This window comes from Flavobacterium sp. CF136, from assembly GCF_000282055.1.
Taxonomy (GTDB): Bacteria; Bacteroidota; Bacteroidia; order Flavobacteriales; family Flavobacteriaceae; genus Flavobacterium.
This window is the reverse complement of record NZ_AKJZ01000021.1, coordinates 1-57,671: the sequence shown is the minus strand read 5'-3', so window position 1 is coordinate 57,671 and position 57,671 is coordinate 1. Positions and strand designations below refer to the sequence as shown.

The 57,671-nt window shown below is 33.9% G+C and carries 37 protein-coding genes (1 of these 37 running past the window's edge); 23 read left to right on the top strand and 14 right to left on the bottom strand.

Translation table 11 applies throughout. The features are described from left to right. The 6 genes from PMI10_RS09155 to PMI10_RS09135 all read left to right on the top strand — a co-directional run. A protein-coding gene (locus PMI10_RS09155; protein ID WP_007806963.1) for a 4Fe-4S dicluster domain-containing protein crosses the window boundary here: on the top strand, positions 1 to 42 show its end. Its footprint begins 528 nt before the window's first position; the window shows 42 of its 570 coding nt (coding positions 529-570); its start codon lies beyond the left edge, outside the window; its stop codon occupies positions 40 to 42. 11 nt (positions 43 to 53) lie between these two features. After that, positions 54 to 569, top strand: a complete 516-nt coding sequence (locus PMI10_RS09150; RefSeq protein ID WP_007806961.1) for a QcrA and Rieske domain-containing protein — start codon at positions 54 to 56, stop codon at positions 567 to 569. Positions 570 to 590: 21 nt separating this feature from the next. Further along, on the top strand, positions 591 to 839 hold the full coding sequence (locus tag PMI10_RS21875) for a DUF6755 family protein (protein ID WP_007806959.1): 249 nt from the start codon (positions 591 to 593) through the stop codon (positions 837 to 839). A gap of 19 nt (positions 840 to 858) precedes the next feature. Further along, complete coding sequence (locus tag PMI10_RS09145; RefSeq protein ID WP_007806957.1) at positions 859 to 1,875, top strand: 2-hydroxyacid dehydrogenase; 1,017 nt, start codon at positions 859 to 861, stop codon at positions 1,873 to 1,875. Positions 1,876 to 1,957: 82 nt separating this feature from the next. Continuing rightward, complete coding sequence (locus PMI10_RS09140) at positions 1,958 to 3,187, top strand: AAA family ATPase (RefSeq protein WP_007806955.1); 1,230 nt, start codon at positions 1,958 to 1,960, stop codon at positions 3,185 to 3,187. Next, positions 3,187 to 3,774 (top strand): RloB family protein, encoded by a 588-nt coding sequence (locus PMI10_RS09135; protein WP_007806953.1) that lies wholly within the window; start codon positions 3,187 to 3,189, stop codon positions 3,772 to 3,774. Before PMI10_RS09140 ends, PMI10_RS09135 begins: the two co-directional genes overlap by 1 nt. A 64-nt stretch (positions 3,775 to 3,838) precedes the next feature. Here the strand turns inward: PMI10_RS09135 and lysS are convergent, their stop codons facing one another. Next, entirely contained in the window at positions 3,839 to 5,542 is a 1,704-nt protein-coding gene (gene lysS, locus PMI10_RS09130) for a lysine--tRNA ligase (RefSeq protein WP_007806951.1), read from the bottom strand. 517 nt (positions 5,543 to 6,059) lie between these two features. Between lysS and PMI10_RS09125 the strand changes: the two genes are divergently transcribed. From PMI10_RS09125 to lipB, 3 genes are all read left to right on the top strand, one after another. Further along, positions 6,060 to 6,785: a hypothetical protein gene (locus PMI10_RS09125; protein ID WP_007806949.1), complete on the top strand. Its 726-nt coding sequence runs from the start codon at positions 6,060 to 6,062 to the stop codon at positions 6,783 to 6,785. Positions 6,786 to 6,873: 88 nt separating this feature from the next. Next, positions 6,874 to 7,632, top strand: coding sequence for a hypothetical protein (locus PMI10_RS09120; RefSeq protein WP_007806947.1), 759 nt, complete (start codon positions 6,874 to 6,876; stop codon positions 7,630 to 7,632). A gap of 5 nt (positions 7,633 to 7,637) precedes the next feature. Further along, positions 7,638 to 8,336, top strand: a complete 699-nt coding sequence (lipB, locus tag PMI10_RS09115; RefSeq protein ID WP_007806945.1) for a lipoyl(octanoyl) transferase LipB — start codon at positions 7,638 to 7,640, stop codon at positions 8,334 to 8,336. Positions 8,337 to 8,475: 139 nt separating this feature from the next. Here lipB and PMI10_RS09110 read toward each other — a convergent pair whose 3' ends face one another. Next, positions 8,476 to 9,135, bottom strand: a complete 660-nt coding sequence (locus tag PMI10_RS09110) for a ribonuclease HII (protein ID WP_007806943.1) — start codon at positions 9,133 to 9,135, stop codon at positions 8,476 to 8,478. A gap of 363 nt (positions 9,136 to 9,498) precedes the next feature. Here PMI10_RS09110 and PMI10_RS09105 point away from each other — a divergent pair, with 363 nt between their 5' ends. The 4 genes from PMI10_RS09105 to PMI10_RS09090 all read left to right on the top strand — a co-directional run bounded on the left by PMI10_RS09105 (position 9,499) and on the right by PMI10_RS09090 (position 17,672). Next, on the top strand, positions 9,499 to 12,639 hold the full coding sequence (locus PMI10_RS09105) for a SusC/RagA family TonB-linked outer membrane protein (RefSeq protein WP_007806941.1): 3,141 nt from the start codon (positions 9,499 to 9,501) through the stop codon (positions 12,637 to 12,639). Positions 12,640 to 12,650: 11 nt separating this feature from the next. Beyond that, the gene (locus tag PMI10_RS09100) at positions 12,651 to 14,126 is read left to right on the top strand and encodes a RagB/SusD family nutrient uptake outer membrane protein (protein WP_007806939.1); all 1,476 of its coding nucleotides are present in this window, start codon (positions 12,651 to 12,653) and stop codon (positions 14,124 to 14,126) included. 170 nt (positions 14,127 to 14,296) lie between these two features. Then, a complete protein-coding gene (locus tag PMI10_RS09095; protein ID WP_007806937.1) occupies positions 14,297 to 16,264 on the top strand; it encodes a putative porin in 1,968 nt (655 codons plus the stop codon). Between the two features lie 46 nt (positions 16,265 to 16,310). Beyond that, positions 16,311 to 17,672, top strand: a complete 1,362-nt coding sequence (locus PMI10_RS09090) for a pyridoxal-phosphate dependent enzyme (protein WP_007806934.1) — start codon at positions 16,311 to 16,313, stop codon at positions 17,670 to 17,672. 109 nt (positions 17,673 to 17,781) lie between these two features. On the opposite strand, the gene PMI10_RS09085 is transcribed toward PMI10_RS09090, so the two are convergent. From PMI10_RS09085 to PMI10_RS09050, 9 genes are all read right to left on the bottom strand, one after another. Next, a complete protein-coding gene (locus tag PMI10_RS09085; RefSeq protein ID WP_007806933.1) occupies positions 17,782 to 18,831 on the bottom strand; it encodes an alpha/beta hydrolase in 1,050 nt (349 codons plus the stop codon). Positions 18,832 to 18,849: 18 nt separating this feature from the next. Continuing rightward, positions 18,850 to 19,263, bottom strand: coding sequence for an OsmC family peroxiredoxin (locus tag PMI10_RS09080; RefSeq protein ID WP_007806932.1), 414 nt, complete (start codon positions 19,261 to 19,263; stop codon positions 18,850 to 18,852). Positions 19,264 to 19,339: 76 nt separating this feature from the next. Then, entirely contained in the window at positions 19,340 to 20,212 is an 873-nt protein-coding gene (locus PMI10_RS09075) for a helix-turn-helix domain-containing protein (protein WP_007806931.1), read from the bottom strand. A gap of 22 nt (positions 20,213 to 20,234) precedes the next feature. Further along, a complete protein-coding gene (locus tag PMI10_RS09070) occupies positions 20,235 to 21,476 on the bottom strand; it encodes an RNA polymerase sigma factor (protein ID WP_035631634.1) in 1,242 nt (413 codons plus the stop codon). A gap of 62 nt (positions 21,477 to 21,538) precedes the next feature. After that, positions 21,539 to 21,877 (bottom strand): YciI family protein, encoded by a 339-nt coding sequence (locus tag PMI10_RS09065; protein ID WP_007806929.1) that lies wholly within the window; start codon positions 21,875 to 21,877, stop codon positions 21,539 to 21,541. Positions 21,878 to 21,986: 109 nt separating this feature from the next. Further along, positions 21,987 to 22,439 (bottom strand): carboxymuconolactone decarboxylase family protein, encoded by a 453-nt coding sequence (locus tag PMI10_RS09060; RefSeq protein ID WP_007806928.1) that lies wholly within the window; start codon positions 22,437 to 22,439, stop codon positions 21,987 to 21,989. Positions 22,440 to 22,589: 150 nt separating this feature from the next. After that, on the bottom strand, positions 22,590 to 22,778 hold the full coding sequence (locus PMI10_RS22050) for a hypothetical protein (protein WP_157489760.1): 189 nt from the start codon (positions 22,776 to 22,778) through the stop codon (positions 22,590 to 22,592). 49 nt (positions 22,779 to 22,827) lie between these two features. Next, positions 22,828 to 24,621 (bottom strand): T9SS type A sorting domain-containing protein, encoded by a 1,794-nt coding sequence (locus PMI10_RS09055; protein ID WP_035631633.1) that lies wholly within the window; start codon positions 24,619 to 24,621, stop codon positions 22,828 to 22,830. 949 nt (positions 24,622 to 25,570) lie between these two features. Then, positions 25,571 to 26,002, bottom strand: a complete 432-nt coding sequence (locus tag PMI10_RS09050; protein WP_007806923.1) for a helix-turn-helix domain-containing protein — start codon at positions 26,000 to 26,002, stop codon at positions 25,571 to 25,573. A gap of 619 nt (positions 26,003 to 26,621) precedes the next feature. On the opposite strand from PMI10_RS09050, the gene PMI10_RS09040 reads away from it, so the two are divergent. Then, positions 26,622 to 26,807: a hypothetical protein gene (locus tag PMI10_RS09040; protein WP_035631623.1), complete on the top strand. Its 186-nt coding sequence runs from the start codon at positions 26,622 to 26,624 to the stop codon at positions 26,805 to 26,807. A gap of 253 nt (positions 26,808 to 27,060) precedes the next feature. On the opposite strand, the gene PMI10_RS09035 is transcribed toward PMI10_RS09040, so the two are convergent. The 3 genes from PMI10_RS09035 to PMI10_RS09025 all read right to left on the bottom strand — a co-directional run bounded on the left by PMI10_RS09035 (position 27,061) and on the right by PMI10_RS09025 (position 29,552). Further along, positions 27,061 to 27,420, bottom strand: coding sequence for a carboxypeptidase regulatory-like domain-containing protein (locus PMI10_RS09035; RefSeq protein WP_007806920.1), 360 nt, complete (start codon positions 27,418 to 27,420; stop codon positions 27,061 to 27,063). Positions 27,421 to 27,645: 225 nt separating this feature from the next. After that, a complete protein-coding gene (locus tag PMI10_RS09030; RefSeq protein WP_007806919.1) occupies positions 27,646 to 28,002 on the bottom strand; it encodes a hypothetical protein in 357 nt (118 codons plus the stop codon). Further along, a complete protein-coding gene (locus PMI10_RS09025) occupies positions 27,999 to 29,552 on the bottom strand; it encodes a hypothetical protein (protein WP_007806918.1) in 1,554 nt (517 codons plus the stop codon). Before PMI10_RS09025 ends, PMI10_RS09030 begins: the two co-directional genes overlap by 4 nt. A 974-nt stretch (positions 29,553 to 30,526) precedes the next feature. Here PMI10_RS09025 and PMI10_RS09020 point away from each other — a divergent pair. From PMI10_RS09020 to PMI10_RS08980, 9 genes are all read left to right on the top strand, one after another. Then, positions 30,527 to 34,714, top strand: a complete 4,188-nt coding sequence (locus tag PMI10_RS09020; RefSeq protein WP_007806917.1) for a hybrid sensor histidine kinase/response regulator transcription factor — start codon at positions 30,527 to 30,529, stop codon at positions 34,712 to 34,714. Between the two features lie 533 nt (positions 34,715 to 35,247). Further along, complete coding sequence (locus PMI10_RS09015; RefSeq protein ID WP_007806916.1) at positions 35,248 to 38,487, top strand: SusC/RagA family TonB-linked outer membrane protein; 3,240 nt, start codon at positions 35,248 to 35,250, stop codon at positions 38,485 to 38,487. A gap of 29 nt (positions 38,488 to 38,516) precedes the next feature. After that, positions 38,517 to 40,289: a RagB/SusD family nutrient uptake outer membrane protein gene (locus PMI10_RS09010; RefSeq protein ID WP_007806915.1), complete on the top strand. Its 1,773-nt coding sequence runs from the start codon at positions 38,517 to 38,519 to the stop codon at positions 40,287 to 40,289. Between the two features lie 84 nt (positions 40,290 to 40,373). Further along, positions 40,374 to 41,552 carry a DUF5013 domain-containing protein gene (locus tag PMI10_RS21650; protein ID WP_007806914.1) on the top strand — a complete coding sequence of 393 codons (1,179 nt, stop codon included), beginning with the start codon at positions 40,374 to 40,376 and terminating at the stop codon, positions 41,550 to 41,552. 671 nt (positions 41,553 to 42,223) lie between these two features. Beyond that, complete coding sequence (locus PMI10_RS09000) at positions 42,224 to 47,662, top strand: LamG-like jellyroll fold domain-containing protein (protein WP_007806913.1); 5,439 nt, start codon at positions 42,224 to 42,226, stop codon at positions 47,660 to 47,662. 294 nt (positions 47,663 to 47,956) lie between these two features. After that, on the top strand, positions 47,957 to 50,521 hold the full coding sequence (locus PMI10_RS08995) for a glycoside hydrolase family 2 protein (RefSeq protein WP_007806912.1): 2,565 nt from the start codon (positions 47,957 to 47,959) through the stop codon (positions 50,519 to 50,521). Between the two features lie 13 nt (positions 50,522 to 50,534). Then, positions 50,535 to 52,997, top strand: a complete 2,463-nt coding sequence (locus tag PMI10_RS08990) for a glycoside hydrolase family 95 protein (protein ID WP_007806911.1) — start codon at positions 50,535 to 50,537, stop codon at positions 52,995 to 52,997. A 311-nt stretch (positions 52,998 to 53,308) separates the two neighbouring features. Beyond that, positions 53,309 to 56,101 carry a heparinase II/III domain-containing protein gene (locus tag PMI10_RS08985; RefSeq protein ID WP_007806910.1) on the top strand — a complete coding sequence of 931 codons (2,793 nt, stop codon included), beginning with the start codon at positions 53,309 to 53,311 and terminating at the stop codon, positions 56,099 to 56,101. 21 nt (positions 56,102 to 56,122) lie between these two features. After that, positions 56,123 to 57,550: a glycosyl hydrolase family 28 protein gene (locus tag PMI10_RS08980; RefSeq protein WP_007806909.1), complete on the top strand. Its 1,428-nt coding sequence runs from the start codon at positions 56,123 to 56,125 to the stop codon at positions 57,548 to 57,550. Positions 57,551 to 57,671 lie beyond the last annotated feature (121 nt).

Below are 57,671 nucleotides of genomic sequence, written 5' to 3'. Positions count from 1 at the left end.
ATTATGATGCCAAAAGGCAGTAGCGAATTAATAATCTATTAGCGGATAAATTGATGTCGAAAGAAGATAATTTAAATAAAAACTGGAAGAAAGATTTTCCAATTGAGAAACAACAAGCCACCAATGTAAGTCGTCGGGATTTTGCTAAATTCCTGACTTTAGTTTCCGGTGGATTGATGGTTGGCAGCGGTTTGGTAGCAGTTAAGACTCATCTTTTCCCTAAAGAAGAAGTGGCAGGAGAACATTTTGTTTGCACAAAGGGCGAAGTGCCATCAGGAGGAACAAGGGCTTTCGTTATAAAAGGAAGCACAATTCCTTATATATTAATTCATCTGGAAAACGGGGAGTTTAAAGCATACGAACAGAAATGCACTCATCTTTCTTGTTCCGTTTTTTATAAGCCAGGCACTGGTATAATTCACTGCCCGTGCCACGAAGGTTCTTTTGATGCTAAAACGGGAGATGTTATTGCCGGGCCGCCTCCAAGAGCATTACCTAAATTAGATGTTTTTTTTAAAGGAGACGATATTTATGTAAAGGCAGCAATTGAGGAAGAAAAATTAGGATAAATCAGTAAAATAAATATCAGTATGAGTAATTTTAGAAGAAGTCAGAATCAATCTAATCCGAATAAACTGAATGCAATACTTTCTACCTTAATTTTTATACTAATACTGAATGTAACTATTCAGATTTGGTTGTTGTATGCTTCTTTGAATAACGCTTTAGATAATAATAAAGAAATTCTTATTCCGGCTTTTATAGCTTCCCTGATATTGTTTTTGATAGGTTTTAGCCTGATGTATTATTTGCCGACAGGGAATAATAATAAGAAGTAAATTTTTAAATAAATAGTCTATGACTTTAGCTGCTGAAACCAATAAAATTACCTTCTTTTCAACTCAGCCTTACGACAAAGTTTTTTTTAATAAATATAATGAGTTTGGTTTTGAACTGGATTTTTATGAAACGCAGCTCAATCAGCAGACGGTTATTTTAATTGAAAATGCTTCTATTGTCTGTGTGTTTGTGAACGACATTGTCAATGAAGCTGTGATTAAGCAGTTGGCAGAAAAAAACGTAAAAATTATTGCTTTGCGCTGCGCCGGATTTAACAATGTAGATTTAGAGGCAGCCAAAAAATACAATTTAAAAGTCTGTCGTGTTCCCGCATATTCGCCTCAGGCAGTCGCAGAGCACGCAATGGCGATGATTTTAACCTTAAACAGAAAAACACACAAAGCTTACAACAGAGTAAGAGAACAGAATTTTTCTTTAAACGGATTATTGGGTTTTGATTTATTCGGAAAAACAATCGGAATTATAGGAACTGGAAATATAGGCAAAGCTTTTGCAAAAATTGCCTTAGGTTTTGGCTGTAAAGTTCTGGCATATGATATTGTCACCAATCCTGAAATGGAAAAAGACGGAGTCGAATTTGTATCTCTTGAAACAATCTTTAAATCAGGCGATATTATTTCACTCCATTGCCCATTAAATGAACAGACCAAACATATCATCAACGAAAAATCAATTGCCTTGATGGAAGAGCATGTGATGATTATCAACACAAGCAGAGGAGGATTAATTGAAACTGCCAGCGTAATTGAAGGTTTAAAAGAAGGTAAAATTGGTTATTTAGGAATCGATGTTTATGAACAGGAAGAGAAATTGTTTTTTAAAGATTTATCAGAAGATATTATTCAGGACGATGCGATTCAGCGTTTAATGAGTTTTCCGAATGTTCTGGTTACAGCCCATCAGGCTTTTTTTACCACTGAAGCTTTAACGCAGATTGCTTTGGTGACTTTTGGTAATATAAAATCTTTGTTGAGCGAGAATGATATTGAGAATAAGAGGGCTTTGTTGGTATAGAGAAAATAATAAGAAGAAAATGTATAATAGAGTTAATTAGTGTGTATATTTGTAATTTATTTACAAATTAAACCCTTAAGTGATGTTGTTAAACTTTAGAGTATCTAATTTTCGATCCATTAATGAAATGGTTGAATTGTCGATGGTGCCAAGTGATTTAAAAAATCTAATAAACGTAATCAAGAAGACAAATCCGGATGCTACTAAAAATAAAGATTACTATGCATTAACTTCTGCAGCCATTTATGGACCAAATGCAAGTGGGAAAAGCAATATTATTAGAGCTTTGAGTGATTTTTTAATCTTTTTTAAATCATCAACAGATAATAAGCCAAATGAAATTATTTATTTGTATGAGCCTTTTAAATTAAATGAAGAAAGTTTACATAAACCTTCTTGTTTTTCAATTGATATTTTAGTTAATCAAATAAAGTATGTTTATAGTATTGAAGTTTTTAGAAATGAAATATTAAAGGAGTCCCTGTTTAGTTTTCCAAAAGGATTGAAAGTGAAAATTTTTGAAAGACATCGCCAAGAATTTAGTAAAGGAAACGGATATGAGGGGATTTTTGAGAGTATCAAGCAACGTACAAATGAAAATCAATTGTTTTTAGGAAAGGCTGCATTAGAGAATGTTGAAATTGCAAAAGATGTTTTTCAAAAGTTCGTTAAAATGCTTATTCTTACCACAGATAAGTTGCATTCGGATAAATTTAACGAGCAGTTTAGTAAGGTTATGTTTGGGAATTTAGGTGCTTGGGGAGAAATATTGAAATTATCTAAATCACTAATTCAAAAAATTGATACACAAGTAGTTGATTTTGAAGAAAAAGAAGGTGGGATTAAAACATTTCATTTGAATAGTAAAAAAGAGAAAATAGAGTTCGATTTTGAAGATGAGTCTTCTGGAACACAAAGAGTTATAGCTTTTATTCCTTTTATATTACATGTTTTATTAGCAGGACAAGTTTTAATTGTTGATGAATTTGAAAGAAGTTTGCATCCTGAAATTGCACAATATATATTAGGATTGTTTAATGATCCTGAAATAAATAAAAAAGGGGCACAATTTATTTTCGCAACTCATGATACAACTTTATTAAGTCCTGAAAATAATTTACGACGAGATCAAATTAATTTAGTAGAGAAAAATTCAAAAGGAGAAACAGAATTATATACTGTTTCTGATATTAAAGGAATTAGAGAAGGAAATTTTGAAAAATGGTATATCGAAGGAAGATTGGGTGCAGTGCCTAATATTGCTAGAGAAACTTTTAGACATGAATTAATTGAATTTATAAATTCTAAATAATGGCTAAGAGACCAATTAATAATTTTAAAACAAGATCGTTTAAGGAAAAGGTTTTAATTCTTTGCGAAGGTTTAACGGAGAAAAATTACTTTAATGCGCTGAAAGAAGATTTAGGTTTACCTAAAACAATTGCAGTAAATATAGTTGATTGTAAAGGTGATGTAACTGATGTTTTAAAAAATGCAAAGAAAGATGGTTTTGAAAAAATATTCGTAGTTTTTGATCATGATAATTTTCCAAAAAGAGGTGATGTTTTTAAACTTGCTTCTAGTAAAAATGCCGATGTAATTTTTTCAAGTATTTGTTTTGAATTGTGGTTCCTGTTTCATTACAAAAATTCAACAAAAGCTTTTGCTTCCGAAGCAGAACTAGAAAAAGAATTAAAGAAATGTATAGGAATGGAGAGTTATGAAAAGAATAACTTTAAACATTATTCAATTCTAAAAGATAAAATGACTACTGGGAAATCAAATGCAGAAAAGACCAGATTGTCGGTTATTCAAAATAATGATGGTGTTGAAGTTTTTAATTTAAATCCTTTTACGAATGTTGATGAATTGGTTATTTATTTAGAAAATCAAAAATAACAAAACAATAAAAAAGAGCTTCAAAATCGAAGCTCTTTTTTATTGTTTTATTATGAAAATTCAATTACCCCACCAACTCCACAAATTTAAAATCACCTTCAACAGCCACTTTGGTCAAACCATGTTTAGATAAGTTTTTCATAGACGCATCCCATTTTTTACCGCTTAAATTTGCAGTAATTTTTAATTGCGTTAAATCCATTTTATTTTCATTTCCTTTCAATAAATCTACGATAAATTTCTCCTCATCAGATAATTCAATCTGAATCTGTTTTTTCTCCGGACGCATTTGCGGAAACAATAATACTTCCTGAATAGAAACATTATTTGTAAGGAACATCATCAGACGGTCCATTCCAATTCCCATTCCGGATGTTGGCGGCATTCCGTATTCAAGAGCTCTTAAGAAATCCTCATCGATAATTCCTGTCGCTTCATCATCTCCTTTTTCAGACAAGCGCATCTGGTCTTCAAAACGTTCTCTTTGATCAATCGGGTCGTTCAATTCAGAATAAGCATTCGCTACTTCTTTACCGCAAACCATTAATTCAAAACGCTCTGTCAATTCCGGATTGTCACGGTGTTCTTTACACAAAGGCGACATTTCTTTAGGATAATCCGTAATGAAAGTAGGCTGAATATAATTTCCTTCGCATTTTGCTCCAAAAATCTCATCAATCAGTTTTCCTTTACCCATTGTTTTATCAACATCAATTCCCATTCCTCTGGCAGCTTCAAACAATTCGTCTTCGCTTTTTCCGGAAATATCAAAACCGGTAAAATGTTTGATAGAATCTGTCATCGTTACACGGGCATAAGGCGCTTTGAAGTTGATTGTGTGCTCTCCAAAAACAGCAGTCGAAGTACCGTTTACGGCAATAGCACAATGCTCCAAAAGATCTTCGGCAAAGTTCATCATCCAGTTGTAGTCTTTGTAGGCTACATATATTTCCATAGCGGTAAATTCCGGGTTATGTGTTCTGTCCATTCCTTCGTTACGGAAGTTTTTAGAGAACTCATAAACACCTTCAAATCCACCAACGATTAATCTTTTTAGATACAATTCGTTTGCAATACGCATGTAAAGCGGAATGTCTAGTGAATTGTGATGTGTAATAAACGGACGCGCTGCAGCACCACCGGGAATTGGCTGTAAAACCGGAGTTTCAACCTCAAGATAACCTGCAGTGTTAAAAAAGTCACGCATTGCGTTAAACAATTTCGTACGTTTTACGAAAGTCTCTTTTACGTTTTGGTTCACCGTCAAATCTACATAACGCATTCTGTAACGCAATTCAGCATCATTAAAAGCATCGTGTACATTTCCGTCCTCGTCAACTTTTGGTAAAGGAAGCGGACGTAATGTTTTACTCAAAAAAGTAAATCCGTCAACACGAATACATTGGGCACCCACTTTAGTCGTAAACAATTCACCTTCAATACCAATAAAATCTCCTAAATCGGTCAGTTTTTTAAATACCTGATTGTATAAAGTTTTATCATCACCTTCGCACAAAACATCACGATTAACGTACAATTGAATACGTCCCTCACTATCCTGCAATTCAGCAAAACAAGCTTTTCCCTGATCTCTCACACTCATCAAACGTCCGGCAACAATCACCTTCTTACCTTCCTCAAAAGACTCCTTAATTTGCTTTGAAGTATGATTTACAGGAAAAAGATTAGCAGGATAAGGATTGATTCCTAAGTTGCGTAAGTTTTGAAGTTTCTCTCTTCGGATGATTTCTTGTTCAGATAAGGCCATTATATACTGTTTTTTAAGTGCGCAAAGATAAAGAAAAGAATGCAGATTTCAGAATGCAGATTTTAGATTTTTTGTAGCAGAAAATTAAGAAGTTTCAATGCCCTTTTGTCCCGCTATCCGTTATATCTTTTTTGCATAAAAAGCAAAAAAGGATACCACTTCTATCGGGGCTGGATTAGATATTTATGTTTTTAAAGGACCTTTTGGTTGAGGGTGTTTATAAAATCCGCATATCAAAAAGGACGGATTAAAATCCATCCCTGCAATATGCTTTGTTCTTATGGAACTCTTTCGGCAAAATTCCGGAGGAATGATTTATTTTGTAGCAACGGATTTCAATCCGTTGAAAAATAAAACGTTTTCCAATTCAGTTCCGTAGGAACGGCTCATATTTGGAAGGTTTTGTTGAGGTAAATTCTTTATCAATAATGATAAAAAACAAAAATATTTCTATAAGAAATTGAGATAAAAACTCAGTATCTTAGCAACTCACAACCTCAGAATCTTTCTCAAAAAAATGAAATACTTATCAATCCTGCTATTTCTAATTCTCACAACAAGCTGTCAAATTACCGAAACGATTCATTTAAACCCGGACGGAAGCGGAAATATAGAAACCATAGCAATTCGCGACGAGCACAGTTATATGCAATTGTCCGGAGAAAATTATGCTAAAGAAGAAATATTTCGGGATACCACTTACGTTTTTCAGGAATACATCACAAAATATGCTGAAAATTTCGCAAAACTTCCTGCATCAGAAAAAATAGTTTTTAATCAATATAAAGATGTAAAAGTTCATCTCAAAGAAAGTTCCTTCGAGAAAGAAGTTAAAAATACATTCACACAGAGTTTTAATAAAACAGAAGATATTGCAGATTTATATAAAACTGTAGAATATGCCGATGATTTGAAGCACAATTACGCCTTAAGTGCCGAAGAACATTATTATCATGTTAGTTTTTCTTTTGACGGGACAACTTTTAAAAGAGTTGTAAAAGTTACAGATTTGGCAGAATTAAAGAAAAAACAAGACGAGATTGAGGGATTTAAAAAGAAAACTTCCGGATTTAAATTAGTTCAGACTCTTACTCTAGACTACCATTTTCCTCGAAAAATAAAATCAGTTTCTAATGAAAAAGCAATTATTTGCTCCGATAATAAGTCACTCAAATTGGTTTTGCAGCTTTCAGATTGTCTGCAAAATCCGGAAAGTGCAAGTCTAGAAGTGGTTTTGGAGTGAAAAGTCTTTTAAGCTTTGTTATTTCAACAAACGATTCAACGATTAAATATTTTAAAATAGACTCCGTATCTTTGAGAAAAAATAAATTATGATGAAAATATATAAATTGCTTAGTTTTTCTTTTTTATTGGTGACTCTTACAAGTTGTACTTTCACTGAAAATATTTACGTAAATGATAACGGTGCCGGAAAGTTTTCAGTAGACATGGACGGCTCTTCCTTAATGGCAATGGCCGGAGATCAAATTGGCAGCCAAATGGGAGCTGATGCGAAGAAAAATATCGATTCTACTTTTACTTTCAAACAATTACTGGAAGAAAAAAAAGACAGTATCGCAAAGCTTTCTCCGGAAGCTCAAAAAGAACTTAAAAAACTGGAAAATTTTGTGATAAACACCAAAATGAACAGTGAAAAGAAAGAATTTCTAATGACACTTTCTACCGATTTTAAAAATGTGAACGAGTTGCAGGACATATTGCAGACGATGAGCACTTTTCAGAAATTAGAACAGGGTGGTGGTACAGCAACTCCATTTGGGGGTAATTTTGGTAACAATAACAGTAAATTAAATTACGCTTATGACGGAAAGAAGTTTATCAGAAAAGCAATAATAGACAAGCAAAAACTTGCTGAAAAAGTGAATGATTCGGCAGCTGATATGTCTAAAATGATTTTTGCTTCGTCAAATTATATTTTAAAATACCACTTTCCGAAAAAAATCAAAAAAGTATCTAATCCAAATGCTTTATTTAGCGAAGATCGAAAAACGATTACAATTCAATATCCATTCACGGATTATATGGACAATCCCGACAAACTTAACTTTGAAGTTGAGTTTGAAAAATAATAAAAATGAATAAAACTATTCAACTTAAGGATTTAGGTCAAAAAGATTATAAGGAAGCCTGGGAATATCAGGAAGAACTTTTTGCGGATATTGTTGACTTAAAAATAAAAAACAGAAGAGAAGAACTCGATTTGCCAACTCCAAATTATCTGTTGTTTGTAGAGCATCCACATGTTTATACTTTGGGTAAAAGCGGTGATCTTGAAAATTTACTTTTAAACGAAAAACAGCTTGAAGCCAAAGGCGCAACCTTTTATAAAATTAATCGCGGTGGTGATATTACGTATCACGGACCGGGACAAATTGTAGGGTATCCGATTTTAGACCTGGAAAATTTTTTTACGGACATTCATAAATATTTGCGTTTTTTGGAAGAGTCTATTATTCTGACATTGGCTGAGTATGGCTTGGAATGCGGCAGAAGCGAAGGTGAAACCGGAGTCTGGCTTGGTGCCGGAACTCCGTTTGCCAGAAAAATTTGTGCGCTTGGTGTACGTGCTTCACGTTGGGTAACCATGCACGGATTTGCCTTAAATGTGAATGTAAATTTGGGTTACTTTGATAATATTATTCCGTGTGGAATTCGTGGCAAAGGGGTTACATCTTTGCATGTAGAATTAGGAGTTGATAAGGTTGATGAGAATGAGGTGAAAGCTAAAATCGTAAAACATATGACTAATTTATTTGAAGCTGAATTTGTTTAATTTTTCAGATAGTATAATCGTTTAACGAAAAATATAAAAAAATTAAAAGAATCTGATCTGCTTTTGACGGATATTGAATATAAAATTCAGTTTTAGGAAAAACAAAAAAGACTTATCAAATGTGATAAGTCTTTTTTGTTTAAAAATCTAATTCGAGTTGTTCCGGCAAAAGCCTGAAACTCATTCGATGATATTTTGTAGGGCCATATTTTCTGATGGCTTCGCGATGCTCTTTGGTGGGATAACCTTTATTTTGTTTCCAGTTGTACATTGGGAATTCTTCATGAATTTGATTCATATATTCATCCCGATAGGTTTTTGCCAAAACTGAAGCTGCTGCAATACTTAAGAATTTAGAATCTCCTTTAATAATACTTTGATTCGGAATTGATTTTAATAATTCTATTTCGGTTATAGAAAATTGTTTTCCAAAAGTGTTTTTCAAACCTAATTTGGCATTTAGAGAGCGGTTTCCATCTACAATAATAAATTCGGGTGTTTGATTTAATTTCAATATACATTCCTGCATTCCTTTCATTGAAGCATTGAGAATGTTTATTTCGTCAATTTCATTCGGATGTAAATGGGTTACAGCATAACAAATGGCATGTTCTTCTATAATTGGTTTTAAAAGTTCCCTTATTTTTTCTGAAAGCTGTTTACTGTCATTCAGGTCAGAATGTTCAAAATGAGCGGGTAAAATTACTGCCGCTGCTGTCACAGGACCGGCTAAGCAACCACGTCCGGCTTCATCGGTCCCGGTTTCGAAAACATATCCTGAAAAATTTTTTTGAAGCATTTGGTGAAATATACTTTTTTATTGCAAATATTAAAAATATTTTTTTAAAAATTATTATTGCTTTTGTGATTATTTTGTGAAGTGTGGTTTATTTTGGTTTTTTAATAAATTGTTAACTATTTATTTGTTTAATGAATAATTTTCAAATGTTTTAGATTTAAAAATGTTAAAATGAAGCATTGTGTAAAAATTAAAAATAAAGCTTATTTTTAAGAATTATCTATTTTTTGCAATTAAAATATAGCAAATTACAATTACATGTTAAAGTAATATTAAAAAAATACAAATATGATATTAAATTTTGTTTGGTATATTAAGAAATAATTAAGATGTTTGCTTCATACTAATTCAAAATATATTAAAATGAAATTAAAATTACAATGGATTTTTACGCTATTGATAGCGTTGTCTATGCAGTTTTCTTTTGCTCAAGAGGGAATTGTTACTGGTGTTGTCTCTGGTGATACAGGGGTTATTCCTGGTGTTAATGTTGTTGTTAAGGGGACAAAAAATAGTGCCCAGACAGATTTTGACGGAGGCTTTTCTGTTAAAGCTAAACCAGGTGATGTACTGGTCTTTTCTTATGTTGGAATGGATGACGTTATGGTTACTGTTGGCCCTTCATCTAAAGTAAACGTAAAGATGGCAGATTCAGGAAAGGCTTTGGAAGAAGTCGTGGTTGTTGCTTATGGTAAAGCTAAAAAAAGTTCTTATACTGGTTCAGCAGTTCAGATTAAAGCGGAACAACTTGAGAATAGATCCTTAACGAATGCTTTGTCTGTTATTGAAGGTAGTGCTGCCGGTGTTCAAATTCAAAGTGCTGCCGGACAACCAGGCTCAGCTCCAAATATAAGAATACGTGGTTTTAGTTCAATAACTTTAGGAAACAGCCCTCTTTATGTTGTGGATGGAGTTCCTTTTTCTGGTGATATCAGTAACTTGAATTCAAATGATATCGAAAGCTTAAGTGTTTTAAAAGATGCAGCATCAACTTCGTTATATGGTTCAAAAGCAGCCAATGGTGTTGTAATTATTACTACAAAGATGGGTAAGTCTTCAAAAGATAAGTTCACATTGAATGTTAGCCAGGGTTTAACTTCCAGATTGATTAAGGAATATGACAGAGTGGGAGCTTTGGATTACTACCCTTTAGAATGGGAAGCAATCAGAAATAGCCGCCCTATGGCAAATCAAACTCAAATTGATGCTGCAAACTTATATGCATCAGGAAGAGTTCCGGTTGTTTTGATAACAAATCCTTTTAATGTTCCTGGTAATCAGGTTGTAGGGACTGATGGTAAATTAAATCCAAATGCTCAATTATTATATCCGAACGATTTAGATTGGACAAGGGAGCTGGAAAGAGCCGGAGTTCGTCAAAATACTGACTTTTCTTATCAGGGTAAAACGGAAAAGTCTAATTATTTTGCATCGATAGGATATTTAAATGAAGAAGGTTACATTCGAAAATCAGATTATGAAAGAGTTGCAGCCCGTTTGAATCTTAATACTTCTTTGAATGATTGGTTGAAAACCGGAATGAATTTATCAGCAACATCTACCAATTCAGATTTGGCTGTTGATGGGGTAGATAATACAAGTTCTTTTAATAATGCATTCAGAACAATCAGATATATGGGGCCAATTTATCCTGTGTACGATCATACGGCAAATGGAGATTATGTACTTGATGGATTAGGGAATAAAGTTTACTCGACTGCTAGAGGTTCCGGAGCTTCAAGTGGTAGAAATATTGTTTATGAAACATTACATAATACGGATAATCAAAAAGGCCTGGCTTTGTCCGGCAGAACATATTTTGAAATTAAATTTTTAAAAGATTTCAAGTTTACAACTAATGCCTCTTTAGATAAAACGTATTATAACAGAACATATACCTATAATACAGAAATTGGAGATGGGGCGCCTACAGGATTAATATCAAAAGAAGACAGGATTTTGACAGGTGTAACTTATAACCAATTATTAAATTATACTAAAGAAATTGGAAATCACAATATATCTGCCTTATTTGGTCATGAGAGTTATGATTACGAAAGAAATTGGACTACAGGTACTAAGACAGGACAGGTTTCGCCTGATAATCCGGAGTTTGTTAATTATGCGACTACCACTAATTTAAACTCTTTTACCAGAGGGTATAGTACAGAGTCCTATTTTTCAAGAATAGAATATGGCTATAAAGATAAATATATTGCTTCAGCGTCTTTCCGAAGAGATGGTTCTTCAAAATTTGCCAAAGATATTCGTTGGGGTGATTTTTGGTCAGTTGGAGCAGCCTGGGTAATTTCAAGAGAAAGTTTCTTGGAAAATAGTTCATGGGTAAATGATTTGAAGTTAAGAGCTTCGGTTGGACAAGTAGGTAATGATGGTAACAATGATAATGCAAGTTTACCTTTTTATGTAAGTCAATCGACATTTAGTTTAGGTTTTGATAATGGCAGTGAAGGCGGAGTTATTACGAATGCTGCCGGAGCAGACAAATTGAAGTGGGAGGTTAACACACAAACAGATATTGCTATTGAGTTTGGGTTGTTTAAAAACAGACTTAAAGGTAGTGTAGAGTATTATAACAGAGATACTGACGGTTTAATATTTTTAGTACCAAATCCTTTGTCTTCAGGATTAGATAACAGATATGAAAATATTGGTTCTATGTATAACAGAGGATTTGAAGTTTCATTAGATGGGACAATTATAAAAACACCTGATTTCTCATGGGGGCTAAATATCAATGCTTCAACAGTTAAAAACGAAATTACTAAGTTGCCACAAAAAGAGATTATTGATGGAACAAAAAAATTAGCTGTTGGACAATCTCGTTATGATTTTTGGTTAAGAGATTGGTATGGAGTGGATCCTGCAGATGGTTATGCTTTGTATGTTTCAGATCCTAGTTTAATTGTTGCCGGCGATACAACTCAAAGAGTTGTAAATGGTGTAAATGTAACAACTGACCAAAATAAAGCATTATATCATTATTCCGGTTCAGCAATTCCTGATTTATACGGAAGTTTTGGAACTAATGTTGAATACAAAGGTTTAAAATTAGAAGTTTTGTTTGCATACCAAATAGGCGGAAAGATGTATGATACTAATTATGCTGCCCTTATGCATACAGGTAATAATTATGGATCAGCTTTGAGTACCGATATTTACAACAGATGGCAAAAGCCGGGAGATATTACTGATGTTCCAAGATTAGATATTAATAGAAATACCCAGTCTTCTGCTGCTTCTGACAGATGGTTGATTGGTGCAGATTATTTATCTTTCAGACAAATTAACTTATCGTATAAAATGCCATCTAATTTAATTTCAAAATTAAAAATAGATAATGCTACTTTATATGTAAATGGTGAAAATTTAATGTTATTCACTAAACGTCAGGGATCAGATCCAAGTCAAACGTTTAATGGAACTACTCAGAACAGATTTACTCCTTCAAGAGTTATTACATTAGGTTTAAACTTAAACTTTTAAAATTTAATATTATGAAATCAAATTATATAAAACAGGTATTCTTTGCAATATCATTGTTATTGCTTACTTCTTGTTCAGATGATTTTTTAGATCAAAAACCAACTGAATTTGTTGATTATGATGGTGCTACGGCAACAACAGACAATTTAATGACGTTGTTAAATGGTATTCACAGATCATTGTATATCAGGTATGATGATACTCAAAATATGAATGGATTAGGGAGTTTAATGCAGCAGGTAGATATTGCCGGGGATGATATAGTTTTTCCTGTAACAAATGGCTGGTTTCTAGCAAGCTACAACTGGACTGGTGCGGCAAATGAAAACTCTACAGATGTAAGATTTCCATACAGAACTTATTATAGAATAATCAGGAATGCAAATACTATTATCAATGCCGTTGATGCAGCTGTTGGTACGGATGCTGATAAAAAAATTGTAAAAGGGCAAGCATTGCTTTACAGAGCTTTTTCTCACTACCAATTGGTTCAGTTGTTTGGAAAAAGATATGAAAACGGAGTTGTAAATTCTCAACTTGGTGTTCCGGTTATTTTAACTGTTGATAATGAAAGTTATCCTCGTTCAACTGTAGAAGAAGTTTATACTCAAATTAACAAAGACCTGGATGAAGCGAATGTTTTATTAGTTGGTTACACAAAACCAAATAATTCACATTTGAATTTAAAAGTTGCTCAGGGATTAAAAGCCAGAGTTGCATTGACGCAAGGAAACTGGGCTATTGCTGCAGATTATGCTGCTAAGGCTAAAACTGGTATCGCTTTAATGTCTGTAGATGAATATGTAAAAGGTTTTAATGACTTTACAAATAGAGAATGGATGTGGGGAAGCCATATTAATGAAGTTCAAACAGATTATTTTGGTAATTTTGGAGCTTATATGTCCAGAAATTATAACTCGACAGTTATCCGTTCTTGTCCAAAGGCGATTAATAGTAAACTTTATAATTTAATTCCAACAACAGATGTCCGTTCAAAATTATTTGATAAAACGGGTGCTCATACAGCATTGGCTCTTCCTACAACATATGCTAAATTTCCTTACACAAGTCAGAAATTCTTATCAATAAGTACTGGTGACAGTAGATGTGATGTTCCTTATATGCGTGTTGCTGAAATGTATCTTATCGAAGCAGAAGCAAAAGCAAGATTAGGATTGGCAGACGCAAAAACAGTTCTTTTTACATTGGTTAGCAGTAGAAATCCGGCTTATGTTTTGTCTGCAAACACAGGACAAGCTTTGGTTGATGAAATTTTATTTCAAAGAAGAATTGAATTATGGGGTGAAGGGTTTAGATTTTATGATTTAAAGAGAACAAATTCTCCTTTAGACAGATCCGGAGCTAATCATGATTCAGCAATTGTAAATGGAGTTATTAATGTACCTGTAACAGATAAAAGATGGCAATGGTTGATTCCTAGAGCAGAAATCAATGCTAATCCATTAATTGTACAAAATGAATTATAATCATTTTTAATAAAATGTATAGAAACTGCCCAATTTTGGGCAGTTTTTTTTATACTGGTTTTAAAATTTTATAAATACTAATTGATGTGTTTTTTTATTTATACATATTTATAATTTACCTTTGCCTGACCAATTTTATTGAAATTAGTATACATATATAAAGCTATCAAATGAGAATATTTTTTTTTCTATATCTATTAGTTGTACCAGCCTTCTTATTCTCTCAGGAAAAAACTGTTCCTAAAAATAATTTAGATATGAATTCGAAATATTCAAGTATTACGGATACTGTAAAAAAGAAAAAAAGCCTGATTGCCAAGATTGAGCAATATCAAATTATTACACTAGAACATGACACTACTATTGTTGATACTTCGTTAACCTTAAAAAGTGCTTATAAGCAAAATTATCTCCGAAGGGATAATTTTGGACTTTTACCTTTTTCTAATATCGGACAAACTTACAATACTTTACAATATAGCCTGACAGATTTTTCGCCATATCCGGACATCGGTTTTAAAGGGAAACATTTTAATTTTTTAGAAGCCAATGAAATTCATTATTACTCTGTGGCAACACCTTTGACTGAATTGTTTTTTAATACATCCATTGGTAAAGGGCAGAACGTTGATTCGTTTATTACTTTGAATACATCAAAAAACCTTAACTTTTTTGCAGGTTACAGGGGATTGCGTTCAGAAGGGAAGTATATTAATCAGATGACAAGTATTGGGAATTTTAAAATTGGAGCCAGTTATTTTACAACTGATAAGCGCTATGTTTTATATCTCCATTATACCTATCAGGATATTTTGAACGAAGAAAATGGGGGAATTACAACAGCGGAAGATTTTGAAGGTGGAGATGCAAATTTTGATAATCGCCAAAGATTGGAAGTTTATCTCACAGATGCCGAATCTTTCTTAAAAGGGAAAAGGCTTTTTTTTGATCATGCTTTCAGAATAAATCCTAAACAGGGAAATAACAATTTATATGTTACGCATCAGTTTAACTATGAGAACAAGTTTTTCGAATATAAGCAGCCTACGGTTTTGTCAACAGTTGGCAGTACTTCTGTTGAAAGATTTGGGGAATCTTATGTTTCCAGTAATATGAAAGATCAGACCCGTTTCGAAAAATTATACAATAAAGTAGGATTGGCTTATGAAAATTCGCTGCTTGGAAAATTTAATTTCTTTATTGATGATTACAGGTCAAATTACAAATACAACCGTATTATTTTTCAGGATGACGGAGATATTATTCCTGATAATCTGTTTCGGCAAATTAATAGTTTTGGAGGTCAGTATGAATATCAGAAAAACAAATGGAATGGACGATTCATGTATTCAAGATCTATTACAAAACAATCACTTTCCGATTTAGATGCTAAGTTGAGGTATCATCTGAATGATAAAATACAATTTGATTTTCGTTACAGAAATATCAACAAATTGCCCAATAACAACTATAATTTATACCAAAGCAGTTATATAGAATACAATTGGTCCAATGATTTTAAAAACGAAAAAATTAATTCAATTAACGCCAATGTTTTTACTCCCTGGTTAAATGCTGAAGTACAATATTCCGTTTTAAATGATCATTTGTATTTTAAGGATGTTGCTACTGCTGATCAAAAGGCGAATCAGACTCAGATTATAAATCCGGAACAATACGGCAATACCATTAATTATTTATCCGTAAAGGCAAATAGAGAGTTTAAATTTGGAGATTTTGGTTTAGATAATACTTTCTTGTATCAAAAAGTAACACAATCAGATTTAATCTTAAATGTACCGGATTTTGTAACCCGAAATACGTTTTATTATTCTACCTATTTCTTTAAAAAAGCACTTTATATTCAGACAGGAATCATTTTTAATTATTTTACAAAATATTACGGAAATGATTACAATCCGGTAGTTGGAGAATTTTTCGTTCAGGATACGAAAAAAATTGGAGGTTATCCAACTTTTGATTTTTTTCTTAATGGAAGGATTCGCCAGACCCGAATTTATTTAAAAGCAGAACATTTTAATGCTGCTTTTTCAGAAAACAAACTTTATTCAGCGCCGGGTAATCCATATCGTGATTTCACTATCCGATTTGGTTTAGTTTGGAATTTCTTTCAATAGAAAGAAAGCTGTTTTATCTTAAGCAAAAAAAATTAAATTCAAAAAAATGGACTTTTCAAATAATATTTTAGAAACTATTGGAAATACACCATTAGTAAAACTCAACAAAGTTGTTGCTGAAATTGATGCTTTGGTATTGGCAAAAGTCGAAACTTTTAATCCCGGAAATTCTGTTAAAGACAGAATGGCTGTGAAAATGGTTGAAGATGCTGAAGCTGACGGACGTTTAAAACCCGGCGGAACTATAATAGAAGGAACTTCCGGAAATACCGGAATGGGACTGGCACTTGTGGCAATTATAAAAGGATACAAATTGATTTGTGTGATATCAGACAAACAATCCAAAGAAAAAATGGATATTTTGCGTGCTGTTGGTGCCAAAGTAGTTGTTTGTCCTACAAATGTTGAACCAACAGATCCTCGTTCGTATTATTCGGTCTCAAAGCGTCTGGCCGAAGAAACACCTAATTCATGGTATGTAAACCAGTATGATAATTTATCGAATACTCAGGCACATTATGAGCAAACAGGTCCGGAAATCTGGAAACAAACAGATGGTAAAATTACACATTTTGTAGTTGGGGTAGGAACGGGTGGAACTATTTCGGGTGTTGGAAAATATTTAAAAGAAAAAAATCCAAATATTAAAATTTGGGGAATTGATACTTATGGCTCTGTTTTTAAAAAATACCATGAAACGGGGATTTTTGACGAAAACGAAATTTACTCTTACATCACCGAAGGAATTGGAGAAGATATTTTACCTAAAAATGTTGACTTTTCGTTAATTGACGGATTTACAAAAGTAACAGACAAAGACGCGGCGGTTTACACAAGAAAAATTGCTTTGGAAGAAGCGATTTTTGTCGGGAATTCAGCAGGAGCTTGTATTAAGGGATTATTGCAGTTAAAAGAACATTTTAAACCTGAAGATGTTGTTGTTGTTTTATTTCACGATTCAGGAAGCCGTTATGTAGGTAAAATGTTTAATGATGACTGGATGCGTGAGCGTGGTTTTCTGGATGAAAATATTACAAAGGCAGAAGATGTTATTAAAGACCATATTGATAAAGAACTGATTGTGGTTCGTACCGAAGAACTGGTTTCGCACGCTATTGAACGTATGCGTAAATATAAAATATCTCAAATTCCGGTAGTTGATATTACGGGTTTTGTTGGCTCTGTTGATGAAACCGATTTGTTCAGAAGTTATGTAGCCGATAAAAATGTAGCTGAAAAACCTATTAAGGAAGTAATGGGGAAACCATTCCCGATTGTTAAGCCAGGAACTCCAATCGAAGAAGTTTCTAAACTTTTTACCAAAGAAAATGATGCTGTTTTAGTTGATTTAGAAAATGGTCACCATCATATCATTACTAAATATGATATTATTGGAGCCATTAAATAATTAAGTTTATTATTTAAAATAGCTTATTCGTAAAAACATAAAAAGACATACAGAACGTATGTCTTTTTATGTTTTTATTATCCTTGGTTATTGAATATTTTTGAAATTCTTATTTCAGTGTAGCTTTAATTACTACGGCAGCCTGTTCAACAGCAGTTTGTACAGCAGGGACATTTGCAATCGGATTTAAAAGTCCGTAATCGTGAATTAATCCATTGTACCTTGTCAGGGTCACCGGAACTCCGGCTTCGTTTAATTTTCTTGCATAAGCTTCACCTTCATCTCTCAAAACATCATTTTCGGCAGTTTGTACCAGAGCAGGAGGTAAATCTTTAAGCTGATCTAAGCTTGCCTGTAATGGAGAAGCATATATTTCTTTTCTTTTGTTAGTGTCAGGAAGATAACTGTCCCAAAACCATTTCATCATATTTTTAGTTAAGAATCTTCCGTTTGCATAAGAATTATAAGATTCTGTTTCAAAATTAGCGTCAGTTACCGGCCATAATAAAACCTGTAATTTTATTTGAGGGCCTTTTTTATCTTTCGCCATTAAGGTAATAGCCGCAGTCATATTTCCGCCAACGCTGTTTCCTACTACAGCAAGGTTTTTACCGTCAACACCAATTTCTTTTCCATTTTGGGCGACCCATTGAGTTGCTGCATAAATTTCATTAATTGCTACCGGGTATTGCGCTTCAGGAGAAGGCGTATAGTCAGGGAAGACTGCTACGGCACCACTTTCTACAACCAAGTCTCTCACTAATCTTCTATGGGTCGGATAATCTCCAAGAACCCATCCGCCTCCGTGAATGAAGATAAATACCGGAGCATTTGCTTTGGCTCCTTTTGGTTTTGTGATATGAATTTTTACTTTATATCCGTTTTGTGAAATTACTTTTTCAGATTCTTCAATACCTGAATAATTTACTTCTACAGATTTTTGAGCACCAACCAATACACCACGTGCATCAGCTACACTTAATTGTTCAAGAGGTTTGCCGTCACCGGAATTTAATGCTTTCAAAAAGCTGCGGACTTCTGTAAAAACCTGTGGGTCATTTTCTCCTTTGTATTGTCTTTCTTGCGCCTTAACGATTGTGTTTAGTGTTAGAAATGCAATTATAAATAAACTTTGCTGTATTGATTTTATAATTTTCATGATTATTGTTTTTTTAAATTAAGAAATAAGATTTGCCTGAAGTACAATTTCAAAAGAAAAAGCCTGACTAACCGGACAAGTTTCTTCGGCGCCTTTAGCGATTTTCAAAAACTCTTCTTCTGAGATTCCGGGAACTTTTGCATTTAGTACTAATAAAGATTGAGTAATCTTTCCGTCGTTTAGAGTAATGGTCGATTCTGTAGCCAATGTGTCTACGGCAAAACCTGCAGTAGTTAGGTCTAAACTTAATTTCATGGTGAAACAACCTGCATGAGCGGCTGCTAACAATTCTTCGGGATTTGTTCCAATACCATCAGCGAAACGGCTGTTGAATGAATATTGAGTTTTGTTTAATACGGTGCTGTCTGTAGTTAGAGATCCGTTTCCGTTTTTAATGTTACCGTTCCAAACGGCTTGTGCTTTACGTTTCATATCTTTAATTTTTATCAGTTATAATTTGATAGTACAAAGATATGGTGGTAGTAAAGCTCTAAAAATACACAAAAGTCTATTCTAATTGTACATTTTTCCCTTGAAGGTATTTTTTTCTGAAATTTGAAGGAGTGTCGCCAACTTTGTTTGTAAAAAGCCGGTTAAAATAGGCCGGATCTTCATATCCGAGTTGATAGGCAATTTCTTTTACGCTTAAAGAAGAGTGTCCTAAAAGCCTTTTTGCTTCAAGAATAATTCGTTCTTTAATAATATCATTAGGCTGGGTTAATTCCAAACGATTGAATTTATTGGATAATGTTTTTGGGGCCACACCAAGAATATCCGCATAATCTGCAACTGTATGTTTGGTTCTGAAATGAATTTCGACCAAACGGCTAAAGTCCCTGAAAAAATCCATTTCTTTTGTAGGTTCATCATTCAGCATACCTAATTGCTGTACTTTCCAGATTCGGGTTGCTTTTATAATAAGTTGCTTCAAATAGGTTCGGATCATTTCTTCCTGCGAAGAATCGGGGGAGTCAAATTCTTCCTGAATCTGATTGTAAATTCCTTCCACAAATAAAATTTCCTTATCAGGTAAAGCCGTCATTGGCATTTCGAAAATATTATTAAACAACAATCCATCACAGGCTACTTCTGCGTCGTGAATTTGTACACAATAAAAATCACGATTATAATACATGAAATAACCTTGTTTTTTTCCTTCTTTCTCAATTTGCAGATATTGATTGCTGTTGATAAAAAATAGGGAAGGAGTTGTGGTTTTATAATGTTTAAAATCGATTGTTATCGAATAATCTTCGGGCAAATAAAGTACTTTGATATAAGGTTTGTAATAATCACCATTAATTTCATCAATAGAATCCTGATTGAGAACGAGGAAACCCAGTTTTTTATAATTGGATTCGAAATATTTATGGTTATTCATTATAAGAGATTTTATCTTTAAATTAGTTTTTTGAGCTCAGTTGTTCTATGTTTTTGCTGATGATATTTTTATCGGCTAATGTTTTGGCTAAGCCGAGTGCGGTTTCAAATTGTTGTAATGCTTTTTTGTTATCAAAGTCAGTATATAAATTTCCGAGCAAGGAATAATAAAAATGATTGTCGGTTAAATTGAGTTTTTCGGCTTCTGTGATTGCTTCTTCTTTGCTTTTTACTTTTGATAAAGCATAAGTCCTGTTCAGAGCCACAATCGGGGAATATTCTAAAATGATCAGATTGTTGTACAATTCGAGAATATGTTCCCACTTTTTAACAGTATCTTCTCTTTTCGTGTGCCAATAAGCAATTCCTGCTTCTAGATGGTATTTTGAAAGCGTATTTCCTGTTGATGATTTACTCAGAAAATAAGTTCCCTTATCTATTAATTCCTGATTCCAAAGCGATTGATCCTGATCCTGATATAAAATAATTTCACCATTTTCAGATGTCCTGGCTTCAAATCTGGAAGAATGAAAACACATTAAAGCCATCAAAGCATTGGTTTCCGGCAGATTTGTAGTTTCATTTTGAATTAATAAGTAAGCAAGCCGCATCGCTTCGGCACAAAGATCCTTGCGTAAAGTTGTGTTTTGCGAAATAGAGTAGTAGCCTTCAGAATAAAGAAGGTATATTGTTTTCAAAACCGTATTCATTCTGTTCTTTACTTCAGAAGGGCCTGGATTTTGGATTTTAATATTTTTTTCTTTGAGTTTTTCCTTGGCGCGATTGATTCTTTTATAAATGACTTCCTTATTGGAAAGGAAAGCATCGGAGATTTCATTTATTCCAAAACCACATAATAAATTAAGAGCCAGTGCAATTTGGACTTCGTCAGAATTACAAGGATCACAAACGGTAAAAATCATTGCCAATTGACTGTCAGCAATATTTTGATCTGATAAGTCAATGTCTGTTTCAGGAGTATTCAGTGGTGTATTGTATTTTATTTCGGTAACTATTTTTGTTTCAAAAACATTATTTCTTTTAAAATAGTTTTTAGTTTTATTTTTGGCTACGGTATAAAGCCATGCCGTTGGGTTTTCAGGTATTCCTTTTATGGCCCAGGTTTCTGATGCAGCCAGAAAAGTATCGCTCACAATATCTTCAGCAATTTCAATATGATGAATTCCAAACAGGTTACAGAGAACCGAAACTATTTTTTGATACTCGGTTCTGAATAAGTTTGGTATAAGTTCTTTATTATCCATATCATAAAGCAAAATGCCTAAGTAAAGATACAAAGGCATTTTTAATATTTATCATTTCAAGTTTAAACGGCCATTCGTATTTCTACATTTCCACCAAAATTCAAAACCGGACAGCCCTGGGCAATTTCGGCAGCTTCATCATAATCTTTGGCCCTGATGATAGCTAATCCGCCAATAGATTCCTTAATTTCGGCATAAGGGCCATTTGTGATGCCTTTATCAGAACTTACCAGTTTACCTTGTCCGTCCCAACGTTGTAAAGGTCTTGCGAGTTTATCCTGTGCAGCTAAACTTCCAAACCAATTTTGCCATTGCTGAAAATGCTGCTGCATTTCTTCCGGAGAAGGCTGTATTTCTTTTGATGTAAAATCTCTTCTGAAAATTAATAAAAATTCATTCATTTCTTTATGTTTTATAAGTTATCAATTTGCATTTTAAATAATTAAAATAAAGGCTGTTTTTATTAAGGTATAAATTTAATATTTTACCGTATAAAAACAGCCGGTTTATTTATCCAAATTGTCCCACTCTGTAGGCTCCCGGAGTATTAGAAAAAGCGATGTTCATACGATTCCAGGTATTAATTGTGGCAATTGCAAACGTAAGATCGATTAGTTCTTCATCAGAAAATTCAGCTTTTGCGATATTGTAAATTTCGTCCGGAACATTACAGGCATTTACGGCTTCTGCATAGGCAAGAGCGGCTCTTTCGCGTTGTGTAAAATAAGGAGTTTCTCTCCAGGCACTTAATCCGCATAAGCGCTGTATTGTTTCACCATTAGCCAAAGCTTCTTTGGAATGCATGTCTAAACAATAAGCACAATTATTAATCTGTGAAACTCTGTAATCTACTAACTCTAAAAGAGATTTTTCGATTGTAGCTTTTTTCAAATAACCGGCAATTCCAAATAAAGCTCCTAATGCTTTTTGACCTTTTTCGAATACATTAATTCTAGTTTCCATGTTGTATAATTTTAAATGTTATACCCTAATGACAACTGAACTTTCAGAATTGGACAAAAAATTATAAAAAAAAATAAAAAAAAACACTTGCGATGTTTTTACAAGTGTTTTATTATTTTATAAATTCCTTACAGCCAATGTCCAAAATTATTATGAAATAGCAGCGCCGCTGTTAAGAGGTGTCCATGATGTAGTTGTACTTACATAAAAATAAAATGATTTTAAGTAAATATCATAAACTATTAAACCATCCGCAGGAGATGCTATTGCATTTCTTTGGGCGGTTGTCATTCCGGGTGCTAACATTCCCTGAGTTGTAAAAGTACTATCAAGAACCAAACTCGCATTTGGTGGTTGGATAGTCAGGGTTTTGTTTTTAAATCAATTATCAGTTTCCTGAATTTGAAATAAAAACTTTTTGAGTCAGTTTTTCATTATTTATTGTTAAGAATTCTGCGATATAAACACCGTGACTGATACTGCTGGTTGAAAAAACGTAATTTGGATCAGACCCCAGATCTTTTTTGGATAATACTACTCTGCCAAGCATGTCATATAATCTAAATGATTTTATTGCTAAATGATTAGGGTTTGAAGCTTTTAAATTGTGATTAATGTTATCCTGATTAATGAAGAAATTGCTTATGGCCTCATTAGGAGTGCCTAATGTTTGATTTGCAAACGTAATTTTAAATCGATCTGAATAGGTTCCGGGCGAAACAGTTACTTCGTATGTTCCGTTTTTTATATCATGATAAGAGGAGTCTAGCCCGTCATACAAATAAATAGTTTCTGAAGAATCAAAATTTACAACTTCAGGAACATAAAATTTAAAAGTAGCACTGGTAGTAACCTTTACTGTTAATGGTATTCTTTTTGAAGGATCAAAATTTACTCCCTGAATAACGTAATTACCATTTGCAATCGAAAAAGATACATCATTGGGAAGGTCAGCATCAATATTTTGAGCATCAATACCAAAATCTACTCCATCAGTAGCTTCGGGCAAAAAAGCCAATGCCAGTTGTCTGGTAAATTGATTGTTGATTATCGTATTCAATTTAAAGTGTGAAATTTCAACAATATCTTCATTAGTTTCTGCACTTTTAGCTGTTTTATTTGTTTTTGCCGGTTTCTCAAATTTTGATAACCCACTATTTTCCTGGTAATATGCCCTGTGGGAATTTTTGAATGTAAGGGTTCCGCTTGCGGTAGCATTAATTATAAAACCCTGACCAATTGGTGAGTATTTACGCTCTATTACCAGTCCGGATGATGTTCCTGTTGTATTTAAAGCACCAGTGGAGGTATAAGAATTAAAAGTAGCGGGTACATAAACACCATTTGAACCTAAAGTGCCGGGTGAATAAGAGCCATAGCCACCTCTATAAGCGGTAAGGTAATGTGAATTTACCGTTTTATCCTGTTCCCAAAAATAAGCCACACCGCCTGATGCGGTATTGTCTGTGTCCAAAAGAAATGCGTTCAGGTGTAATGCTGAAGGATAGGGATTTCCGGTTAATGTGGAGTTATTGATACCAACCGTTACAGTAATATTTCCGTCATTTGGTTTTCCTCTAAAATCATATCTTTGAGCACTACCCGGATTATTGGTTATACTGGTACCCTCGGGATCAACAGAATCACTTCCATCGGTTCCTTTCATGGTAAAACCTTCTCCCGGTGCAATAGTTGTTGCGCTGCCTACAGCAACCCATTGCGAATAATTATTGGAATTCACTAATTTATAAACCCAGGTTGATGCAATTGAGAGAGGGTTTGCATATCCGTCATAAATTCCTGCACCCAGAATAGTAGCGGGTGTAGCTGCGGTAGAAGTTGTAGGCCTGTTTAACATTGTAATTCCGAAATTTGCATTTCCGGAAGAAGCAGACGCTACTCCAACAGGGGAACACCAATAGTTATACTCAAAACGATCAGAAGTCCCTTCCTGATAAACAGATAAAGTACCTGCTCCTGTATTAGTAGAAGTTCCGGTAGTGCCTTGAACAAGCTGAGAGTTATTTCTCAAATATAAATTTGAACTCGTAGCTAAATTTACATCTTGTGTTACATATAGTACTTGATTTTTAACATACATTGATGCGTTGGTACCAAAATAAATTTGGGAAACAGATTTTGAAGAGATCAGTACCAGAAATATTAGTATTGCTTTTTTCATAATTTCCATTTTGTACTAGTTTTTAATTATTGTTATCAGACTATAATTATTGAATGATTTTACAAGTATAAATTCATCTTCTTGTTTTACGAATCCAATATACACCTAAAAAGACGCCTGCTGTGAGTAATAATTCAACTTCCCGATCTATTGTTACGGCTGGAGGAGGGAGACCCGGAGGGGGTGGAGTGGGACCTGCATAAGTTGTGAAACTTGCCAGGACTATTAAGATTAAGATTTTTTTCATAGGTTTAATTTTTAGAATTGAGGCAATCTTTCACAGAAATTAAATCAGAAATGATACTTAGCATATTTAAGGACGTGGTGAAATCATTTATTCAGAATATAAAAAAGGATGTTAATTGCTAAATTATTTACAAAAAAATGCTACACAATAAAACCCATTTTGTAATATGAATTAATCAATAAAATGCATAAAAAAATCACCATATTATCCAGTTATTCCAAATATACAAATATAAAATCTGATTTTTCGCAAGTAAAACCTATTTATACAGAAGTTATTTCTTATAAAAATAATTTTAACTAAAAACCTGCATTATTTTTAAAAAAAAACAACAATGATTCTCTTTTTTGTAATTGCTTTTTTTAAAAATGACGTTTAAGATACTTGTAATTAGTATTTTTGAATTATAAAATAGTTTTTGATATATTTTTGCTAAAACTGCTAAAAATAAAACTGACTCAAATTTACCTTTTAGTTTAAGGTTAGATTAATGTTTTTGTTTGATTATTGTGAGATTTATACTCAATTTAAAAAAGATGTGTTGTTGTAAACCTGAAATTGGCTGATGTTATTTGTTTATGAAAATAAAGGAAAGTAATTAGTAAACAAAAACCCGAAACTTTCGTTTCGGGTTAAATATATTTTAATGAGAAAGAGATCATATTCTATAACATTCGAAAATAATCTAAATTGCATTTATAATTAATTTTCTTCTTCATCCTTTGAAGTTGGTGAAATAATTTCCCGGTCTTCCTGTAGTTCTTTATTTGAATTCATCATAAGATCAAGTCTCATTTCTAATACGTTGATTATTTCTTTTTGATGTTCAATTTTTGATGTATTTTTTGGATTAATGTTTTGTAAATCAAGTAAATAATCTTTTCTGACTTTTATCTTTTCTTGTAATTCCAGTAACTTTTCGCGAAAAACATTTGGATTATGATATTCAGCTGCCGATTCGTTAAGTGTATTATTGCTTAATATGCTGTGTAATAAATCTGTTTTTGATTCAGGTATTACTTCACCATTTTCGTAATTTGATATTGTTTTAACCGAAACTCCTAGTTTTTTTGCCAGTTCTGCCTGCGTGAAACCCAATTTTTTTCTACTTTCTCTGATTTCTAATGCATTCATAATGTGTGTTTTATGTATTTATTTCTTTTTTAAAGAAGAAATATTTCTTTTTATTTGTTTATTTTGTGTAATATTGCATATATTTATTTTCAAATGAACATATATATGTTTTATTATGACTAACAAAGATACGAAAACTAAATCTAAATTGACAATTAGGGAAACTGAGACTATAAACAGGTTTACAACCTTCAATAAATGTTCTGAAATTTTATGTCAGTTTTTCGTAATGGGCTTTAAATCGTTTGATGCATTAAAAGCTATTATGCAATTTCATTATCCCGATATTGATTTAATTAAGTTAAAGAGATTTTGGAATTGTCAATTAATGGATCGGGATATTGTCCTGAAAGTGGAAACTGTTTTTGAAAAAATGAAAAAATGACACGTTTTTGAATATTATAACTTAATATTTTAAAATTAATTCGGCTATAATGCGTTTTAAGATTGTGAAGAGTTAAAGAAAAATAGCGAAAGTTAGATGGCGGTAAACAAATCAATATGTCTAAAACCATATCGTGAAAATTATTGAATCCTTACTAAAGAAATATATGTAATTATAGTAGATAAGATGTTATAAAATGCAGGGTTACAACTGACTGCCAAAACTTAAAATTGAATGATTGAAAAAAATATAACTATGTGGAAGATGAATATAAATGCTGTTTTGGACTCTGAAATAACAGTTTGGGTTTTAGGAATTGCTGATTTGATACTTTTAGTGGTGGTAGTAGTGAGTATTGTTAGCAGTAAAAAAGATACTTACAACTTTGAAAAAATGAAATCCAATTTTAAGAATAAATAAAAATAGTGTCTCACTTACACAGTTTGTGAGACACTATCTTTATTTATATGGCGTTTTTAACCTCTTCTCTCATGATAAAACCTATCTGTAGAAGTAAAATTTGAAAATAATAGTAATTTAATGCTTCAGTCTAAATTCGTTTCTTTATTTTTTCTAATTTTCTTTTTCATCAAAATCATATCAAATACCAATCTCACAATCTAACGCTTTATGAATGAGATCTACAATATTACCATTCACTATTTGAACTCTTCTACAAAATTAACTTACTTTTTTTCATTACTAAAGTGTCTGATTGATTTCTTAAGAAAAAAGCAGATATTTTTCCTGAATGAGTGCCTCGCGTCAAATCAACAGTGTCTATTTCGTAACCATTTTTTTTGAAAATTAAATTTGGAACTCTGTTTTCTAAAGCTCTATTCATTTTAAAATGACCATTTTTATCTGTTTGTGTTGAATTTGATGACGTAATATCAAATTCTTTGATTGTTACTTCGGCAAGAGCTTCTCCTTTTTCATTATACACATAGCCTTCGTACTGTTTTTTAGTACTTTCATAACCAGCACAACTAACAACTAATATAACTGTTATTAATAAATATATTTTTTTCATTTGACTTTAAGTTTTGTTAACCATATTAAACTTAGAGTGTCTCTCTCAGAAGCTGCTATCCTATTTCTTTGGCTATAGTCCAACCAATCCGTATAATATGGCATTAAATCAATTTCTCCATTATGGAATATTCTGAACTAAATTTGTAAAAAATGATTGAACATTTTTTTACACTCGCTAGATTTATATCTTTCTCAATTAGAATTAACAAAAACTAAGTCAATATCACTGTCTTATTATTTTTTTTAGTTTCATATCTATAAAGGCAGTATCTTTTCTTCCATTTACAAAATATTCATTGTATTTTTCACCTCCATTAGTAAAAACTGTTTGTATAGAATCTGATAGTTTTTCATTTATATATATGTATAAATACTGTGATAAATTAATGCGATGTGTTTTAAAGAAACCTTTTTTATCTGTTTTCACACATTTCAAATCTTCATTATTACGTTCAGGGCATATTTTAATATTTGACAAAGGCATTTTAGTATTAGAATCATAAATATATCCCTCATGATTTTTTATAGAAGTTGTACATCCAACTGCTGTAAAAAAAAATATCATTAATATTTTTTTCATTTCATTTCAATTTTAGTCAACCAAATAAGCCCTAACACATCTTTTTCTGAGGCAACAAAGTTTTTAAATAAATATATTTTGGGAGAATTTGGATAGTAAGGCATAATATCAATTTCACTATTTACTTTATATGAAGGCGCATCATCCTTCATTTTTTGTGTAACAGAATTCACACTTCCTTTATGTCCATATGAATAGATTGTACCACCGTATTTCTTTAAAATTTCATGCCCCGTTTCATGAGCTGAAGTAAATTTGAAGTCAATATCTTCATCTGTTTCAAAGCGATATCTCCAATTTTTACTTTTATAAAATTCGTACCAATCCAAATAATAAATGTATCCTACATTATAACATATAGCTTGTCTAGATATTATACTTCCTACTGCACTCATGGGATCTTTTATTGTTCCTGGATTCCCAGATCTCATCCAATTTCCATTTGTATTATAAACTAATTCTATGCCTCCTATTGCTTTTTCCTTTGCATTTATGGAATTCATATATAATTCATAAGATTCGTTATTCACTTTTATATCTTTAGCAATAAAATGATTTTTATTTCTACCCCAATGATAATTTATACCCTCTAAAGCTAATTTTTCTAAATCTGTAAAACTACGAGTTCTTGTTTTAATAATAGGATGGCTAGGGTTTATTTCAGATTGTGGTATCTTATCCCAATCACATACTGTAATTTTACTACCTTTAAACGGATCTTCCGTTTTAGTTGTAGGAGTAAAAGTTTCATAACTCATCTCGTCTGCTGTGGTAAAAGTATTACAATCCAATCCTGTAGCTCCACCATCTTGCAGATCAACTCTCAAAGTTATATCAATGCGTTTTGCTTTTCGGTCAATTTTTACGTCTACCCAATTTACCTCTTTGTATGATGCTTCAAACTCAATTTCTTTTGTTTTTATTTTATTTCCCTTCGTAGCTGTAATTTGTGCTTTTAGCTTTTTTCCTGCAAATCTGGCACTGTCATACATTTCATTATTATCAAAACCATCCCAATTAAGGTGGTATTCTCCCATTTTGGTGTAATCAGGTTCAGATAAAACATATGGCTCAAATATTTGTAGATAATCCCATGTTTTTGAAATGAGTGGTCCTTCTGTTGGTTTTTTGGTCTCAAATAGTATCAAAGGTTTCTTTTGAGCATGTATGATTATAGGCTTTAAATATCCCATTTGATAAATAATCTCATTATTTTCATCTATAATTTTAAAGTTCAAAAAATCTACATTACTGTTTTTTAAAGTATATTTAAAACTGAAAAATGGGTTTTCAGGATTGTTTTTAAAATCTAAAATTCCAAATGGAACCACCGATTTTTCATTTTTATCTAATTCTAAAGTGATGTCAAAATCCTTCGTTTCTGTTATTTTCGGAGCATCTTTTGGCTCTTCAAAAATAATCCCATTTTCTTCACCTACTTCAGTTATTGTTTTTCCTGAATTAAAAACGATACTTTCTTCAGAATACATGTGATGTGCCCTTTTAGTAGTTTTTGTTATTGTACCTCCAACAATTCGTATTCTACTCATAACTAATGGGGTTTAGATTTTTTAGCACTATTATTTTGTAATTCCTTTTTGGCATGTTTGTTTATAGTGTCTTCACTATCTTCACTATTTATCTGAATTCCTTTTACTTTCTAATTGTTATATGAACTTGTTTGAAAATGTGCCATAAATTATTTATTTAAACCATTAGTAAGAATTTATTGTAAAAATAGGGTTTAAAATTACTTTTACAAATCTTCGGCTAGTAATTTTAAATATATTTTACTAGTAATCAGAAAGTGTCCTTTGCGTATTCAGTTTACAGCTAAATTGACTCATTTATTTATGCAAGGGTTTAAGAAAGAAGTTTATATCACATTTGGATTTAACCCATGGTTTAGCGTTTGCTGAAAATTAACCAATTTAATTTATCCTCAGGAAAAATGACTTTTTAAAAAATAGAATTATTAAAGAAGGTTTTACATGGAAAGGGCTTCGACTCCGCCTGATACCTATTGAATTACAATTAGTTTAATATTTTTTACTACAGAAAAGTCAGAGGGTACACTAAAAATGGTCTATGTTTTATATATATTGATTTTTAAGTTTTATATTATAAATCTTAAATAATTTAATATTGTCGCATAGATTATTAATTGTGAAATGCTCTGAGCAAGCAACTGCAATTTTAATAATTATAAAGTATTTGGGTTGGTTTTCCAAGTGTTTTTATTTTACAGAATATGCCGGAAATGGTTTTCTGGCATATTTTTTTTACATTATTCAAAAAAGATTGATACTATTGGATGATTCCTGAATAAAAACGCTATTCTGGTTTTGGCAGAAATATTTTATATTTATTATTTAAGTGTGTGATTTTTTATGGATTATATGTTTATTTAGTGAAAATATTGTTTTTAAGCAACTCTTTATTTCCGAGATGTATTTTATTCTTTAATTTTGATGCAATGTCGAAATTTAAAAGAAACGGCAAATAATATATTTAATTCAGATTAATGAAAAATTCAATAATTATCTGGTTGGCCTTATTTTCTTTCAATCAACTTGCTTTTGCTCAATATGCGAACTTAAAATTCGAAAATTTTGATACAAATAATGGTCTTTCAAGCAGTACCAGTGTTGAAATTTTTCAGGATAGCGAAGGATTTTTGTGGTTTGGAACGATAGATGGTTTGGATATGTATAATGGTTATGAATTTGAAATTTATCGGCCAATTATTAATGACCCGCATTCTATTAGTAATAATAGGATTAATACAATAACTGAAGATAGTAAAGGTCTGTTGTGGGTTGGTACAAGCAATGGGCTGAATATCTTCGATAAAGATTCGCAAAAATTTTACAGGGTAAATCTTTATAGCAAAAACGTTGAAAAATTAAATTTAAGGGAAGAAATAAATAGTTTATTGTTTGACAAAAAAACAAACTTGCTTTGGGTAGGTACTAAAAATGGATTGCTAAAAATCAATTTGACTTCTTCAATTACGCCCTCTTTTGATAATTTAGATTTTACCCGCTATGTAAATAATCCAAAGAATAAAAAATCTATAGATAATAATAATGTTACGAGTATTGTTCAGGATAAATATGGAAATATTTGGGCAGGTACAAATGGGAGTTATCTAAATAAATACAATTCAAAATCAAACTCTTTTGACAGGGTTAATATTGTTTTTGAAAAGAACCAGTACTTAGATCATTTGCCAAAGCAAATTCTTATTGATAAAAATGGTGATTTTTGGATTGGAAATGATTTGGCTCATCTTTATGTTTTTGATATTGAGAAACAGGTAATTAGAAAAATTGCACCGGTAAATCATACTATTCCAATATTTGATTTATTTCAGGATAAGAAGGGGTTAATTTGGACTTCGACAGATGGCAGTGGAATCTATTTGTTGGATAAAACCAAAGGAGCGATTCAGCATTTGGTACAAAGCCAGGATGATCCGTTTTCATTGCCAAATAACCAGCCTTCAAAAGTTCTGGAGGATAAAGACGGTATTTATTGGATTGCTACATATAATAAAGGGATCAATAAATTAGCTTTGTTTAAATCTTCATTCGGACATCATTTTTACAAGCCCAACAGTGATAAAGGTATCAGTACTAAAATTGCACAATCTGTAACAGAAGACAGTAAAAGAAGAATTTGGATTGGTACCGATGGCGGAGGGTTAGATTTATTCGATGATAAAAACGGATCCTTTAAGCATTTTAAAACAATTCCCGGAAATTCAAATTCTTTAAGTTCCAACAAGATTCTATATTTATTAGAAGGGGAAAATAATGTTTTGTGGGTGTGTACCTGGGATAAAGGACTTAATAGATTCGATACAAACACCGGATTGGTAAAAAGATATGAGAATGATCCGGCAAACCCGTTTTCAATTGGTCAAAATACAGTTTGGTGTGCGGCAAAAGATAATCAAAAACGAATATGGCTAGGAACCTCAACAGCAGGATTGAATTTATTTGATAGTGAAACTGAAAAGTTTTTTCAATTTAAAAATATCTTAAATAATCCGAAAAGCTTGATCAGTAATTTTGTCTTTTCTTTGTTTACGGATTCTAAAAATCGTTTATGGGTAGGAACTTCATTAGGGCTTTGTTATGTAAAATTAAGCAGCTTAAATAAAAGAATTCCTGGCAATATTAATTTTGAAGAGATAAAAATTAAGAATATTCAAGGGAATCGGATCAATCATATCACGGAAGATTATAAGGGAAATATTTGGGTAGGTACCGATATGGGATTGTATCAATTAGACCAGAATTTAAAATTAAAACATTCTTACTCTTCTAATAATGGACTTCCTAATAATTTAGTGGTGGGGCTTCAGGAAGATAATGATAAAAATATATGGATTAGTACCAAAAGCGGATTGTCATTACTAAATCCCAAAACTCAAAATATTAAAAACTTTAATGTCCATGATGGATTGCAAGGAGTGGAATTTCAGAGTAAATCCATTGCAAAAACCTTTGATGGAAAAATTATTGTAGGCGGGATAAATGGGTTTAATATTTTTTATCCTAATGATATTTCCCTTAATTCAAATAAAGTTATACCAATTATTACTGATATTAAGGTCTTTAATAAAAGAATAAATGCCGGGGATGCTATAAATGGAAGGGTGCTTTTTGATAAATCGATATCAAATCTGGAGGAATTAGAATTAAAGCATAATGAAGGTTATATTTCGTTTGGTTTTGTTGCTTTAAATTTTCAAAACCCTGAACGTGTCAAATATGCTTATAAAATGAGCGGTTTGGATAATGATTTTATTAACGTAAATAAAAACAGAATTGCTAATTATGCCAATTTAGCACCCGGGACCTATAAATTTGAAGTTATAGCTTCAATAGACGGGCAATGGAAAAGTGCGGGAAAGACAAGTCTTTTGATCAAGGTGCTGCCTCCTTTTTGGAAAACATGGTGGGCTTATTTATTCTATTTTTTATTACTTATAGGAGGTGTATGGTTTGTGTTGAATTTTTATGCTAAAAAAATAAATGAAAAGAAAGAACATGAACTGGATCAGATGAAGCTTCGTTTTTTTATCAACGTTTCACACGAGTTCAGAACACCGCTTACGTTGATATTAAATCCTGTTGAGAAAATATTATCTCAGGTAAATGATGCTGAAGAGGTAAAAAAATCGGCTAATTTAATTCAAAAAAGCAGTAAACGACTGCTGTATTTGGTAGATCAGCTTTTGGATCTTAGAAAAATTGAATCAGGGAAATCGTATTTGGAAGTTACTAATCTTGATATAGTTAAATTTTCTAAAGATATATTCTATTTGTTTGAAGATTTGGCAAAGACAAAAGATATTCGGTTTGTTTTTGAGTCTTCTCTAAAAGAGTATTATGGTATGTTTGATCCGGATAAAATTGAAAAAATACTGGCTAATTTGTTATCAAATGCTGTCAAATTTACAAATAATAAAGGGATAATTAAGATTTCTATTTCCGAAGAGGAAAGCTTAAAAAAACAATATAAATGGCTGTTTTTTAGTCCTGTGACTTCTCAAAAAATGATTCAGATTAAAATTACGGATACAGGAATTGGATTTAAAAAGAAACAATTGAAAGAAGTATTTCAACGATTTTTCCATGCTGATTCTTCAAAAACAGGTACAGGAATAGGATTGAATTATACTAAAAGTTTAGTCGAATTGCATCAGGGCCAAATTTCGGTGGAAAGTAAATATAAATCCGGATCCACATTTACGGTTCAGATTCCAACAGATATAAAAACAGATGGCAAGCTTGTCAGAAAAGGTTTTAAGCTAAATATTTTGCCCAATAATCAAATGAACAGCATAGAATCAGCTGCCTATGAAATTGCTATTACTGATGAATCTGATATCCTGCATGATATAAACAAAGAAGAAGAAAAAGGGAATAAACCGGTCGTACTGTTAATTGAAGACAACAAAGTGCTTCGCAATCATATTAAAAATGAATTAAGTGACCAGTTCAGGGTTAAGGAAGCGTCTAACGGTGTTGAAGGGTTGGAAAAAATACGTAAATATTTCCCTGATGTTATAATTAGTGATGTGATGATGCCTAAGATGGATGGATTTGAATTGTGTCATGAGGTTAAAAATGATTTTGAAATCAGTCATATTCCAATTTTGTTATTAACTGCAAGAAATCTGGACGAAGATATACTTCAGGGATATCAAACGGGTGCTGATGGCTATCTTTCAAAACCATTTAATATGAATATTTTGAAAGCGAGAGTAGCTAATCTTTTAGAAGCCAGAAAAAGATCCAGAGATCGTTTTTCATCTATTGGAGGAATTGTTCCTTCGTCAGATATGACTATTAATTCCCTGGACGAGCAATTTTTAGAAAAATCAACCAAGATTGTAATAGCTAATGTGAGTAATATTGATTTTACCCTGGATGATTTAATTGGAAATCTGGGTATGGGAAGGTCGCAATTTTACAGAAAAATCAGTTCATTGACAGGTCAAAACCCGAGTAATTTTATTAGGACCATTCGATTAAAATATGCATCTGAATTATTACTGACAAATAATTTTTCTATAAAAGAAGTAGCGCATAGTTGTGGTTTTAATTCTACAGCTTATTTTACAAAAACTTTTAAAGAGGTTTTTAAAGTTACCCCTTCTCAATATATCCAGGATCAAAAAGAAAAAAAGGAGTAGAATATATTTTGTACTGATATGAAAAGTTGAACCAATCAGCCTGATTTTAAATTTAAAATCAGGCTTTTTTTATGTATTAAAATTAATCATAAAAATAGTATGGTTTAATTTTATTTTTCTCTTTATCAATCTTCAGCCTAAAATTGAGTGAGCATATATCTTGTGAATATAAAATAAGTTTATTGGAATAAAGGAAAGAGTGTTTTTTATGAGACTCGTTGTTTTTCAATAGTTTATAAGTGCGAGTTTGTGGGAAATACAAGCGCAAATACTAAAATGGATGATAAGTTATAGTCTTTGAACGGTGAATTATAGTGGTGATATTCTTTAATATTTAATATTGTACTGTACTAATTGGTGATATAACAATTAAACCAGTTTAAAATTACGAGTATAAAAATTATTAACACAAAAAACCATTAAATGTGAAATTACAAATTGCGCAATCATGATTTATCATTCTATAATATAGGATACAACCAAAAACAAAAGCCAAAAACAAATTTAATTAATAACAACAAAAACAATTCATTATGAAAATAAATGTCTTGAAGAAAAAGAATATTTGGACCAGGTTTAAACCATCCTTGGTCTTGTCTTTTCTTATTTGCTTTTCTTCCCAATTGTTTGCTTTAAACACAACTGAGGTAAATTTTTCAGGGAACGATTTGCAAAATAAAACAACGCAACAAATAACAATAACAGGAAAAGTAGTTTCTGCAGAAGATAATTTAGGAATTCCCGGAGTAAATGTTGCAGTAAAAGGAGTAAAAGGAGGTGTTACTACCGATTTTGACGGAAGCTACAGTATTAATGTAGATTCTTCTGATGCAGTACTGGTTTTTAGTTCTGTGGGTTATAAAATTAAAGAAGTTCGTGTAGATTCCCAAAAAACTATCAATGTCACTTTAGTAATTGATGTTTCATCATTGAACGAAGTTGTGGTTGTGGGGTATGGAACTCAAAAGAAAGCCGTAATAACCGGAGCCGTTGAGCAAATTACCAGTAAAGTTTTTGAAGACAGGGCCGTGACTAATGTTGGTTTGGCATTACAAGGACAAACACCGGGATTAATGGTAACCAGAACTTCTTCAAGACCGGGCAATGAAGGAATTGCTTTTCAGATACGTGGAGCAACTTCTATCAATGGTGGCACACCGCTGGTAGTTATAGATGGAGTTCCTGCAATTAATTATTTTTCTTTCCAGAATATGAATCCGGATGATATCGAAAGTATCAGTGTATTAAAAGATGCTTCGGCAGCTATTTATGGATCTCGTGCTGCTAATGGAGTAATCCTGGTTACTACTAAAAAAGGGAAAGGAAAAGTGAAAATAGATTATAGCAGTAATTTACGTTTTACACAAAATGGAATTACAAATTATTCAGCAACATCACAACAATATGCCTCTTTATGGCTCGCTGCTAATGCAGAAGAAACAACACCAAACTGGTGGGGTTGGAGTACTAAGGAAAACATGGAAAAAATGGCAGCCGGGGTTGAGGGAATTTATCCGACTCAATTTTGGGGAGATGTATTTATCGGGAAAGGGAATCGTATCGATGAAATGTTTGCACAACGATTTTCGTACCAGCATAATTTAAGTATTTCCAATAAAACAGAGACTTCAGGTTATCGTCTCTCTCTTGGATATGCTGATAATCAGGGAAATCTGGCAACGGCTTATGATGGCCAAAAACAGTATAATGCACGCTTTAATTATGATTATAAATTATCGGATAGAATAAAATTAGAAACGGGTATCAGCTTTATAAATGCTATTACACAAACACCTTCTGTGGGACTCGATGCAGCATTATATGCTCAGGATATGCCTTTCTTTCCTGCTAAAAATCCGTATGGGCAATGGAATGCCAATTTTGGAAACGTAGGGAACAGGAATTCTGCGGCAGCAACAACTGATGGTGGTAGAGATAATAGAAAGTCTTTGACCAGCAGGTTAGATTTTAAAGCTACTTTCAATATATTAAAAGGATTGGATTTAGAAGGATTGGTTTCATATCAGAAAGAAGATTTTAATCAGGAGCGTTATATAATACCAGTTCAATTGTACGATTGGTATGGAAATAAATCTGTTGAGAATCTTTCCAATACAATTCAGAGTGCAAGTAATCCAGGATATACTTCAAGAGACTACAATTCTTTTTATCAGTATTATTCGGCTTTGCTGAGATATAATAAAACGTTTAATGGATATCATCATTTTTCAGCCCTTGCAGGTGTTAACGCTGAGAAAACACAAATTCAAACCTTATCCGGATCACGTGCCTTTTTTACAGATCTGGGAGTGTACGATTTAAATACTGCAGATCCTACAACTTCATTCAATGGAGGAGGAAAAAGCCAATTTGGGAACTATTCCTATTTAGCCAAATTCAATTATGACTATGACGAAAAATATCTTATTTCACTTTTAGGACGTCATGACGGAGCATCCAATTTTGCTCCGGGATATAAATTTAAGGATTTTTGGGGTGTCGAATTAGGATGGGTATTTAGTAAAGAAAGTTTCCTGAAAGATAATTCTGTTTGGAATTTTGGCAGAATCAGAGTTTCTTCAGGAGTTTCCGGGAATTATACAGGTATTGGGAATTATGATTATGTTTCAACGGTTAATCTTGGTACAGCTGTATTAGGTCAGACTCCGGCAAACCAAACAAGTGCTTCTTTAGCAGGAGGTGGTTTAGTAAGTTTGGATAGAGAATGGGAAAGAGTATATCAAAAAAATATAGGACTTGATCTTGCTTTTTTTGATAATAGATTATCAGCTACATACGATTATTTTATAAAAGATAATAAAGGAATGTTAACAGATGTTGCTTATCCGGCTGTATTAGGTGCTACAGCTCCTAAAACCAATAGTGGAGAACTGAATGTAAATGGTTGGGAAGCTGTAATTACCTGGAAAGACCACAAAAATGATTTCTCTTATAATGTTTCTTTTAATATAAGTGATACCAAAAGCTTATTGAAACATAAAGAAGGTGCTGATACTTATGGTGCCGGTAAAAATAATGTAAACGGATATCCATTAAATTCCTGGTTCTTGTTTCAAACAGATGGGTATTTTAAAGATCAGGCAGAGGTTGATGCGTATTATGCTGCTAATGCTGCAGGAAAAGAAGAAATGAACAGAGTTGTTGTTGGAACGGCATCTCAATTACGACCGGGAGATACTAAAAGACTTGACTTGAATGGTGATGGAGTTATTACGGGGAATGGCAGTAAAACCAGTGACCTTAAGTATATGGGTGATGCTAATCCACATTATATATTCGGAATCAATTTAGGAGGCTCATACAAAGGGTTTGATCTTGGTGCCTTTTTTCAGGGAGTTGGTAAACAGCAAATTATGCGTTCAGGCTATTTAGCGTATCCATTTGCGGTTCTTTCTACCAATCAGCCAACTAATTTTGAAGGGAGAACCTGGACTGTTGATAATCCTAATGCCGAATTCCCTCGTTTAACAACTAATTCAAATCGGGCAAACTGGAATTATGCTTCTAATGATTTTATGTTGGAGAATAATGCTTATATCCGTTTGAAATCATTAATCATTGGTTATACATTACCAAAGAGCATTACAAGCAGAGCTAAATTAGATAGAGTTAGGGTGTATTTCTCAGGAAATGATTTATGGGAAGCGACTAAAATAAAAGACGGTTATGATCCGGAGATGGGAGAAACTTCTCAAAATGCAGGCTATCCTTATTATAGAACCTTGTCTTTTGGTATAAATGTAAGCTTATAAGTAATTTATAAATAGTAAAAACATACAATATGAAAAAGTTAATATATATGACTTTTATAGGAGGATTGACATTAGGTCTTTTTTCTTGTCAGGACGATTTTCTGGATTTGAAACCTCAGGATGCTTTTAGTGATGCTTCTTATTTTGTTAGAGCTTCTGATTTTAAAGCGTATACTACCGATTTTTATGGCCAATTGATGGGCTGGAGATCACCGTACGGGGGCAATGAGATTTATCAACACATGGATTTTTCATCAGATCTATCAGTTTATTTCAATTTCCAAGCAGATGTCGGACGTGGTACAATAGGTGTAGGGGCTGGTGATGCCCGCTGGACTAATCCATATGCATGGATACGTAAAACTAATATCCTGTTATCTAAAGAAGCAGCTTATCCGGGTAATAAAAATGATATTGCACCCTATATTTCTGAGGCTTATTTCTTTAGGGCAAATGCTTATTATTCTTTGTTAAAATTTTTTGGAGGTGTGCCTATTGTTGGTGAAGCTCTAACTGTTGACTCTCCTGAATTGTATGCACCCCGCAATAGCAGATATGAGGTTGTTACTCAGATTTTATCCGATTTGGATAAAGCAATAGCAAATTTGCCCCTGGAATCAGCAATTACACCTACAGATAAAGGACGTATTAGTAAATGGGCTGCGAAAGCATTAAAAGCTGAGGTAGAATTATATGAGGCTACCTGGAGAAAATACAATGGTACATCTACAGATTTCGATGGTTCTGCAGGCCCTGCTTCAGATCAGGTCAATACCTTTTTAGCAGATGCTGCCAGTTTGTGTAAAGAAATAATGGATAATGGAGGATATTCCTTGTGGAATTATAATAGTACTGCAGGAATGATAAACGAGAGTTATTACTATTTGTTTAATCTGGAAGATGCGGGGAGTAATCCCGGAGGCTTGACTAAAGCCAGTAATAATGAGTTTATTCTTTATGGAGTGTATGATGTAACCTTAAGAACAGGGAATCAAAATTTATCACTAACCTCAGGGAATGCAGGTAACAGCCGAAAAATGATGGATATGTTTTTATGCACCGATGGGTTGCCGCCTTCCAAATCTCCATTATTCCAGGGATATCATGCCGTGGGAGATGAATTTAAAAACAGGGATTTAAGAATATTAGGATATATGGGAGCTGCACCTACAACCGCATCTTTAGTAAATGGCGGCGGTGGTTACGGAAACAGAAAATTTATTGCTTATAAATATGGTACTTACAGAAATGCCAATCAGGAATCTGCCAATTATCCGATTATTAGATTAGCAGAAGTATATTTAATGTACGCAGAAGCTTTGTTTGAAAAAGACGGAACCATTTCAGATGCTGATTTGAATCTGTCAATCAATAAAATCAGGTCCAGAGCAGGTGTTGCTCCTTTGACTAATGCGTTGGTTACGACTAATGGATTGAGTATGAAAGAAGAAATAAGAAGGGAACGCACTTTAGAATTGTACCGTGAAGGATTCCGTTATGACGATTTGAAACGTTGGGGCATTGCCGAAGCAGAACTTAATCAGTCTACTTGTGGTCAGGTAGTAGGAGATGCGTCATATACTACCCCTTATAGAGATGCTACCGGTGCTGCGACTGCAGCATATAAACCATCAACTTATGTTTGGGGTGAAGAAATTGTCAATACAGGTAAGGGACCTTTGAAATGTATTGTTATAGACGGTAAGACAAACCGTGTTTTTTCAAAGAAAAATTATTTGTGGCCAATACCTCAAGGCCAACGTAATTTAAATCCTAATCTTAAACAAAACCCTGGTTATTAATATGATAAAGCTGGCCGGTAGATTATTCTTTGATCCTGCCAGCTTTTATAACAAAATAAAATCAGATAACTTAATTTTAAAAATATGAAATTATTATATAAACTCAGTATCAGTTTTATGCTGTTTGCAATTTGCTTAATTGCATTTAGCAGTTGTGAAGAGGATGCAAATTTTAAAATATATGAATATCCGGAGCAGACTGTTACCGGAATGAGTACTCAAGCTGGATATCCAGGGATAAATGTTACCATAACGGGTAAAGATTTCGGTGTTTTAAAAAATGCTGTAAAAATATATTTTGGAACTATTTTGGCTAACGTCGTGTCTTGTGAAGACACTAAAATTGTCGTTCAGGTTCCAACTAATGCAGTGTCAGCTGATGTAACCCTTAAGATATGGACTCATGACAGTGGGACTATAGGATCATTTACAGTTTTGCCCGCTCCGGCAATCACATCAGTTGTTTCAGCTAATGCGTTGAATCCTGTTGCTTTACCTGAAGTTGATATTGTAACTATTAATGGAGTTAATTTTGGCACCGATGCATCAAAAGTAGCGGTAAGTTTTAGCGGAACTCCAGCAACGATACAAACCATTGCAGACAATAAGATTACTGTGATGGCACCGGCAAACTATGCTACTGGTTTTATTTCAATTACAATGGGAGGTTTAACCATTTCGAGTACTTCACCAATAGTAAATCCAAATGCAGCTGGTGATCTTACACCATATTTTTTAAAAAATACCGGGCCTGGTTTCACTCAATCAAGCGTAAGTGGCAGATGGGGAACTCTTGCCGCACCATGGATTACCAATGCAGCAGGAAAAAATAAATCAGGTACTTATGGAGGATATACTGCTGATAAGGCAGATAATGTTGTAGGTAATATCTGTTGGGAAACTTATGGGAATACTCCTATTATTGATGGAATAATATATCAGCCTACTTCGATGCCTTTGTCAGTAGGGAGTTATACTATAACATTTAAAGTTTACTCTGAAATTCAGACTAATTCTTCAGTTTATTGTGTGGTAGCTGCAGGTGGAACTGGTATTCCTGTTTTGGCGAATCTTTCTACAGCAATAGCCTCAGTGGCGCTTCCTAATCCAGCAGTTGTTGGAACGAGTCAGCCTCGCGCTACGGAAACTAAAACTTTAACGTTTAATATCACTTCTCCTCAAGTGGTTTCTATCGGTTTCTTAGGTAATCTGACAGCTAATAACTACTTCTGGGTATCCTATATAAAATTGGTTAAAAATTAGTTTTTTATAGTTAATGTTTAAAATGGTAAAAGGGATTAAAGACGATCACGCGAAGGAGGAGGCACTTTGCTTGCCGATATTTCAGTATTGCCTGTTTATGCCTGGAATCAAACTGTAATTTCAAACACTTTAATCAGTTAAATATAGCAGAAATAGAGCTCTGCGGAAAAAAATATAATATGCTTGTAGTTAAATCCTTGGTTGTGATTGTTTTATTTGATTGCACCAAGGATTTTTAATTAATCTTAAGATTTTAATTATCTAACCCAAACCTAATATAGACTATTATGCTATGAAATAAAAACTACTATATTTTATCCTCATTATCCTTTTTTTTCAAAAAGACAGGATATTTTGTGTCGTAAGACTGGCTTATATTATCTTTTACAACTGATAGATATTGATCCGGAAGAAGTCCTCTCAAAGCTTCATTTAATTCATTAAAGAAAATATTATGAATCCAGTTTAATGTATGTTTAAATTATGGATTAAACGTTTAATGAATAGGCTTGTAAATTAAAAATACCACGATTTTAATTTACGTTTTTCAGTCCCATTTACCACTTTTATTGAGGACATGAAAAAATCAAACAACTCTTATTTACTATTTTCAGAAGGGAAACAGTAAATACATAGTTCGAAACTTCACAAATTTTATACTTTTTAAATCAATGAGAAAATTCAATTCAATTTCATTAGTTGGAATCTTGCTGCTGTTTTTTGGGTTTATCCAGACTATTTCAGCGCAAAAGACATTTGTCCATCCGGGTATTCCTTTTACTCAATCTGATTTGGATCAGTTGAAAGTAAATATTACCAAAGAACCTTGGCTTTCAGGTTATAATGCATTAAAAGACGATTACAGATCTCAACTTTCTTTCACTATGAGAGGACCATTTGCAACAGTAACACGTTCACCGGATCTGAACAATAGCCCATGGAAAATAGACATGGTTGCTATTCACAACTTAACTTTTATGTATGTTTTTACAGGAGACACTGCCTATGCTGCCAAAGCTACTCAAATATTAGACGCCTGGGCTGTAACCAATACCACTTGGGGTGGTGGAGAGAATATGCTGGATATTGGTGATTATGCGCCGTATTTTATAACCGCTGCCGATATTTTAAAGAGTACCTATCCCGGGTGGACGGCCGATAATACGACACATGTGAATAATTATTTTGCCAATGTACTATATCCTGCTTCCTGGGTTCCTAATCCGCTGAGAGATTGTAATAAAGGAGCAATCCAATTACAAATTGCCTTGGGTATAGCTGCTTTTTTAGATGATGAAGTAAAGTGGAATCAATCCATAGAATCATACAGAATGGAAGCGGGTGCTGCTTTGCGTAATAGCTTGCCATCAGGACAAGTAGGTGATTCGGGTCGTGATGATCACTGGTTTGGGCAGGCCTGGGCACTGACCTGGGATGCCGAAGTTGCTTTTAAACAAGGGGTGGATATGTTTGCCGAAATGAACAATCGCCTTTTAGCAGTTGGGGAACTATATAATCATTATGCGATAGATCCGACAGGACTGACTTTTACACCTTATGGTGGATACTCAGTATATTGGACTAATGGTTGGGGAATAGCGACAGGCTCTCGTAAACAACATCCATTCAATAATATTATACAGGCAGCCTATTCACTCCGTAAAGGTATTCCAACTCCATATACGGATCAGATGCGTACATTAGTTGGTGAAGGGGCATGGTCATTCTTATACTTAAAATCTTCGGATAATTCAACGGCAACAGCCATGACTCCGATTGTTTATCCTTCTGAAAGTGCTGTGCCGTCAAGCTATTTTAGCAATACAGATATTGGCATTACCGGTATTAAAGGAAGTGTTACTTCCAACGCAGGAACCTGGACAGTGAAGGGAGCAGGTTCATCAGCTGCCAGCTCCAATAATTTTACTTTTAAACCTGTAAAAGGGGATGCGGCCATCGTAGCTAAAATTGAAAATAATTCTATTAGTAATGCGGTGTCAGGATTGATGATCCGTGAATCGCTGTCTACTACATCAAACTATGTATCTATCAATTTTAATCCGCCGGGAACAATCAATGTAAGCGGTTTGGGAGCTACAGCTTCAAATGGTGGCTATACCCATTACAGCACGAGTTCATCATGGTGGCTCAAATTGGAACGAGTTGGAAACAGAGTATTTGCTTATCATTCGGCAGATGGAAACACATGGACAAATATTGCTTTGTTCATCATTCCACTTCCTGCTGATGCCTATATTGGTTTTTATACAGCATCAAGAAATACTTCAGCATTAAACACAGCTACGTTTAGCAATGTGGCTATCAATAATACCTTTCCTGTTGGTTCACCTGAAATCAATAGTGCAACTTCGGCAACAGGAACTTTAGGAACAGCCTTTAATTTTAATGTTGCTGCCAATGGTTCTCCAACAACTTATGCTGCAACAGCTTTACCTGATGGTTTAACTATTGATTCTGCGACCGGTGTTATTTCCGGAACACCTGTTACTGTTGGTAAAAATGTAGTGCTTTTAGAAGCTACTAATGCCAATGGGACAGGAAAAGCCGCACTTGTTATTGATGTTATGAGTAATCAGGCTCCAGTTGCTATTAACAATTTAGCGGTAAGTTCTGCTAATTCTGCCATTAAACTTACATGGACCGCAACAGCTAATGCAACGAGCTATTCCGTTAAACGCTCATTAACCTCCGGAGGTCCATATACAGCTATTCAAACAAATATTACAGGGAATTCATTTATTGACCCGGCGCCTGCTTATGAAGTTAATAATTATTATGTAGTCACTGCTTTAATAGGTGAAAACGAAAGTGCAGTATCCAATGAGGTATTTGGATCTGTTCCTCCTGCAGTACCATCCAATCTTGTTGCTGTAAGTAACAATGGTCAGGTTAGTTTAACATGGGATGTTGCAGATGGAGCATCAACATATAAAATAAAACGTGCTATGACCAGTGGTGGACCTTATACTGAAATTGCTTCAGTTTCAAGCAACGCCTATACCGATAATAATGTTACAAATGGCACTGCTTATTACTATGTGATTACTTCAAAAGGAACTACTTTAGAAAGCACAATTTCATCAGAAGTATTTGGTAATCCCGGTACAATCAGTTCAACCTGGGGTAGTGAGCCTGCAGGTAATGGCTTTAATACTGCGGCTAACTGGGTAGAAAATGCTGTTCCGGTAAGTCCGGCCGTTTTGACTTTTAAAAATACGGAAACAAGTGCGATTAGCAATGATGTAACAGGCTTAACTGCTTCAAGAATCATGTTTGCCGAGGATGCTGTTAACTACACTATTGGAGGAAACAGTATTAACCTGAAAAGTGATTTAATTAATAATTCAACCCAAAATCAAACACTAAGTTTACCTATTGTTTTAGACGGACAACTGAATGTAAATTCAAAAAACAATAGTTTGGAACTTAGCGGTATTGTAAGCGGAACAGGAAGTTTACTTAAAACAGGAACATCAGCACTTATAATGTCTGGAGCGAATACGTATTCAGGCAATACAATAATTAGAGGGACAACCGGATATAGATGGGGCTCAACCGATGGTATTCAGGTATTGGGTATTGGAACAGGTACTTCTGGTATTCCTACTGCCGGTCCTTTAGGAACAGGAAAAATCATCATGGACGGCGGTGCATTATACACAGGCATAAATACAGCAACTGCCACTTTATACAATGACATCGAAGTAGCAACAGGTAAAAATGGTTTCTTTTACGAGCGTCAGGGACCTTTAAATTTATATGGAAAACTATTAGGAGGAGGTACATTTACCAATGATGGATCAGATAACTATGCCAATATTAGCCTTTACGGGAATAATAGTGGTTTTACAGGTACATTCATTACCAAATTAAGAAGTGGTAACCATCGTATGTCATTTATGGTTCCTGAATCAGGAAGTGCAAATGCGGCATGGCTTTTAGACGCACAAGGTGTCGATTGTCACAGAATTATGTTTACTTCCGGAGCGCTTGAATTTGGCTCACTTTCAGGAAGAGGCGGGATTCGCTGCAATGTTGCAGGAACACCTGTTATCAGAATCGGGGCGTTGAATACCAATACCAATTTTAGTGGAACAATGGCCAATGCATCAGGAACATTATCAGTAGAAAAAGTTGGAACAGGAACCTTGACTTTTTCAGGAAACAGCACTTTTGGCGGAGCGACTACTATATTAAACGGAACATTTTTATTGAATAATAATGGTTCAACAGGTACATATAATAGTCCTATTATTGCTCAGAGCGGAGCATTGGGAGGAAATGGAAAAGCTACAAATACAGTAACAATTGGTACAGGCTCAGGTACAGGTGCTATATTAGTACCCGGTGCTGACGGAACAATCGGTACCTTCACTACAACAGGACTTGCTACACTTAATACCGATGCTACTTATAAAGTTGATGTGAATAATTCGGCAGCTACTTGTGACAAGGTAATTGCAGCTAATATTTCTTTAAACCAATCTAAATTAATATTGAACAACATTGGTTCGGGAGCATTGCCATCTGGAACAGCATTCACCATTTTGGATAATACCGGGACAGGCTCAATAACGGGAACATTTAAGGATTTACCGGAAATGGCTCTGATAAGCGTTGGAGGTTATGATTTCCGTATTACTTATAAAGGAGGAACAGGTAACGATGTCCAATTATTGGATGACCGTACCCTGCCTGTTGTCATTACGAGTGCTTCGACAGATATAACTCTGATTAACAGATCCTATACGTATACTATTACAGCTATCAAATCTCCAAATAGTTTTACTGCTACGGGACTTCCTGCAGGTTTAACTATTAATACCAATACAGGTATAATATCCGGAACATCTACAGAATCGGGTGTGTTCAGTATTGCGTTAACGGCCTCAAATGGTAGTACTACCGGTACAGCAACTCTAACATTAACAGTGCAGAGTACAACAGTAGAGGGTGTTATTGTTGCTTCTGGAGATGCTAAAAACATTATTGAATGGAAGGCTATTCAGGATTTTAGTTATAAGATCAAGCGTTCAATAACTTCAGGAGGACCTTATACTGTTATAGGAACTGCTGCCGGAACAAAATATACGGATACAGCTGTTACTAATGGGAATACTTATTATTATGTAGTTTCTTCTGTGGATGCTATTGGGGAAAATCCAAATAGTACAGAGGTGGCAGCAAAGCCTAATGTTGGGCAGTTTACATACCTGAAATTTGATGAAATAAGCGGTACACAAGGTATTGATAGCTGGGGTGCAAATCACGGAACATTGGCAAGTACAGCAAGCCGTAGTATCGGGAAATATGGCAAAGCCCTTCAGCTGGATGGTACAGCCAATTCTTATGCTACGCTTCCGACAGGGATTGTAAGCACATTGAATGATTTTACTATTTCGGCCTGGGTAAAAATGGATGCCCTGGCAAACTGGATGCGAATATTTGACTTTGGTACCGGTACTTCAAAATACCTGTTCTTTTCAGTTCAGACAGGAACAGCAGGCTCAATTCGTTATGCCATTAAAAATGGTAGCTCTGAACAGGGAATAACTTATAATTTTGCTACTCCGCTTAATACCTGGACACATTTTGCCGTTACCCAGTCAGGAAATACCTGTAGTATATATATCAATGGTGCTTTAGTCGCAACTACTACAAGCATTACTATAAAACCGTCAGCAATAGGTAGTACTAATCAAAATTATTTGGGAAAATCCCAATGGAACGACCCTATGTTTAAAGGAGCGATTGATGAATTCAAGATCTACAGCAGAGCATTAAGTGCTTCTGAGATTGCTGAAAGTACTGCAACACTTGGTATTACAAATAGAGAAACTGAACTTAAGGAAACAAGTGAAACCGTTATTTATCCTGTTCCGGTTGTAAATACATTAAATATAAAGGTAAATGAAGTATATACCGGTGCAAAACTTGAATTATACAATGCCTTAGGCATGAAAATAAAATCTCAGCGATTGACAAATACTTTACAGGAAATGTCTTTTGAAGGATTGCCATCCGGTATTTATATATTGCACATTATAAACGGAGATAATATTATTATGAAGAAGGTTATTAAACAATAAAAAAAGTTAATTGATGAAAAAGCTGGCTCTTGTGAATACTTGAGCCGGTTTTTTTATTTATAAATAGGGAAGGCTATTATATTTCCCAATAAAAAAACAGATATTAATTATGTTAATAGTTTGGAGATGTAATAAAATGATCAAATATTTATTTTGAAATAGTCACGTGCCCTTTTGAGCTATAATTTATAGTAAATAGGTTATGATTTATCTTAAATAAAATTAATTATTGATAATATTGATAAGATTTAAAACAAATAATTTCAGATAGAAATTTAAATTAGAAAATTAAAAATGAAAAAATGGATTTTATTGTTACTTGCCCCTGTACTGCTTTTGGCTCAAAAGACCGGTTTTCAACGAGAAAAATTGAATTTTAACCGTGACTGGAAATTTCAATTGGGAGATTATAAAGGAGCTGAGGAACCAAAATTCAACGATACGCAATGGCAAAATATTGGTTTGCCACATTCTTTCAGCACTCCTTATTTTATGTCGCCGGACTTTTATACAGGGTATGGCTGGTACAGAAAGCAATTTGATGTTCCGGTTTCTTATCAGGGGAAAAGTATTTTTCTTGAATTTGAAGGAGCTTTTCAGGATGCTGAGATTTTTGTAAATGGAAAGAAAGTTGGCAGACACAAAGGAGGATATACCGGTTTTTCCATCGATATAACAAAGGCAATAAATTTTGGTAAAAATACGGTAGCTGTTCGTTTAAACAATATCTGGGATTCTGGTCTGGCACCTCGTGCAGGGGAGCATGTTTTTTCGGGAGGTTTGTACCGTGATGTATATTTAGTGTCGACTTCGGCTGTTCATGTTTCCTGGAACGGAACCTTCGTAAGCACTCCAGAAGTAACCCATGAAAAGGCAAAAGTGAATGTTAAAACGGAAATCGAAAACAACAGTAATTCCACTGCTTCTGTAAAGTTAAAAACAATTATCCTCTCCCCCAAAGGTAAAAAAGTAGCTTCATTTATGTCTTCCAGGAATTTAGATGCTGGAACTTTGGCAGTTTTCAATCAAACCTCTCCTGTATTATTAAATCCAATGCTTTGGGACACAGAACATCCTGATTTATATACAGCCGTTTCAATGGTTTATATTAATGGAAAGAAACAGGATGAATTTCATACAGATTTTGGTATTCGTTCCGTTAAATGGACTGCAGACAAAGGTTTTTTTCTCAATGGAAAGCATGTTTATTTATTGGGGGCAAATGTTCATCAGGATCATGCAGGATGGGGAGATGCGGTTACAAATGCCGGATTTTACAGAGATGTGAAAATGATGAAGGATGCGGGTTTCAATTTTATCCGAGGGTCACATTATCCACACGATCCTGCTTTTGTTGAAGCTTGTGATCGTTTAGGAATGCTATTTTGGTCTGAAAACCCGTTTTGGGGAATTGGCGGTAGTGCCAGTACGCCGGAAGGCTATTGGAATTCCAGTGCATATCCGACTAAAGAAGCCGATATTGATTCCTTTGAAGCAAGTATTAAAAACGAGTTGCGCGAAATGATCAGAATAAATAGAAACAATCCTTCCGTTATTGCGTGGAGTATGTCTAATGAGCCTTTTTTTACGGCAACAAAAACAGTTCCTGCCATGCGCAATTTGCTGAAAGAACTGGTTGCTGTTTCTCACGAAGCAGACCCTACAAGAGCGGCGGCAATAGGAGGATCTCAACGACCGTTAGATGAAACGCGTATTGATAATATTGGAGATGTGGCAGGTTATAATGGAGATGGAGGAACGATTCCTGCATTTCAAAACCCGGGCTTCCCTTCATTAGTTTCGGAGTATGGAAGTACAACTGCTGACCGACCGGGTAACTATGAACCCGGATGGGGAGACTTATCCAGGGAAAATGGAGAAGCAATACACGAATGGAGAAGCGGGCAGGCCATTTGGTGCGGTTTTGACCACGGTTCGATTGCAGGTTCCCGTTTGGGAAAAATGGGACTCGTAGATTATTTCCGAATTCCAAAAAGAGCATGGTATTGGTATCGCAACGAATATGCCCATATTGCCCCTCCTGAGTGGCCGAAACAAGGTGTGCCAGTCCGGTTGCGTCTTGAAGCTGACCGCCTGACCTCAAAAACGGATGGAACAGAAGATGTGAAATTATTAGTAACAGTTTTAGATGCTGCAGGGAATGCAATTAGTAATAACCCACCGGTAGAACTGCAGGTAATTTCAGGTTCAGCCGAATTTCCTACGGGAAGCACCATTAAATTTGAAGAAAAAAGCGATATCCGAATTTTAGATGGTCAGGCAGCTATCGAATGCCGTTCATGGTATGCCAATAAAGCAGTTATACGTGCCACTTCTCCAGGACTTTTACCTGCTGAAGTAACAATAGACTTTAAAGGAGAAATACCGTATGTGGAAGGAGTGACTCCAAAAGTTGCAGAGCATCCCTATTTGCGTTTTACCAGACAGGTTAATTCCAAAATACCACAACAATTTGGTCAAAACAACCCAACTTTTGCCAGTTCGTTCAATAGTAATCATCCAACAGGCTTTGCTGCAGATGGTAACAAAAAAAGCTGGTGGCAACCCCTTCCTAATGATGGTAATCCTTACTGGATACTGGACACCGAAAAACGATTATCGTTATTGAAAATCAATCTTACTTTTCCCATAGAAGATGTTTATCGTTTTAGGGTTGAGGTCTCAGAAAACAGTAAAGACTGGAAACTGGTTGGCGATTTTGTAAATAATCAGGAGAAAATAAGTTCAAAAGAGATTGTCCTGCAAGGAATAACAGGCGGCGTTATACGTGTTAGTTTTGAAAAACCTGAAAATGCTAAGCTGGGAGAAATAGAAGTAACGGGAACAGTTATAGAATAGTTAAAAAAATAAAATGAAAAAATTAATATTATTTACCATTGTTGTAATTACCGGGTTAACCGCTCAGGCACAAAAAAATATTAAATTATGGTATGATAAACCGGCTGCTCAATGGGTTGAAGCCTTGCCATTAGGAAATGGACGTATTGGAGCTATGGTGTTTGGAAGTGTTGAAGATGAGCTGATACAATTAAATGAAGGTTCGTTATGGTCCGGCGGACCAATGAAAAAAAATGTAAATCCGAAAGCATATCAATATTTACAACCACTTCGTGAAGCCTTATATGCAGAAGATTTTCAAAAAGCGGATGAGCTTTGCCGTAAAATGCAGGGATATTTTTCTGAAAGTTTTCTGCCAATGGGTGATTTGGTAATCCATCATGATTTTGGCAGTGACAAATCACAAAATTATTACCGTGATTTGAAGTTAGATCAGGCTGTTTCTACAACAAATTTTACAGTAAAAGGAGTGAAATACTCCAGGGAAATATTCATTTCAGCACCTGCAAATATAATGATCGTTAAAATGAAAGCATCCAAAAAAGGAGCATTGACTTTTGATGCAAAACTTAGTAGTGTTTTGACTAATTCTGTTTCAGTTTTAGCAGATGATCGTTTGGTATTGGATGGAAAAGCACCTGCTCGTGTAGATCCGAGTTATTACAATAAAAAAAATCGTCAGCCAATAATATTGGAAGATACAACAGGATGTAATGGAATGCGTTTTAGAATGGATTTAAAAGCGTCACTTAAAGATGGTTCTGTAAAAACAGATGCTAATGGAATACACGTCACCAATGCTACCGAAGTAATTCTTTATTTTGCTGCAGCCACCAGTTTCAATGGGTTTGATAAATGCCCTGATTCCGAAGGAAAGAATGAAAAAGTAATTACCGACAGTATAATAAAAAACAGTACCGCACAAAAATATGAATCACTTAAAAAGGATCATATTGCTGATTATCAGAAATATTTTAATCGTGTAAATTTAGATTTAGAAGAAGAAAATACCAATAAAAACACTTCTGTACTTCCTTGGGATGAGCGCTTAAAGGCATATACAGCAGGAGGAAAAGATCCAATACTGGAACAAACCTTTTATCAATACGGCCGTTATCTTCTTATTTCGTCATCGCGGCTCGGTGGACAGCCAGCTAATTTACAGGGAATTTGGAACAAAGAGCTGCGTGCTCCATGGAGTTCAAATTATACGATAAACATCAATACACAAATGAATTATTGGCCTGCAGAACAAACCAATCTTTCAGAAATGCATCAGCCGCTTCTGGATTGGATAGGAAATCTTTCTCAAACAGGAAGAACAGCAGCTTCAGAATATTATCATGCAAATGGATGGGTAGCTCACCATAATTCTGATATTTGGGCATTAAGTAATGCTGTCGGCAACAAAGGCGATGGAAGTCCAACCTGGGCGAATTGGTATATGGGAGGTAACTGGTTATGTCAACATCTTTGGGAGCATTACATTTTTACAGGAGACAAAGAATTTTTACGCAAGACAGCATATCCGGTGATGAAAGAAGCTGCTTTATTTAGTTTCGATTGGTTACAGGAAAAAGACGGGTATTTAGTAACAGCACCTTCTTCGTCACCGGAGAATGAAATACACATTAATGGTAAAAATTATGGGGTAACTGTTGCCTCAACAATGGATATGTCTATTTGCAGGGATTTGTTTGGCAATCTTATCAAAGCTTCAGAAATTCTGAATATTGATGAAGATTTCCGTAAAGAATTAGAAGTGAAGAAAGCAAAATTATTTCCTCTTAAAATAGGAAGCAAAGGCCAATTACTGGAATGGAATAAAGAGTTTGAAGAAGCTACACCCAAACAGCGTCATGCTTCTCAATTATTCGGTTTGCATCCAGGTGCTGAGATTTCACCAATTACGACTCCGGACTTTGCAAACGCCTGTAAAAAATCATTAGAATTAAGGGGTGATGAAGGAACAGGCTGGAGTAAAGCATGGAAAATAAATTTTTGGGCAAGGCTTTTTGATGGAAATCATGCTTATAAAATGATTCGTGATATTCTGAAATATACTAATAGCAGTGCAAGCGGTGTAACTGGCGGAGGTACTTATCCCAACTTTTTTGATGCCCATCCTCCTTTTCAAATTGACGGGAATTTTGGAGCTACCGCCGGTATGACAGAAATGTTATTACAGAGTCAAAGCGGATTTATTCATTTATTACCGGCATTACCCGAAGCCTGGAAAAATGGGAAAGTGTCAGGTTTAAGGGCAAGAAATGGTTTTGAACTGGATATAAAGTGGTCTGATGGAAAATTGAAATCCGCAAGAATTAAGTCTGTAAACGGAGAGAATTGCATACTAAGATCATCATTTCCATTTGTGATTAAAGGAATAAAAACCAGCGCTGTTAAAGATGCTGACGGCTATACTATTAGTTTTCCTACCCGTAAAAATGATGTTTATGAATTAATAGTTAAGTGAATTATTTCATTAAATGAATAAAAACTCGACACAAGAGGCTTTTAAGTCTTTTTGAACTATAAATTATAGAAAATGATGTATAATTTATTCTAAATAAAAGATACTCTTAGTAATATTGAAAAACATTTAAAATTGTTTGATAATAAAAAAATATAATAATTCGATGCATTTCATTATTCCTAAATTAAATGAATAAAAATGCAAGTTTTGGTTAGTTTGAAGTTAGTTTTGATTACTGGAATAACTGCTGATGTGCTGTCAGCAGCCAGTATTCAAATTCTTTGTAACTTACTGAAATAAAAATGAGTAACATGCAAAATAAAATCCTAATACTTCTTTTTTTATTGTTTTCTGTAAGTAATGCAGAATCTCAAAACCTGCCCGTTCCTCAGGATATAGGAGCAGTTCATCCACGTGTTTTTGGAAAAGATATGTCTTTGGAAAAAACAAAAGAATTAGTAAAAAATGAAGAGTGGGCAGCAGCCATTATCACAAAGACCAAAAATAATTTAGTACCTTATATTGACCATTATAAAACAGATAAGACATGGCTGGTTTCCAGGCTTCAGATGTATTGGAAAACCAAATCGACCCAAGTATATATCAATGGAGGAACTTATGACCACGCCGATGGAGAAGCTCCTGTTGCAACAGTAAAATATCCCGGGACCCGTAATCATACAACAGATTATTTAACACCAAAGATTGAAAATATTTTACCGTATATGGATGATCCCCGTGGTTTATACCTGCAGCGCAGAGACCGTTCTGCGCAATGGGAATGGACAGGGATTTCGAAATCAGGGAAAGTTGTAGAAAATATCAATCGCCAAATAATGGGTATTGCCAGAGATGCTGCATTTATGTATTGGTACACCGGAGAACAAGTTTATGGAGACCTGGCTTATTCCGTTTTTGATACCTATCTGGAAGGGATTTATTACCGTAAAGAGCCTATTGACCTCAGCCATGGCCATCATCAAACCCTGGCAGGCTACACTTCTTTTGAGGTAATTCAGGAACACATTCTAAATGAAATAAGTCAGGGATACGATTTTCTTTATGGATATATCGAAAAACAGCATCCTGAACGAATGAATTTGTACGCGCAAACTCTGCAAAAATGGGCAGACCTAATCATAATGAACGGAGTAAGTTTTAATAATTGGAATTTACTTGAGGCAGCTCACATTTCGCATATAGCATTGGTTTTAGAAAATAATTCGGCTTACAAAAACGGTAAAGGAGCACAATATTACCTGGATCAAATCATGAACCAAACCTCTGTCAGACAATGGTCGATGAACAAACTGATTGATTATGGGTATGATAAAAAAACAGGAATTTGGAATGAAAGCCCGGGATATTCCATGAATGTTTTGAGTGATTTTATTTCTTTTGCAGAGTTTTATGACCACAATTTTAATATTGATTTATTAAAGCAGATTCCAATATTGAAACAGGCGGTAAAGTCAAGTGCACAATACCTGTACCCTAATAAATATATGGTTTCTTTTGGAGACGGGCATTATGGTAAATTACGCAATGAGCCTATTTTATATATGATTGAAAATGCTCAAAAATATGGAAATAAGGAAGATGAGGATTATTTCACCAAAATGTACAAGACTATTTATACCGATAGTGCAAGCGAAGGTAAATTTACAGGGAAAAACTTCCAGGATCTTTTTGCAGAGAAAGCATTCATATTTGATAAAACAATTACCGGCGGAAAACTAACAGATTTTACGAATCCGTTGTTTTATGTACCCCACAACAGCTGGCTGGTGCAGCGTCAGGGTGAAGGAAATTCGGCATTAATGATCAGTCAGATAGGTTCATTGGGAAATCACATGCATTCTAACGGAATCGCAATGGAATTATATGGTCAGGGTTTGCCATTAGCACCTGAAATGGGGCATGGTTCCAGTTATTTTTCAATAGAATATGCCGAATATTACACCCAATTTCCTGCTCACAATACCGTGATTGTAAATGGGAAGTCGAAATATCCGGAAATGAAAAGCAATCATGCTTTCAATTTAAATGCAGCTTATCCTAAAAGTGGTGTTAATGAAGGAATTGTTCCCGGAATTACTTTTTCGGATGTTTCTTTTTTAGAACCTGAAACTGACAGCAACCAACGCAGGGTTATGGGAATTGTAAAAAATAATACCGATGAAGGTTATTATGTAGACATCTTCCGTTCAACGCAAAATAAAGGGGATAATGTAAAAAATGAATATTTCTTTCACAATCTGGGACAAAACTTAGAGCTGACAGCAACTGATGGAACTCCATTAAATTTGAACCCTACTTCCAAATTAGCTTTTGGCGATGGTGATTTGATGGCTTATGACTATATGTGGGACAAAAAATCAATTGAAACCAGTCAGGATTTTAAAGGCAGATTTAATTTGGTTTTAAAAGATAAAACGGTAAACATGAATCTGTGGATGCAGGGACAAGCTGACAGAGAAGTATTTTCGGTCCTTTCACCAAAATCAACTGCTTTGAGTCATGATCTGTTACCGGATGATATCATTAATAATCCTATACCAACATTAATTGTGAGACAAAATGGAGAAGCATGGAACAGACCTTTTGTGGCTATTTACGAACCGGCTTTGAATAATACAACTAACATACAATCGGTTGATTATTTTGGGAAGAATGAATTTACCGGGATTCATGTTATCAATAAATCAGGGAAAGAAGATTTTATTTTTTCGAATACTGCTGCTGATGAAAAATTAAATTTTAATCAATTTTCCGTTACGGGAACCTATGGTATAATCAGTAAAAAAGCAGATGATTTCACACTTTTTCTAGGCAATGGAAAAAATATTTCTAATGGAAATTATGCCATTGATCTGGGGAATGAAATTGTTTCAGCTGTATTGAAAAGCGAAAAAGGAACAATGTATTTTAGTGCCGACACAGCCTCAATTCTAAAAGTTTCAGTAACAGGGAAAATAAAGAACGCTGCTTTGACAGATACTGCAGGAGTTGTATATGAAGGAATTTACAATAAAAAAGAAAAAACGGTAAGCTTTAAACTGCCTGCACTAGCTTATCAAATAGTAAAAATTGAAATTAATTAAAGATTAAAAAAATAAAAGAACGTGAAAAAAATAATAGCAATAGCATTTGTATTGAGTATGAGTTTTAAAATGTCGGCTCAGGATTTAGTAGTTTATGATGCAACAAAGGATATTGTAAACACCATGCACAATAATGATTTTTCGGTAAAAGTCAGGAAACCGGGCGGAGAATGGAAAGAGCTTTTTGAATATGGAGTAAAAGTTGATCAAGTAGTAGGTTCAGGACATTCGGTACAGAAAGCTTCGATGGCCTATTTTGATTTCTCAGGAACTGTTGAGGTTGCTGTAACTTCAAATAACGGCGCGATAAATAAAGCCAGGATAAGACCTTTATCTTATGGTATAAAATCAAAAATAAAAGGAAATACTTTAAGTTTCACCTTGTCAAATCCAGCAAATTTATCGGTAGAAATAAATGATGATATTTTTCATAACCTGCATTTGTTCGCTAATCCAATTGAAAAAAATATTCCGGATTCGAAAGACCCTAATGTTATCTATTTTGGACCCGGAATTCATGAGGTACCTAATCAAAAGTTAATAGTACCTTCTGACAAAACGGTCTATTTGGCTGGCGGGACTGTACTAAAGGGGCAGATTGCATTAGACGGCGTCTCGAATGTAAATATATTGGGTAGAGGAATAGTTGATCAGGAAATTAAACTTGGAATTAGTGTTGCTAATTCAAAAAATGTAAATGTAGAAGGTGTTTTTGCCTCGCAGTGTTTTACAGGCGGATCTGATGGTGTAAAAATTAACAATGTCAAAACAATCAGTTTTTTTGGTTGGGGAGACGGCATGAATGTAATGGCGAGTAATAATGTGTTTTATGATGGTGTTTTTGTTCGTTCTTCTGATGATTGTACCACTGTATATGGTACCCGAAAAGGATTTAAAGGAGGATGCAAGAATGTAACCATGCAAAATTCTACACTTTGGGCAGATGTTGGTCACCCAATTTTGATAGGGACACATGGCAATAGTGACAAACCGGATGTTCTTGAAAACCTTAATTATATCAATATTGATATTCTGGACCAGAAAGAAATGCAGGTCGATTATCAGGGTTGTCTGGCCATCAATGTAGGAGACAATAACCTGGCTAAAAACGTGCTTTTTGAAAACATAAGAGTAGAAGATTTTAGAGAAGGACAACTGCTTAATTTGAGAGTATACTACAATACAAAATATTGTACAGCACCAGGCTTAGGTATTGAAGATGTAGTGTTTCGTAATATTGAATATAATGGCAATAATGCAAATCTTTCTATAATTGCCGGTTATAATGAGCAAAGAAAAATTAAGAATGTTACATTTGAAAACCTTAAGATAAACGGAGTTCTGATACATGATGAAATGAAAGGAAAGCCAAAATGGTATAAAACTTCTGATATGGCCAGATTCTTTATAGGGGAACATGTAGAGGGAGTTTCTTTTAAAATCAAATAAAAGACCCGTTTAGTTGATTGAAACTCTTATTTGGTATAAAACAAATAGATTAAAAAATATAAATTTGAGTAAAACATTTTTCTACTTCCAGAAATCATTGTCATCCTGAGCGGAGTCGAAG

Coding starts and splice junctions, on each gene's coding strand:
- PMI10_RS09150 (WP_007806961.1), top strand. CDS start 54: ATGTCGAAAGAAGATAATTTAAATAAAAACTGGAAGAAAGATTTTCCA.
- PMI10_RS21875 (WP_007806959.1), top strand. CDS start 591: ATGAGTAATTTTAGAAGAAGTCAGAATCAATCTAATCCGAATAAACTG.
- PMI10_RS09145 (WP_007806957.1), top strand. CDS start 859: ATGACTTTAGCTGCTGAAACCAATAAAATTACCTTCTTTTCAACTCAG.
- PMI10_RS09140 (WP_007806955.1), top strand. CDS start 1,958: ATGTTGTTAAACTTTAGAGTATCTAATTTTCGATCCATTAATGAAATG.
- PMI10_RS09135 (WP_007806953.1), top strand. CDS start 3,187: ATGGCTAAGAGACCAATTAATAATTTTAAAACAAGATCGTTTAAGGAA.
- lysS (WP_007806951.1), bottom strand. CDS start 5,542: ATGGCCTTATCTGAACAAGAAATCATCCGAAGAGAGAAACTTCAAAAC.
- PMI10_RS09125 (WP_007806949.1), top strand. CDS start 6,060: ATGAAATACTTATCAATCCTGCTATTTCTAATTCTCACAACAAGCTGT.
- PMI10_RS09120 (WP_007806947.1), top strand. CDS start 6,874: ATGATGAAAATATATAAATTGCTTAGTTTTTCTTTTTTATTGGTGACT.
- lipB (WP_007806945.1), top strand. CDS start 7,638: ATGAATAAAACTATTCAACTTAAGGATTTAGGTCAAAAAGATTATAAG.
- PMI10_RS09110 (WP_007806943.1), bottom strand. CDS start 9,135: ATGCTTCAAAAAAATTTTTCAGGATATGTTTTCGAAACCGGGACCGAT.
- PMI10_RS09105 (WP_007806941.1), top strand. CDS start 9,499: ATGAAATTAAAATTACAATGGATTTTTACGCTATTGATAGCGTTGTCT.
- PMI10_RS09100 (WP_007806939.1), top strand. CDS start 12,651: ATGAAATCAAATTATATAAAACAGGTATTCTTTGCAATATCATTGTTA.
- PMI10_RS09095 (WP_007806937.1), top strand. CDS start 14,297: ATGAGAATATTTTTTTTTCTATATCTATTAGTTGTACCAGCCTTCTTA.
- PMI10_RS09090 (WP_007806934.1), top strand. CDS start 16,311: ATGGACTTTTCAAATAATATTTTAGAAACTATTGGAAATACACCATTA.
- PMI10_RS09085 (WP_007806933.1), bottom strand. CDS start 18,831: ATGAAAATTATAAAATCAATACAGCAAAGTTTATTTATAATTGCATTT.
- PMI10_RS09080 (WP_007806932.1), bottom strand. CDS start 19,263: ATGAAACGTAAAGCACAAGCCGTTTGGAACGGTAACATTAAAAACGGA.
- PMI10_RS09075 (WP_007806931.1), bottom strand. CDS start 20,212: ATGAATAACCATAAATATTTCGAATCCAATTATAAAAAACTGGGTTTC.
- PMI10_RS09070 (WP_035631634.1), bottom strand. CDS start 21,476: ATGGATAATAAAGAACTTATACCAAACTTATTCAGAACCGAGTATCAA.
- PMI10_RS09065 (WP_007806929.1), bottom strand. CDS start 21,877: ATGAATGAATTTTTATTAATTTTCAGAAGAGATTTTACATCAAAAGAA.
- PMI10_RS09060 (WP_007806928.1), bottom strand. CDS start 22,439: ATGGAAACTAGAATTAATGTATTCGAAAAAGGTCAAAAAGCATTAGGA.
- PMI10_RS09055 (WP_035631633.1), bottom strand. CDS start 24,621: ATGAAAAAAGCAATACTAATATTTCTGGTACTGATCTCTTCAAAATCT.
- PMI10_RS09050 (WP_007806923.1), bottom strand. CDS start 26,002: ATGAATGCATTAGAAATCAGAGAAAGTAGAAAAAAATTGGGTTTCACG.
- PMI10_RS09040 (WP_035631623.1), top strand. CDS start 26,622: ATGATTGAAAAAAATATAACTATGTGGAAGATGAATATAAATGCTGTT.
- PMI10_RS09035 (WP_007806920.1), bottom strand. CDS start 27,420: ATGAAAAAAATATATTTATTAATAACAGTTATATTAGTTGTTAGTTGT.
- PMI10_RS09030 (WP_007806919.1), bottom strand. CDS start 28,002: ATGAAAAAAATATTAATGATATTTTTTTTTACAGCAGTTGGATGTACA.
- PMI10_RS09025 (WP_007806918.1), bottom strand. CDS start 29,552: ATGAGTAGAATACGAATTGTTGGAGGTACAATAACAAAAACTACTAAA.
- PMI10_RS09020 (WP_007806917.1), top strand. CDS start 30,527: ATGAAAAATTCAATAATTATCTGGTTGGCCTTATTTTCTTTCAATCAA.
- PMI10_RS09015 (WP_007806916.1), top strand. CDS start 35,248: ATGAAAATAAATGTCTTGAAGAAAAAGAATATTTGGACCAGGTTTAAA.
- PMI10_RS09010 (WP_007806915.1), top strand. CDS start 38,517: ATGAAAAAGTTAATATATATGACTTTTATAGGAGGATTGACATTAGGT.
- PMI10_RS21650 (WP_007806914.1), top strand. CDS start 40,374: ATGAAATTATTATATAAACTCAGTATCAGTTTTATGCTGTTTGCAATT.
- PMI10_RS09000 (WP_007806913.1), top strand. CDS start 42,224: ATGAGAAAATTCAATTCAATTTCATTAGTTGGAATCTTGCTGCTGTTT.
- PMI10_RS08995 (WP_007806912.1), top strand. CDS start 47,957: ATGAAAAAATGGATTTTATTGTTACTTGCCCCTGTACTGCTTTTGGCT.
- PMI10_RS08990 (WP_007806911.1), top strand. CDS start 50,535: ATGAAAAAATTAATATTATTTACCATTGTTGTAATTACCGGGTTAACC.
- PMI10_RS08985 (WP_007806910.1), top strand. CDS start 53,309: ATGCAAAATAAAATCCTAATACTTCTTTTTTTATTGTTTTCTGTAAGT.